This is a genomic window from Flagellimonas sp. 389, assembly GCF_018449435.1.
In the GTDB taxonomy this organism is placed as follows: domain Bacteria; phylum Bacteroidota; class Bacteroidia; order Flavobacteriales; family Flavobacteriaceae; genus Flagellimonas.
The window spans coordinates 57,672-115,342 of the sequence record NZ_JAHCMU010000009.1; the positions used below are offsets into that span (position 1 = coordinate 57,672).

General features: G+C 39.1%; 47 protein-coding genes (2 of these 47 cut by a window edge). 19 read left to right on the top strand and 28 right to left on the bottom strand.

The genetic code is table 11. The annotated features are described in order from the left end of the window. Nucleotides 1-1,238, bottom strand: the 5' end (the start) of a protein-coding gene (locus tag KIM67_RS09245) for a TonB-dependent receptor (protein WP_213831051.1). 1,936 nt of this gene lie to the left of the window's left edge; 1,238 of the gene's 3,174 nt are visible here — the first part of the coding sequence; its start codon is at nt 1,236-1,238; its stop codon lies beyond the left edge, outside the window. Nucleotides 1,239-2,224: 986 nt separating this feature from the next. Here KIM67_RS09245 and KIM67_RS09250 point away from each other — a divergent pair. Beyond that, nucleotides 2,225-3,229 carry a sugar kinase gene (locus tag KIM67_RS09250; RefSeq protein ID WP_213831052.1) on the top strand — a complete coding sequence of 335 codons (1,005 nt, stop codon included), beginning with the start codon at nt 2,225-2,227 and terminating at the stop codon, nt 3,227-3,229. A 365-nt stretch (nt 3,230-3,594) separates the two neighbouring features. Here the strand turns inward: KIM67_RS09250 and cydB are convergent, their stop codons facing one another. The 21 genes from cydB to KIM67_RS09355 form a co-directional block, all read right to left on the bottom strand. After that, a complete protein-coding gene (gene cydB, locus KIM67_RS09255; RefSeq protein WP_213831053.1) occupies nt 3,595-4,632 on the bottom strand; it encodes a cytochrome d ubiquinol oxidase subunit II in 1,038 nt (345 codons plus the stop codon). 12 nt (nt 4,633-4,644) lie between these two features. Further along, entirely contained in the window at nt 4,645-5,991 is a 1,347-nt protein-coding gene (locus KIM67_RS09260) for a cytochrome ubiquinol oxidase subunit I (RefSeq protein WP_213831054.1), read from the bottom strand. Between the two features lie 157 nt (nt 5,992-6,148). Next, entirely contained in the window at nt 6,149-6,814 is a 666-nt protein-coding gene (locus KIM67_RS09265) for a peroxiredoxin (protein WP_213831055.1), read from the bottom strand. 208 nt (nt 6,815-7,022) lie between these two features. Next, nucleotides 7,023-8,291: an FAD/NAD(P)-binding oxidoreductase gene (locus KIM67_RS09270; RefSeq protein ID WP_213831056.1), complete on the bottom strand. Its 1,269-nt coding sequence runs from the start codon at nt 8,289-8,291 to the stop codon at nt 7,023-7,025. Nucleotides 8,292-8,451: 160 nt separating this feature from the next. Continuing rightward, nucleotides 8,452-9,450 carry a DUF3365 domain-containing protein gene (locus KIM67_RS09275; RefSeq protein ID WP_213831057.1) on the bottom strand — a complete coding sequence of 333 codons (999 nt, stop codon included), beginning with the start codon at nt 9,448-9,450 and terminating at the stop codon, nt 8,452-8,454. Nucleotides 9,451-9,453: 3 nt separating this feature from the next. Beyond that, on the bottom strand, nt 9,454-9,720 hold the full coding sequence (locus KIM67_RS09280; protein WP_213831058.1) for a heavy-metal-associated domain-containing protein: 267 nt from the start codon (nt 9,718-9,720) through the stop codon (nt 9,454-9,456). A gap of 44 nt (nt 9,721-9,764) precedes the next feature. After that, nucleotides 9,765-10,109, bottom strand: coding sequence for a rhodanese-like domain-containing protein (locus KIM67_RS09285; RefSeq protein ID WP_213831059.1), 345 nt, complete (start codon nt 10,107-10,109; stop codon nt 9,765-9,767). 327 nt (nt 10,110-10,436) lie between these two features. Next, the gene (locus KIM67_RS09290) at nt 10,437-11,849 is read right to left on the bottom strand and encodes a rhodanese-like domain-containing protein (protein WP_213831060.1); all 1,413 of its coding nucleotides are present in this window, start codon (nt 11,847-11,849) and stop codon (nt 10,437-10,439) included. A 63-nt stretch (nt 11,850-11,912) separates the two neighbouring features. After that, nucleotides 11,913-13,325 (bottom strand): rhodanese-like domain-containing protein, encoded by a 1,413-nt coding sequence (locus KIM67_RS09295; RefSeq protein ID WP_213831061.1) that lies wholly within the window; start codon nt 13,323-13,325, stop codon nt 11,913-11,915. A 61-nt stretch (nt 13,326-13,386) separates the two neighbouring features. Continuing rightward, a complete protein-coding gene (locus KIM67_RS09300) occupies nt 13,387-15,126 on the bottom strand; it encodes a SulP family inorganic anion transporter (protein ID WP_213831062.1) in 1,740 nt (579 codons plus the stop codon). A gap of 75 nt (nt 15,127-15,201) precedes the next feature. Then, nucleotides 15,202-15,834, bottom strand: coding sequence for a Crp/Fnr family transcriptional regulator (locus KIM67_RS09305; RefSeq protein ID WP_163419685.1), 633 nt, complete (start codon nt 15,832-15,834; stop codon nt 15,202-15,204). Nucleotides 15,835-16,100: 266 nt separating this feature from the next. Further along, nucleotides 16,101-17,345, bottom strand: a complete 1,245-nt coding sequence (locus tag KIM67_RS09310; protein ID WP_163419684.1) for a HAMP domain-containing sensor histidine kinase — start codon at nt 17,343-17,345, stop codon at nt 16,101-16,103. Then, a complete protein-coding gene (locus KIM67_RS09315) occupies nt 17,342-18,022 on the bottom strand; it encodes a response regulator transcription factor (RefSeq protein ID WP_163419683.1) in 681 nt (226 codons plus the stop codon). The genes KIM67_RS09310 and KIM67_RS09315 overlap by 4 nt, the downstream gene beginning before the upstream one ends. Before the next feature lie 98 nt (nt 18,023-18,120). Continuing rightward, nucleotides 18,121-18,591: a hypothetical protein gene (locus KIM67_RS09320; protein WP_205600148.1), complete on the bottom strand. Its 471-nt coding sequence runs from the start codon at nt 18,589-18,591 to the stop codon at nt 18,121-18,123. A gap of 23 nt (nt 18,592-18,614) precedes the next feature. Beyond that, entirely contained in the window at nt 18,615-20,450 is a 1,836-nt protein-coding gene (locus KIM67_RS09325) for a V-type ATP synthase subunit I (RefSeq protein WP_213831063.1), read from the bottom strand. A gap of 8 nt (nt 20,451-20,458) precedes the next feature. Continuing rightward, nucleotides 20,459-21,070 (bottom strand): V-type ATP synthase subunit D, encoded by a 612-nt coding sequence (locus KIM67_RS09330; protein WP_213831064.1) that lies wholly within the window; start codon nt 21,068-21,070, stop codon nt 20,459-20,461. A gap of 2 nt (nt 21,071-21,072) precedes the next feature. Continuing rightward, on the bottom strand, nt 21,073-21,642 hold the full coding sequence (locus tag KIM67_RS09335; RefSeq protein ID WP_213831065.1) for a DUF2764 family protein: 570 nt from the start codon (nt 21,640-21,642) through the stop codon (nt 21,073-21,075). Next, a complete protein-coding gene (locus tag KIM67_RS09340) occupies nt 21,639-22,238 on the bottom strand; it encodes a hypothetical protein (protein WP_213831066.1) in 600 nt (199 codons plus the stop codon). The genes KIM67_RS09335 and KIM67_RS09340 overlap by 4 nt, the downstream gene beginning before the upstream one ends. Then, entirely contained in the window at nt 22,231-23,562 is a 1,332-nt protein-coding gene (locus KIM67_RS09345; RefSeq protein ID WP_213831067.1) for a V-type ATP synthase subunit B, read from the bottom strand. The genes KIM67_RS09340 and KIM67_RS09345 overlap by 8 nt, the downstream gene beginning before the upstream one ends. Continuing rightward, nucleotides 23,543-25,288: a V-type ATP synthase subunit A gene (locus KIM67_RS09350; RefSeq protein WP_213831068.1), complete on the bottom strand. Its 1,746-nt coding sequence runs from the start codon at nt 25,286-25,288 to the stop codon at nt 23,543-23,545. Before KIM67_RS09350 ends, KIM67_RS09345 begins: the two co-directional genes overlap by 20 nt. Before the next feature lie 17 nt (nt 25,289-25,305). Next, nucleotides 25,306-26,448 carry a universal stress protein gene (locus KIM67_RS09355; RefSeq protein ID WP_213831069.1) on the bottom strand — a complete coding sequence of 381 codons (1,143 nt, stop codon included), beginning with the start codon at nt 26,446-26,448 and terminating at the stop codon, nt 25,306-25,308. A 372-nt stretch (nt 26,449-26,820) separates the two neighbouring features. On the opposite strand from KIM67_RS09355, the gene KIM67_RS09360 reads away from it, so the two are divergent. The 4 genes from KIM67_RS09360 (at nt 26,821) to KIM67_RS09375 (ending at nt 31,099) form a co-directional block, all read left to right on the top strand. After that, a complete protein-coding gene (locus tag KIM67_RS09360; RefSeq protein ID WP_213831070.1) occupies nt 26,821-27,624 on the top strand; it encodes a universal stress protein in 804 nt (267 codons plus the stop codon). A 115-nt stretch (nt 27,625-27,739) separates the two neighbouring features. Beyond that, complete coding sequence (locus KIM67_RS09365) at nt 27,740-28,393, top strand: succinate dehydrogenase cytochrome b subunit (protein ID WP_250149217.1); 654 nt, start codon at nt 27,740-27,742, stop codon at nt 28,391-28,393. Nucleotides 28,394-28,401: 8 nt separating this feature from the next. Continuing rightward, nucleotides 28,402-30,309: a fumarate reductase/succinate dehydrogenase flavoprotein subunit gene (locus KIM67_RS09370; RefSeq protein WP_213831071.1), complete on the top strand. Its 1,908-nt coding sequence runs from the start codon at nt 28,402-28,404 to the stop codon at nt 30,307-30,309. 46 nt (nt 30,310-30,355) lie between these two features. After that, on the top strand, nt 30,356-31,099 hold the full coding sequence (locus tag KIM67_RS09375; protein ID WP_213831072.1) for a succinate dehydrogenase/fumarate reductase iron-sulfur subunit: 744 nt from the start codon (nt 30,356-30,358) through the stop codon (nt 31,097-31,099). Nucleotides 31,100-31,334: 235 nt separating this feature from the next. Here KIM67_RS09375 and KIM67_RS09380 read toward each other — a convergent pair whose 3' ends face one another. Genes KIM67_RS09380 through KIM67_RS09390 form a run of 3 tightly spaced genes read right to left on the bottom strand, consistent with a single transcriptional unit; the run spans nt 31,335 to nt 35,245 of the window. Next, nucleotides 31,335-32,744, bottom strand: a complete 1,410-nt coding sequence (locus tag KIM67_RS09380) for a tagaturonate reductase (RefSeq protein WP_213831073.1) — start codon at nt 32,742-32,744, stop codon at nt 31,335-31,337. A gap of 15 nt (nt 32,745-32,759) precedes the next feature. Continuing rightward, on the bottom strand, nt 32,760-34,208 hold the full coding sequence (gene uxaC, locus KIM67_RS09385; RefSeq protein ID WP_250149218.1) for a glucuronate isomerase: 1,449 nt from the start codon (nt 34,206-34,208) through the stop codon (nt 32,760-32,762). A 20-nt stretch (nt 34,209-34,228) separates the two neighbouring features. Next, nucleotides 34,229-35,245 (bottom strand): LacI family DNA-binding transcriptional regulator, encoded by a 1,017-nt coding sequence (locus tag KIM67_RS09390; protein WP_213831074.1) that lies wholly within the window; start codon nt 35,243-35,245, stop codon nt 34,229-34,231. 292 nt (nt 35,246-35,537) lie between these two features. Between KIM67_RS09390 and KIM67_RS09395 the strand changes: the two genes are divergently transcribed. Genes KIM67_RS09395 through KIM67_RS09425 form a run of 7 tightly spaced genes read left to right on the top strand, consistent with a single transcriptional unit; the run spans nt 35,538 to nt 47,088 of the window. Beyond that, the gene (locus KIM67_RS09395) at nt 35,538-38,408 is read left to right on the top strand and encodes a TonB-dependent receptor (RefSeq protein WP_213831075.1); all 2,871 of its coding nucleotides are present in this window, start codon (nt 35,538-35,540) and stop codon (nt 38,406-38,408) included. A 4-nt stretch (nt 38,409-38,412) separates the two neighbouring features. After that, nucleotides 38,413-39,918: a hypothetical protein gene (locus KIM67_RS09400; RefSeq protein ID WP_213831076.1), complete on the top strand. Its 1,506-nt coding sequence runs from the start codon at nt 38,413-38,415 to the stop codon at nt 39,916-39,918. 44 nt (nt 39,919-39,962) lie between these two features. Next, nucleotides 39,963-41,192, top strand: coding sequence for a mandelate racemase/muconate lactonizing enzyme family protein (locus KIM67_RS09405; RefSeq protein ID WP_213831077.1), 1,230 nt, complete (start codon nt 39,963-39,965; stop codon nt 41,190-41,192). Continuing rightward, nucleotides 41,192-42,529: a glycoside hydrolase family 28 protein gene (locus KIM67_RS09410; RefSeq protein ID WP_213831078.1), complete on the top strand. Its 1,338-nt coding sequence runs from the start codon at nt 41,192-41,194 to the stop codon at nt 42,527-42,529. The genes KIM67_RS09405 and KIM67_RS09410 overlap by 1 nt, the downstream gene beginning before the upstream one ends. After that, nucleotides 42,526-43,779 carry a hypothetical protein gene (locus KIM67_RS09415; RefSeq protein WP_213831079.1) on the top strand — a complete coding sequence of 418 codons (1,254 nt, stop codon included), beginning with the start codon at nt 42,526-42,528 and terminating at the stop codon, nt 43,777-43,779. The genes KIM67_RS09410 and KIM67_RS09415 overlap by 4 nt, the downstream gene beginning before the upstream one ends. Beyond that, on the top strand, nt 43,766-45,202 hold the full coding sequence (locus tag KIM67_RS09420; RefSeq protein WP_213831080.1) for a glycoside hydrolase family 28 protein: 1,437 nt from the start codon (nt 43,766-43,768) through the stop codon (nt 45,200-45,202). Before KIM67_RS09415 ends, KIM67_RS09420 begins: the two co-directional genes overlap by 14 nt. Then, nucleotides 45,199-47,088: a glycoside hydrolase family 2 protein gene (locus KIM67_RS09425; RefSeq protein ID WP_213831081.1), complete on the top strand. Its 1,890-nt coding sequence runs from the start codon at nt 45,199-45,201 to the stop codon at nt 47,086-47,088. The genes KIM67_RS09420 and KIM67_RS09425 overlap by 4 nt, the downstream gene beginning before the upstream one ends. Nucleotides 47,089-47,093: 5 nt before the next feature. On the opposite strand, the gene uxuA is transcribed toward KIM67_RS09425, so the two are convergent. From uxuA to KIM67_RS09440, 3 genes are read right to left on the bottom strand one after another with little or no spacing between them, the layout of a single operon-like run. Next, nucleotides 47,094-48,260: a mannonate dehydratase gene (gene uxuA / locus KIM67_RS09430; protein WP_213831159.1), complete on the bottom strand. Its 1,167-nt coding sequence runs from the start codon at nt 48,258-48,260 to the stop codon at nt 47,094-47,096. A gap of 18 nt (nt 48,261-48,278) precedes the next feature. Next, nucleotides 48,279-49,094: an SDR family oxidoreductase gene (locus KIM67_RS09435; RefSeq protein ID WP_213831082.1), complete on the bottom strand. Its 816-nt coding sequence runs from the start codon at nt 49,092-49,094 to the stop codon at nt 48,279-48,281. An 8-nt stretch (nt 49,095-49,102) separates the two neighbouring features. Further along, nucleotides 49,103-50,743: a UxaA family hydrolase gene (locus KIM67_RS09440; protein WP_213831083.1), complete on the bottom strand. Its 1,641-nt coding sequence runs from the start codon at nt 50,741-50,743 to the stop codon at nt 49,103-49,105. A gap of 137 nt (nt 50,744-50,880) precedes the next feature. On the opposite strand from KIM67_RS09440, the gene KIM67_RS09445 reads away from it, so the two are divergent. The 7 genes from KIM67_RS09445 to KIM67_RS09475 form a co-directional block, all read left to right on the top strand. After that, entirely contained in the window at nt 50,881-51,918 is a 1,038-nt protein-coding gene (locus KIM67_RS09445; protein ID WP_213831084.1) for a sugar kinase, read from the top strand. A 3-nt stretch (nt 51,919-51,921) separates the two neighbouring features. Beyond that, nucleotides 51,922-52,593, top strand: a complete 672-nt coding sequence (locus KIM67_RS09450) for a bifunctional 4-hydroxy-2-oxoglutarate aldolase/2-dehydro-3-deoxy-phosphogluconate aldolase (protein ID WP_213831085.1) — start codon at nt 51,922-51,924, stop codon at nt 52,591-52,593. 1 nt (nt 52,594) lies between these two features. Next, the gene (locus tag KIM67_RS09455) at nt 52,595-53,569 is read left to right on the top strand and encodes a TRAP transporter substrate-binding protein (protein WP_163419656.1); all 975 of its coding nucleotides are present in this window, start codon (nt 52,595-52,597) and stop codon (nt 53,567-53,569) included. Then, nucleotides 53,569-54,078 (top strand): TRAP transporter small permease, encoded by a 510-nt coding sequence (locus tag KIM67_RS09460; protein ID WP_250149219.1) that lies wholly within the window; start codon nt 53,569-53,571, stop codon nt 54,076-54,078. The genes KIM67_RS09455 and KIM67_RS09460 overlap by 1 nt, the downstream gene beginning before the upstream one ends. Further along, the gene (locus KIM67_RS09465; protein WP_213831086.1) at nt 54,044-55,339 is read left to right on the top strand and encodes a TRAP transporter large permease; all 1,296 of its coding nucleotides are present in this window, start codon (nt 54,044-54,046) and stop codon (nt 55,337-55,339) included. Before KIM67_RS09460 ends, KIM67_RS09465 begins: the two co-directional genes overlap by 35 nt. A gap of 329 nt (nt 55,340-55,668) precedes the next feature. After that, complete coding sequence (locus KIM67_RS09470) at nt 55,669-57,558, top strand: ATP-binding protein (RefSeq protein WP_213831087.1); 1,890 nt, start codon at nt 55,669-55,671, stop codon at nt 57,556-57,558. Between the two features lie 3 nt (nt 57,559-57,561). Next, on the top strand, nt 57,562-57,671 hold the 5' end (the start) of the coding sequence (locus KIM67_RS09475) for a response regulator transcription factor (RefSeq protein WP_213831088.1). It continues 541 nt past the right edge of the window; 110 of the gene's 651 nt are visible here — the first part of the coding sequence; the start codon lies at nt 57,562-57,564; its stop codon lies off the right edge, out of view.

Sequence of the window (57,671 nt, forward strand, 5' to 3'; positions counted from 1 at the left end):
AGCCCCAAGGCCTGTGCCTGCTGATCTAATTGTTGGACAAAGGCAATGGATTCTTCTGTGTGGTAAATAGGATGCACACCATACGCCCTTAAAAGATCCCTCATATCATGACCAAGAATGTCCCTATGGGATTTAAAACCATTGAAGCTAATGCCTGTTCTAATCTTCTCTCCCAGTTTAGCGTCGATGTTCAAACGTGCGTTCAACCGTTCAAAGCCTTCGGTAATGATGACACCTTCAGCATTTTGATAGCCAAGCGAAGCAAAGTAGTTCACATCGTCCGTACCCCCACTGACACTAAAGTCATGACTCATAATACTACCATTTTGAAAAAGCCAATCCTCTGGGCTTATGGCACCAGGTGAATTTTCATAGGCATTTAACCTATATTCTACAAAATCGGGATCAATTTGGGAAAGGTCCCAATTCCCGGCGGCAATTTCCCTTCTCGATATCTCTGCCCACTCGGGCCCTGACTTGAGAATATTGTCTCGATACTTACTTGAGGTGCTGGTAAAGGCATTGTAACTAAAACTTACTTTACCGGATTTTCCTTTTTTAGTTGTAATCAAAATCACACCATTTGCACCCCTAGAACCATAAATAGCGGCCGAAGCTGCATCTTTCAACACTTCCAAACTCTGTATGTCGTTAGGGTTAACGGTTGCCAAACTTCCTGAAATTGGATACCCATCGACAACTATCAACGGGTTTGAATCACCTGATATGGACGATGCTGCCCTAATCTGAATTTTAGGGTCGGCACCTGGTGATCCATCCTGATTTTGAATTAAAACACCTGGTAACTTACCTGCCAAAGCATCATCTACCCTAGTTGCTTGAATACCTGCGATTTCTGAACCATCTACCTTGGCAACGGCCCCGGTCAATGAGGATTTTTTTCGCGTACCATATCCGATGACAACCACTTCGTCCAACACTGAGGTGTCCTCCAATAATGTAATGTCCACTGTTGTTTGATCAGTAATTGTAACTGTTTTCGCTCCATATCCTATGTATGAGAACTGTAGCGTTTCTCCACTTGAAACAGTAATGGCATAATTTCCATCAAAGTCAGTTTGAGTTCCTCTTGTTGTGTTCAATACTATAATATTAGCCCCTGGTATGGGTGTATTGTTCACATCGGTAACAGTACCCGTTACCGAAATTTCTTGGGCAAATAGCTGTATGTTGACCAGCAACACCACAACCATAATTAGTTTCCTTCTTAAATTCATTTGTTGTTCCGTTAATTTCAAAAGTTTAGTTAATCGCATGTCCCTTTTGGGAATGCTTACAAATCCGTTCAGCGTTCCACATTGAGTCTACAAATTTTAAGGAATCAGATTACTTTTGAATTCATCTAATTTGCATGCATATAATGTGTATTTGTTGAATTATACTTCCCTCCTACAAGAAGTAATCAATAAAAGGATAGACGTGCACCTATTCCTTTTTTATGCAAAATTTAGTTTCATAGAGATAGCGGTTGAAGTTGCTTGTTTATTATTGTTTTCAGTGGTTTACCAATTTGGTTTTCCAAATTGGTAAACCAAATATATGTTATCAAAGGGTTAAAAAAAAATCATTTTAGTATTTAAATGTTAAAATTTTAGGGAATCGATACTTTTGTTAAGTCTTATTGCTAAATGATTAAACAAAGCTTATTTATCGAGACAATAATTTCACAAAGTCTTTATGAATCGTACAAAAAATGTCAATTAAAATCACAGTATTTTCGCATATTCTTCACAGGAACAAATGAGTAGGATATCTACTTTTTTCAGCACTATTATTAATGTTTTTTTTATTTCAAATACGGTTATTTCTTAATAAAATGATATTTATTATTGCTATAAACCGGAGAGAAACCGAATTGGATTTTGTGAAGGTCGTGGCTATTATTTTAAGTTTAATGCAATAGTAGTACTTGGACAAAGTTTTTTGGGCAGTTTCATGAATTCTGCAATCGTCGAAAAGTAAACTTTAACTGATTGTTCTTTTAAATACTTAGTAAATTAGTTATAAAAAATAGGAGAAAATCGATGTATTTAAAATTGGTTTACCAGATTGGTTTACCAAAAATACATATATTTGTAATAGTATTAAGTTCTTAACCCGAAAGTGGATGTGGAACTATCAATTACTAGTCATTATCCTCTGAGAAGTCCTCAAGCATTAAGAACTTTTGAGGCCTAAAAACAATAAAAATTCAAATTAAAACATGGCTAAAAAATTAGTGACCTTTGGTGAAGTAATGATGCGTTTATCTCCTCCTGGATATTCCAAATTTGCTCAAGCATCCTCTTTGGAACTAGCTTATGGAGGTGGTGAAGCAAATGTTTCAATTTCTTGTGCCTACCTTGGCATGAAAGCGGCTCACGTGACCCGGTTTCCCAATAATGCCCTTGGAAAAGCGGCTACGCAATTTTTGCGCAAGCATTGGTTAAGTACTGAACATGTTATTTATGGCGATACCATGATTGGTAAATACTTTTTGGAAAAAGGAGCTGTTCACCGGTCGAGTGAAGTAATCTACGAAAGAGAAGGGTCCTCTTTCTCGGCAATAAAACCATCAATGATCGATTGGGAAATTATACTTAAAGATGCAGATTGGTTTCACTGGACCGGAATCACCCCGGCCATTTCAGAAGGTGCCGCCTTATGCTGTTCGGATGCCATTACAACAGCAAACCGAATGGGCGTTAAAGTCTCTGGAGATATCAATTCACGGGACAATATGTGGAACTATGGAAAAACCATGCAAACAGTGATGCCAGAATTGGTACAAAATTGCGATATCGTCATTACAAGTAGCCGTGGAATTCATGAGCTATTCGGTACAGGGGAATCGAAAGATAAATTTCGCACAGCCGCCGAAAAACTTATGGACAAATTCCCGAAAATTGATAAAGTGGTGGGGAAAACCAGAAAATCAGTAAGTGCATCGCACCAACAAATACACGGTAAAATGTGGAATGGGTGCGAATACATAAAAACAGAGACTCTAAATATTACACCCGTTATTGACCGGGTTGGCACCGGTGATGCCTTTGCCGCTGGCTTAATCTATGGATTGTTGCATTATGATACTGATGAACAGGCCTTAAATTTCGCATCTGCAGCATGTGCACTTAAACACACCGTTCCTGGGGACGTAAATTTGGTATCATTGGATAATGTTACAAGTTTAATGGCTGGAGACACTTCGGGAACGATAAAAAGATAGTGTTAGATTTCTTAAAACCACGAAATATGAGATTTTGCCATTGAATGAAAAGCACTAGTCCAGCTAAACGAATAATTTAAAGTACTTATTTTATTGATAAACTAGCAATATTGAACAATGAAGGTAAATATGATGTATCACCTTGATTAAGAGTTCATAAATCGTTAACAAGAGAATAGAAAGAATATGATTCGGTCTTAAAAATCAACAAATTTTCAACACTTGAACAAATTGAACTTTTAAAGGCCTTAACGGGTTGATTTTGAATCCCATCTAAATAAATGTCTGACCATTCAAACGTAAACTATCCTATTTATTAACGGCTATACCATTTTCTAGCTTTAAATGAAATACTACTATTATACTCAATAACTAGTGTCATCCAATTTAACCTTGCCATGGAAGGTTTTGTACAAAAAGAGGAAATAGCCAGCTAAGAGTGGTGCTCCAATAAGTACGATAGTTAACATAATACCCAATGATTTTTGTGAAGAAGCTGCATTATAAATAGTCACGCTGTGCAATGGGTGTATTGTAGAAGGCAACAAAACGGGATATAGCTGAAAAGCAACCAGCATCAGTAAAAATGCCATGGTCAATGATGAAAATACCAGAGCATTGGCATATTTTTTCTTGGATACAAGTCGAGGTATGTTGGCCACCGCTAAAAATGCCAATACTGGTAAAACAAAGAATATTGAATTTTCTTTAAACTTATCGGTAACACCAGGAATAAATATTAAGGTGTAAACGGAGGTAACAGCAAAACTGATGATGAAAAAAATCATTCCTTTTTTTAATAAAAAGGTTAATCTGGCATGTAAACGTCCCTCTGTTTTTAATAATAAAAAAATAGCACCTTGCGTCATAAAGATAGATAAGGTTGTTAAACCGATCATAATGGCATAAGGGCTTAAGAAAGAAAAGAAGATACCGCCCTTATAGCTAAAGTTTTCTCCTATCTCGAAACCTTGTACTATATTTCCAAGAACAACGCCCAATAAAAAGGCGATTAATATGTTGGACGTAAAATAGACAATATCCCAAGTTTTTCTCCACCATTTCATTTCTTCGGCACTTCGGAATTTTATCGCTGCAGAACGTAAGACCAGCAACATTAAAAACAACATAAAAGGAATATACATGGCAGATAACATGGTAGCGTACATAACAGGGAATCCTGCAAACAATGCTCCACCACCAATAATAAGCCATACTTGATTGGCATCCCATAGAGGGCCTATGGCATTAATGGCTATACGCCTGCTTAAATCTTTCCTAAAAAACAGATGCCATGCCCCAGCACCATAATCGAACCCTTCTAAAATAGCATACCCTGAAAATAATAATCCGACTACCAAATACCAAAGTGTGGGATAATCTATACCTAAAAATGTTTCCATCTGATTTTGTTTTCAAATAATTTCCAATGCATTTTTAGCTTCATCATAAGGTCCATGTTTTATTTTTTTATTCATCGAATAAATAAACAAGAGAAAGAGTATGGTATACACCACTAAAAATAATATTAGAGAAAATAATATTTGATTTGATGATACCTCTTGCGAAAAGCCCTCACTTGTTCTTAAATGCCCATAGACAATCCAAGGCTGCCTTCCCATTTCAGCGGCAAACCAACCCACTTGATTGGCTATCTGGGGTAAGATCACTGATAAGGCAAAAATCTTCAATAGCCATTTTTTATCGAACAGTTTGCCTCTCCACCATAAAAAACTCGCATATAATGTGAGCCCAATTAAAAACATCCCAATGGAAATCATAATGTGATAAAACTGAAAAACAGCATTTACCTGACTTGGTCTATCTTCTTCGGGAAATGCATTTAGACCTGTAATGGGTTCGTCAAATTTTTGATGTACCAAAAAGGATAAACCGCCCGGTAACTTAACACCTGTGACTTCTTTGGTTTTATTATCCACCCAACCAAAGAGATATAAATCTGCTGGTGCCGAAGCTTCATAATGACCTTCCATAGCTGCTAGTTTAGCTGGTTGGTTTTCTGCAACACCTTCGGCCGAACTATGACCGGATACTAATTGCGTTAACGAAATCACTGTAGCAACACCTAACGCTATTTTAAAAGCTTTCTTTGAAATCTCAATATATCTACCTTTTAGAAGGTAATAAGCGTGTACACTCAATACTAAAAATGCTCCTGCAAGGAATGCACCTTGCCATACATGAATAATTCTATCAACACTTGATGGGTTAAAAACCATTGCCCAAAAATCAGTGACTTCTGCCCTTGCATTGAAACCTTCGCCGACTATGTGATAACCGGCCGGTGTCTGCTGCCAACTATTTGCAACTACGATCCAAACTGCCGAAAACATAGACCCAAGAAAAACGCCAATGGCAGAAATAAAATGTACCTTGGGCGATACGCGGTTCCATCCAAAAATGAGAACACCTAAAAATGCACTTTCCAAACCAAATGCAAATAAACCCTCAGCTGCCAATGCACTACCAAAAATATCACCCACATATCTTGAATATACGGCCCAATTAGTGCCAAATTCAAATTCCATTATAATTCCTGTGGCCACACCAATACCAAAGGTAATCGCAAATATCTTTAACCAAAAACGGGTTAAAATCTCATAATGCTTATTTCTTGTTTTCAGGTAAAGTCCTTCCATAATAACCATGATCAAGCCTATACCGATACTCAAGGGAGGATAGATGTAATGAAAGGCTATTGTAAAGGCAAACTGTATTCGGGCGAGAATTTCTGTGTCCATAGCTCCAAGGGGTTTATTTCAAAGGTATTTTTAAGCACATCTAAATAAAGTAACCTCAGTTACATATAGAAAGAAAGACGCGTTTTTTTGTGTTAAATAAAACAAAAAAGAGACCCCCAAAACAGAAGGCCTCTTTTTTTAGTTTAAAAGTGATGTCTTAAATCTCCTTTTTAGCTAGGTACCAGGTTACTTTTTGTATGGAATCATCTTCCAACCTTTCATTTAGTGCATCAAGTGTTTTTGGTGGTGGAACAATAACCTTATCCCCTTTCTTCCAATCTAAAGGCATCGCCACTTTATGTTCATCTGAAGTCTGTAAAGCTTCTAAAGCTCTAATAATTTCATCCATATTACGCCCAACGTTCAACGGGTAATACATAATTAGACGAATTTTCTTCTCTGGGTCGATAAGGAACACTGCTCTAACCGCTGCTGTTTCACTTTCGTTGGGCTGAAGCATTCCATAAAGTTTGGATACTTTCATATCTAGGTCGGCTATTATAGGAAAGTCAAAATAAACTCCTGTATTTTCCCTTACATTTTGTACCCAGCCCAAGTGTGCATGTATACTGTCAATACTCAGCCCCAACAATTCTGTATTTAAGGCGTCAAACTCATTCTTCCGAGTAGCGAATCCACTCATTTCCGTTGTACAAACAGGTGTAAAATCTGCAGGATGGGAAAATAGTATTATCCATTTATCTTTTGCAAAGTCGGATAGTTTAATTTTACCTTTTGTAGTCAGTGCTTCAAAATCAGGGGCTTTGTCCCCAATTCTTGGCATGCTTTGAATTTCTTCTTTAAAAAAATTAGAATCTTCCATAGTGATATAGATTAAATTTATACTTATAATAATTAATCATAAAATTAAACTATGGGAAATGTATGGGAAGTAACTTGAGTTACACAATCAGGATTTAACCAAGTTTTAACGCAATTGAAAATTATTGTTCATTTTTTTTCAAAGAAAAAGGCGATATAAAATATATCGCCTCTCTAAACCATAGTACACATACCTGACAATAATGGCACTATACATCTTGACCCTTCAACATTTTGTTCCAGTACAAATACGGTAACATAAATTTTTTGAACATATATAACCTCCAATGCTCTTTAGCACTATTAAAAACCAACATACGCTTTAATTTAGGGTCAGGAGTAAAATTACCATCATAGTCAAATTCGGCCAAGGTCATTTTACCATAACCTGTTACCAACGGACAGCTTGAGTAGCCATTATATCCTTTGTTTTTAGCAATTTGATCATTTATAAGCTTGGTAATATTATCGACAACAACAGGAACTTGCTTTCTGATTGCCGCACCGGTCTTGGCCGTTGGAAGCGCTGCAACATCCCCTACCCCAAAAATATTTGGGTATGCATTGTGCTGTAAGGAATGATAATCCACATCTAACCAGCCATCTTTATTTGTTAGCGATGATTCACGAATAAATTTTGGTGCAGTTTGAGGTGGTGCAATATGCAATAGATCAAACGATATCTCTATGATTTCGTCAACGGTGGGAGATGATTTTTCTCCTAAAACATTATCTTCATTGATAACACACTTATTTTCGTTTGGATCTGTATGTTTGAAATACACGATTTTTTTATCGGAATCAATTCTAATAGGTGAATAGAAAGGCTTGAAATGTATACCATACTTTCCAATTACTTTCATTAAGGTATCTCGTATCGGTTTAACACCAAATATTACACTGCCAGGGGTTGCAAAAACTACATTTGTCTTATCAGAAAGATTGTTCCTTTTAAAGTAATCTGCCGCTAAATAGGCTATTTTTTGGGGGGCTCCCCCACATTTTATAGGGGTTGCAGGTTGGGTAAAAATAGCATTACCACCTTTAAAACCTTGTAGCACTTTCCATGTATACTCCGGGTCAATATAATTACTGCAAGCAACTCCTTTTTCCAATGCTTCGGATAATCCTTCTATAAGTTCTGGTGCCATGACCAATCCTGGTGCCACAACTAAATAATCATAAGATATTGTGCCGGTATTTTTCGTGGTGATTGTATTGTTTTCGGGATGAAAAGACGTTGCAAAATCCTTTATCCAAGTAACATTCTTTGGCATCACGGCTTTCATGGGCCTTCCTGTCTTCTTGTACTTATAATCACCTGCGCCAACCAAGGTCCAAGCGGGTTGGTAGTAATGGGTTTCAGCTGGTTCAATAACAGCCACATCGAACTCCTTGTTCTTCCTCGATAATTTGGCAGCGGTCATAATACCACCAGTACCGCCACCAATGATTAAAATCTGATGATGTGTTTTCATTTTTTGAGCATTTTCTTGTGAATTTCTTAAAAATACCCATTCAATTTTGCGTATAAAGTGACTCAGGTTACATAAGCGTATTTTTTCCTTGGTGATGGCTGAAATACATAAACGTTATCAAATAGTTTTTTAAGTTATTATGTATGAGACTATTATTCCCCTATTCTTCAAAAACAATACTCCAAATACCTCTTACTTGATTCACATCGTACCCTTGGGCCATATCTTTCGGGTATAAGTCTTTTAAAACAGTGAGGACTTCAGGTTTAATTTGTTGTTTGGGCACACCATGGCATTGCAAGCACATACTATTGGTAACGATTGGGTAATAGAAGTGATTGACCTCATCTTGGCTTTCCACAATGGGTATGATGCTCTCCCCGCTTGCCAATACTCGTTTATAATATTCGATTTTCTCCAATTCAATTGCATTGGCAAGATTCTTTGGGTTTCTAGGTTTGTCACTTACTCTTTTAATTAAGGCTTTGTGTGTATAGGCCATACTATCGGTCAATGGGTAAGCTCTTTCGTTACAAAAGGCCAATGCTTCTAGCGTTCCTTTTTTTTGGATGGTCCCCATAAGGTTTTTACCCAATATTTTTTTGGTGCTCAAGGCATATTCAAGACCTATGTCCTCTTTGGAGAGTGTATCATTGGAATATATTTTCTTGCCCTTGTTTATATAAGGTTTTCGGTTAGGGTTATTTTCCCAATGCTTTTTAAACCAGGATGGTTCTTCTATTTCATATTCATATAGATATTCGCCGATCTGCTCTATATCTTCCTTTTTAAAGGACTGATAAGGCATTACCCCAAATCTCCTGACGGCACCGCGTAGTTTGGCATTTTCTTCAGAGGGTTGTTCCAAAAAGCTCCAAATGGATTGAATAAACGCTTCTTTTGTAGTGCTTTCATCAATGTAATGTGCTTTAATGGCAACCATTGGAGGACCTATTCTACCTTCTTTTTCGGAAGCTGTTGGGCTGTGGCATAGATGACACTGGTTTTCCATCAACTTTTTTCCAGAATGGATTTTTGAAGATGTAAGCTCTACTTTTTTTGTTTCTAACGGGACGGCACCGTATTTTTCCGCTGCTCTATCCTTGCAACCAAAAACCACAAAGAGGCCAAATAGAAGCAAAATCACCCTTCTTGCCATTGGTCAACTCAGTTTTCCCGTTGCACAACTAATGAAAGATTTGGTTTTATCCATTAATGTATTGTTGTCCTCTATGCTTGGATATCCCAAAGATTTAAGTGTGTTTTTTATTTGAATAGTATCTTCATGCTTATTATGGTCGAATGAAATCTTTGATGCTTCCACATCAACATCAACTTTGGAAACACCCTTCTCTTGCAATAGTTTATTGGTAATTGTTTTTGCACAGCCACCACATTTCAAATTTTGTACTATAATCGATGTTCTCATTTTTCTTGTTATTTGATTAAATACTATATTTTTTTAAGCCTATTTTAATACCAAGCCATGTACCCTCCTTTAAGATCATAGATTTCTTCAAAACCCATCTTTGAAAGAATTTTAGCTGCTTTTTGGCTTCTATTACCTGAGCGGCAGTAGAGATATATAGGGGCTTTCTTATCTAGTTTTTCCGCCGAAGCTTTAAAAGATGATTGCTGGAAGAAATCAATATTCAGGGCATTGGAAATATGTCCAGAACGATATTCTTTTGATGTTCTTACATCAACCAATTGAACTTTTTTTTGGGTAATGGATGATTTGAATTCATCAACGTTCAAAATTTTAATATGCCCTATTTCTTGTGTTTTTGCGCCAAATAAAAAATCGAATAATCCCATGAATATTGGTTACTTTTTTAAGCATATCAAAGGTAAGAATCGTACTGCTTTTTATCGGTAACCTCGGTTACACATTAGTTATTTTTAAAAGAAAAAGGCTGTCTTTCTTAGAACAGCCCTTTATCAACCAAACAAAAAAATCAAGCACTTAGGTTATGGAAGGTATTGCCTAAGTACCAGACCAATGGCCTCTAAAGAGGTCTATGGTTTCTTTACTACCAAATATTTCCACAATTTTCCAAGTTACTTGTTGTCGTTTTTCTGTTTTATCGATATCCACTTTAAGGAATCAATGCACAAAAAAATACAAATAGAACTGCTTGTGAATTATTTTAGTGTTGAAGGACATACATAATCAGAAACGGAGACCCTAGCTTCTTTTATAGCTTTAAAACCTCCCGCAATGTCTATTGCATTATGAATGCCCCTACTTTTTAAGACAGAAGCAGCAATCATACTACGATATCCTCCCGCACAGTGGATAAAGAAAATATCTTCATTGGGAAACTCGGCCAAATGGTCATTTAAGAAATCTAAAGGAGTGTTATATGCCCCATCTACATGTTCCGACACATACTCACTTTTTTTCCTTACATCAAAAACAGGTGTTTCTTCTTCCTCAAGCATAATCTTAAAGACAGTTGCGTTTACCGAGTTTACAGAATCATATTCCTTGGATGCTGTTCTCCATGCATCAAACCCTCCTTCTAAATATCCTAGTGTATTGTCAAAACCAACGCGTGAGAGTCTTGTTACCGTTTCTTCTTCTCTTCCTTTAGGTGCGATAAACAAAATAGGTTGTTTTACATCCGCTATCAAAGCTCCTACCCATGGAGCAAAACTTCCATCCAATCCTATAAAAATAGAACGTGGGACATGGCCTTTTGCAAAATCATTTTGATGCCGTACGTCCAATACAATGGCATTCGTTTCGTTCGCGGCGGCCTCAAAAGCATCTGGACTCAATGCTTGTGTACCTCTTTTAAGGACTACATCTATATCGTCATATCCCTCTTTGTTCATCTTCACGTTTAATGGAAAATATTGGGGCGGTGGCAATAAACCATCCGTTACTTCTTGAACAAACTCTTGTTTCGTCATGTCCGCCCTTAGCGCATAATTTATTTTCTTTTGATTGCCAAGGGTATCGACTGTCTCTTTCATCATGTTTTTTCCACAGGCAGACCCTGCACCATGGGCGGGATATACGATAACTTCATCGGACAAGGCCATAATTTTATTTCTAAGACTATCGTATAAGGTCCCTGCTAATTGTTCTTGGGTCATATCTGCTGCCTTTTGAGCTAAATCAGGTCTTCCAACATCACCTAAAAACAACGTGTCACCACTAAAGATGGCATGGTCCTTACCATCTTTATCCCGTAGAAGATATGTAGTACTTTCCATGGTGTGGCCAGGTGTATGCAGTGCTACTATAGTTATTTCACCCAATTTAAATTGTTGCCCATCTTCTGCAATAATCGCTTCAAACGAAGGGTTTGCATTTGGACCATAGATAATGGGAGCTTTGGTTTCTTTTGCCAATGTTAAGTGTCCACTAACAAAATCTGCATGGAAATGTGTCTCAAAAATATATTTGATTTTTGCGTCATCCATCTTTGCCCTTTTTATATAAGGATTGACTTCCCTTAAAGGATCAATGATGGCAACTTCACCCTTGCTCTCAATATAATAAGCTCCCTGGGCCAAACAACCAGTATAAATTTGTTCAATTTTCATTATTTCTACTTTACAATTTGTGCTAAAACTAGTTTATGGTTTAAGGTTTTGCAGTAACCTAGGTTACAAAAGTGTTGTGGGACAAACATATTCCGACCTTGCAACAGAGGTTTCGGCAATTTCCTTAAACCCGCCCGTTACATCAACAAAATTGTCCCAACCTCGCTGTTTGAGTATTGATGCTGCCACCATACTACGGTAACCACCGGCACAATGAAGGATAAAAGGTTTGTCCTTTGGAATTTTTGAAAGATGCCCATTAATCTCATTTAAGGGAATATTCAAAGCATCGATAACATGCTCTGATTCATACTCACTTTTTTTACGTACATCGATTACCAATGGGTTTTCTGATTTGTATGCATTCTCGAATTCTTTCGGTGAAATTCGATTGATTTCTTCATATTCCCGTCCAGCTTTTTTCCATGATTCAAAACCTTCTTTCAAGTATCCTATTGTATTGTCATATCCTACCCTCGACAATCTTGTAATCGCCTCTTCTTCTTTGTTGGGATAGGTGACCAAAAGGATTTCTTGTTTTACACTTGGGACCATTTCTCCTACCCATTGTGCAAAACTACCTTCTAAACCAATGTTTATACTATTGGGGATAAATCCCTTGGCAAAATCCTCTGCATCTCTTGTGTCAAGGACCAGTGCACCGGTTTCGTTTGCCGCAGCTTCAAAAGCATCTGGATCCAGAGCTTGTGTTCCACGATTCATTATTGTATCCAAACTTTCGTAACCCTGAATGTTCATCAATACATTTTGAGGGAAATAACCAGGTGGCGTTGTGAGACCATCGAGCAGTGCTTTAATAAATTCTTCTTTGCTCATATCCTGTAAAGCATAATTCACTTTTTTCTGGTGTCCAAGGGTATCCGTTGTTTCTTTGCTCATCATTTTTCCGCATGCAGAACCGGCACCATGATTGGGATAAACAATAAGGTCATCGCTTAATGGCATTATTTTATTACGCAACGAATCGTATAAAAGACCTGCAAGTTTCTCTTCGGTAAGTTCAGAAACTACATGTTGTGCAAGGTCAGGCCTGCCCACATCGCCAATGAACAAAGTGTCCCCGGTTATAATCCCATGTTCCTTTCCATTTTCATCAATAAGCAGATATGTTGTGCTTTCCATGGTATGCCCAGGCGTGTGGATTACTTTTACTTTGTAATCGCCTATCTCAAATACTTGACCATCTTCAGCTATTACAGCTTCGTAGCTTGGCTTGGCATTAGGTCCAAAAACAATAGCTGCACCTGCTTTTTTCTGTAAATCCAAATGACCGCTTACAAAATCGGCATGAAAGTGTGTTTCAAAGACGTATTTGATTTTGGCATTATCAATTTGTGCTCTGTCCATATAAGGTTGTACTTCTCTTAATGGGTCAAAAACAGCTGCTACACCATTGCTTTCAATATAATAAGCTGCATGTGCTAAACATCCTGTATAAATCTGTTCTATTTTCATGTTTACCTATTTTAAGTTATATACGTTAAAAGTATCTATGATTTGTTTGACGGTCAGCCACCTAGGTTACATAAGTTCCTTCTTTCGACTGCAATGAAATTTTTTCTTGAAGATTGTTCTTCGGCGTATTGTTCAATGCATAGTCATAGGCCTCCAATGTATTGACAAAAAAATGTTCTCGACCTATCTTGTCCACAAGCTCCGACTTTTGGATAATATCCCGAACAGGTCCTATGACATCGGAAAAAAGAATTTTAATATTCTTTTCCCTAAACTCCTCCACTAAATTCTCTAGCATAAAAACGGCACTGCTATCAATATAATTAATGGGCTCGGCCTTGATAATAATTGCTTCTGGTTGAACTATTTTGGAGTTTAAAAGTTTTGAGAGTTCATTTTTGAAATAATCCTTGTTTCCAAAATAAAGTTGGGAATCAAATCGTATGATGAGAACCCTTGGGTCTATCTCTGCATCCTTTTCAAAACGATTGATATTTTTAAAGTAATTAGCGCCACGAATCTTGCCAAGGATGGCCAGATGTGGTTTAGATGTTCTATAAACCATTAATAATAAAGAGAATAGAACACCCAACAAAATACCTTCTTTTATACCTACTATTAGTGTTATGATAAATGTTGCGATTAGAAGGACAAACTCATCTTTTCGATTTTTAAATAGACGTTTCGGATACTTCACATCGATGAGGCCAAAAACGGCAACCATTATAATAGCTGCTAAAATAGCATTGGGCAGATAATAGAAAAGAGGTGTTAAGAACAACAATGTCAACCCAACGACCAAGACACTTACAAAAGCTGCGATACCCGTTTTAGCCCCCGATTGATCATTTACGGCAGTACGCGAAAATCCACCGGTGGTGGGATACGATTGAAAAAATGCCCCTACAATATTGGAGGTACCCAAAGCGATCAGTTCCTGATTTGCATTTACTTCGTATTCCCTATGTTTTACTTCGACGGCCTTGGATACCGAAATAGCTTCCATAAATGCAATAAGGGCCAATGTCAACGCTATCGGCAATAATTCATCGATTCTCGAAAAGTCGATGGACGGCACCCCAAAACTAGGTAGACCACTAGGTACTTCCGCTACAATTTTAACTCCAACCAAATCAATTTTAAAAAAATATGCCCCAACGATTCCTAACGAAACTATTAACAGGGCAGCCGGAATCTTTTTATTGATTTTTTTGAGTCCTTTCAGAAGGAAAATCGCAGTAACACCAATGCCCAAGGTGTAAAGATTAGTTTGGTCTATAGTTCGTAGTGCATTTTGCAATAGGATATGGATTTGATTACTTCGCTCAATATCGGTACCCAAAAGATGTTTTAATTGACTCAAGCCAATTATTATCGCTGCAGCCGAAGTAAAACCACTGATTACGGGTTTTGAAAGAAAGTTGACCAGAAATCCCATACGCATTACTCCAAGAAGTAACTGAATGCTCCCCATAAATAACGCAAGAAAAATAGCCATCGCAATATATTCATCTATTCCCGATAGGGACAAAGCACCAAGCCCAGAAGCCACCAATAGTGAATCCATTGCTACTGGCCCAACGGCCAATTGGCGAGAAGTACCCAATATAGCGTATATCATTTGTGGAATTAAAGCGGCATAGAGACCAAAAACAGGAGGAAGCCCTGCTATCATTGCATACGCCATGCCTTGGGGAATGAGCATTATACCAACAGTAAGTCCCGCAGAAATATCTCCTGTTAGGTATTCCTTTTTATAATTGGGAAGCCAATCAAATATCGGTAAGAATCTTTTGAGCATATTACATCCCTTATTTTATCAAATCCAAAAGTATTGCAATGAAAAGGGCTTTGCAGTAACCCACGTTACACAGGCTTATAGATCTAATACTTTCAGATAATTTCTATGTAATTCTATATGCCCCATTTGCTCAAGTTTTTTCAACAATCTTGAGATGACCACTCTAGAACTATGCAAATCATAAGCTATTTCTTGGTGTGTGTTCCTAATTACATTGTCTTCGGAAATCCTTACTTTACCTTTAAGGTAATTTACCAATCGTGCATCCATAGCATCAAATGCGACGCTATCCAAGGTGTGCATCAATTCGTTAAGCCTACTATGGTAGCTTTCAAACACAAAATTTCTCCAACTTTTATATTTTGCCGTCCAGATTTCCATTTTTTGGATAGGAACCATTATGAGCTTGGTATCCATTTCAGCTATGGCCCTAATTTCACTTTTTGTATTTCCCATGCAGCATGACATGGTCATTGAACACGTATCTCCTTTTTCCAAATAGTATAAAAGCAGTTCATCACTATCCCTATCTTCCCGAAGTATTTTGATGGCTCCGGAAACCAATAACGGTATCACCGTTATGTAGTCGCCTATGTCTATTAACTTATATCCCGCTGGAATTTCTTTAAAAGTACCTACCTGAAGAATCTCATTGATCAGCGCTTTTTCAAAATGTTGACCATAGTTTTGCTTCAGTTCTTGTATCATATCCCGTGTTGATTTGTAGCTTCGATATTTTGAGGGCAGGATACCAAAAACTTGTTTTTATGATACATCAGAGATGTAAAAAAAAGTATGTTAAACAACTTACAACCAATGCCAAACATCATTTTTATTTTTATGTTAAAAGTAAGTTCCCATAGAAATGATTACAGTAACCTAGGTTACATAATATGTTAAGCTTTTCTAAGCTATAGTATAGCAGGTACCCGTAAAACAAACCTTATTGATTACTAAAAATCAGGAAGAACGCATCAAAAAAATAAAGAAAATGTATGCTTGTCATTATCACGCTCATAATCTAACCGAAATCCGTAGATATCACATATTTTTTGGTTGATGGACAAACCAAGTCCCAAAGAATCCGACTCCTTGTTTCCTTTTTGAAAACGGTTGAACAATTGCGCCGTAGACATATCCGAAGTACTTCCCGTATTGGTGATTTCAAATTTTTCCGAAGTTAATGTCATATTGATATATCCACCTTCTCTATTATGTTGTACAGCATTTTTAATAAGGTTTGTAAACAAAATATTGGCCAGTATTTGATCACATTGTACGGTAACGGAATCTAAATCGATATTGGTATTGATATTTTTAAACTTGATGATTTCTTCCATGTTTCGCACGATATTATCAATAACGGCACCAATATCAACGGTATCCAATCTTTTGAATTCTTGATTTTCAATTCTGGAAATCAACGTCAATGATTTACTGATTTTTGAAAGTTTGTTCGCCTCTTGATACACCGCCTGTGCCCATTGCTGTTCTTCTTTGTTCAAATTATTGCTTTCTAAGAGCAGTACCATTTTATTCCGAATGATGGCTAAGGGAGTCTGCACCTCATGACTTATATTTTCATTGAACTCCTTAAGGTTTTGAAAATCTTTTTTTACTTGCTCCATCAAAGCGGTCACTACCTTGTCCAGCTCTTTGAATTCATTGATTTTTGAGGGTTTGAGCTGCACAGGTTCTTTACTGGTTATATCATAATTTTTTAAAGCCGATAGGTTGTGAAAAAAAGGTTTCCATGCCCATTTATAAATTCTTCGATTGATAAAGAACAGACCACTTAAGAGCATTAACAAAACCAAAGTAGCAGCCCCTAACAACCAGATAATCAATTCGTTCATCTCCAAAAGAATATGCCATAAGGAAACTCTCATTTTTTGGGAACCCGTATCAACGGTAAATTGATAGGTCCGATAAGGAATTTGTTTATTTGCATACGCTTCAAAAACCAAAGTATCCCCAAACTTATTTTGACCATTAAAATCGTTTGACACTTCTTCTGTTCTATACGTATAATTTGAATGGGGCAAACTACCATTCTGTTTTAATTCATAGTCAATACGCTCGCTTTCATGTAGCAAAACATCATTTACCTCAAAATTGACAAAATACTCTATCACATAATAGTCAACTGCGACCATTATGGGAAAAAGGAACAACAGAAATATAAGATAGTTCCTATTGGTTTTTCTGACTAGATTCATTCGTGGTCAGTGAATTTGTATCCTACACTGTAGATGGATTTAATATAGTCTTTCCCTCCCAGTTCAGCAATTTTTTTTCGCAAGTTGGCCAAATGCGTGTAAATGAATTTGTACGAATCTGCCATTTCAATATCATCGCCCCATAGATGCTCTGCAATTGCTTCTTTGGTCAATAATCGATTTTTATTGGCCACAAAAAAATGTATGATATCAAATTCCTTTTTTGTCAAGGTCAAGGGATAATCGTTCACAAAAACCTCATGTCGCTCAGGTTTGATATTGATTTCATTGAACACAATCTCTCTCCTACCGTTATACACCTTTCTTCGGTAGAGTGCCTTGATGCGAGCATTCAATTCAGTGAGGTAAAAAGGTTTTGTCAGATAATCATCTGCCCCAATTTCAAGACCATGTATTCTATCCCCAACTGCATTTTTCGCTGAAATAATAATGATGCCGGCATCAATGTTTTCCTTTTTGACCACTTTGATGATATCCAGACCACTACCATCTGGCAGTGTAATATCTACAACTAGAATATCATAAGGGAAAATACCGACCTTCATAGAAGCGGAATTGTAATTTGGAGCTATTTCACAAATGTTCCCCTCCTCCTCCAGAAAGTTTTTAATATCATGGAGTAGTTCCGCATTGTCTTCAATGACCAATATCTTCATCACGGAGGATTTACATTAAAAATAGGGGGCATATATGGTCAAAAACATGACATTTCCCCATTTAAATCATAAAAATCCGTTAAAAGTCTTTAGAAGTATTATCCCGTGGGCAATCCGGTCATTGTAAATATCATGACAAAAAGGGCGACGGTTTCTACAATACCGATAATCATGATATACTTAGCCGTATCATTTGCTCCAGAGGCTATGGCATCACAAGCTCGTGCCCCCACTTTACCTTGAAAAATGGCAGACCCTGCCATTGCGGCTCCAGCAATAAGACCAATGATGATTTGCCAAACATAGGAGTCAGGGCTTAAATCGGCATCCGCTATGGCATTTTTCAATATCATTCCATAAATGACCTGCGAGAGTGGCGCACCAACAAAAATAAGTAGTGCCGTGGCTGCTTTCTGTCCACTGGTTATCATTTTTTTCCAAGCTCCAATTGCTGCCATACCAGCTATTCCAGTTCCTACGGCCGAACCTATGGAAGCAATTCCCAAAGACATCCCCATGTCTCCCAATCCTTTTACCGTTGTTGCAAACAATGCCATATCTATCATCATGTTCTGTTTTTAAGTATTATATTTTATCCTGTTGTAATTGTTTTTGAATGTTCGTTTTCCCCTCCAACTTCACTAGAAAGTAGTTTAAAAGGTTTATAAGCTTCACCTGAAAATTGAACGCCCAAGTGCCCAGCAAATTCAAGCATATTCAATCGTATACCATGCACCATCACCGCCATTAGAGCCAAAGCAATGTTCAAGCCGTGCCCAAGGGCCAGCGCTATTGCTGCCACAATTAGTTCAACAATACCCAAACTTGAGATTCCTTCAGGAAGTATCATACCGTTAAAGCTTGCCGCTACTGCTGCAGTGGCCATACCTACTGCAAAAAGTCGAACATAGGAAACTATATCAGAGAAACCGCTTATAAGACTTAAGGGCAGATTTGCCATAGATACCAGCATACTTTTCAAAAAGCTTTTGCTTTCTACCGAAAACAGCATTACCAATAAAGCACCTGCGATAAAGAGCCACATGCCCCAATCTGGCATGGTCTTGCCCAACACTAATTGCTCGGTAATCAAGAACAATCCCCAAACCAGGGCTATCCAACCCACTTCGCTCAAAGCCTTAATCGAATTGATGAACTGAGCGCACCGAACAAGGTGGGCAATGGTAAGGTGTACAGCTCCTATAAGAAAGGACAAATGCATCATAAAAGATATATTGTCCACGCCAAAACTGGCAATATTGGGAATGATAAGATTATTGAGAAAAGGAATGGCAGCTATTTGTTCCGACCCAAAATACGTACCGCTCAACACTCCCCAAATAATAGTTGCCCCACTCAGTACATAAATTAATAAACGCGCCTGTCCCGGGATTTTTTTTCGTAGCAAAAGCGCTATCAATAAAAAAATGGCCCCGTAACCCGCATCACCTACCAACATTGCAAAAAACAGGGCAAAGGCCACCAAAAAATAAATAGATACGTCAACCTCTTTGTATCCAGGTACGATATCAATGAATTTCATTACCGGGTTGATCATTTCTATCCATTTGGGATTTTTGATGTAAACAGGTACATCTTCGGGTTTTTCAGGTTCTGAAATGGCATAGCCCCAATTTTGTTGTTGCGCAGCTTTCTTGAATTGATTGACAGTATCTTTTGGGATATAACCTTTGAGATATTTGAGTTTCCCTCCAACATCACCCATACTTTCCAAAGTATGCTGTATACCAAGTTGGTCTTTTAAAATCGTCCAATAGTCTTCCAATGCTTCTAAATACCCTACCTTATCTTTTAAGAAGACCTCGATTTCAATAAGTTGTCGTTGTTTCCTTTTAATCTGTTTTTGAATTTCTTCAAACCGTAGTTCTGGCAACTGTTCTTCCTTACCTTTTAGTTTTTCAGCTTCGGATTGCGAAATCAGGGCAATAGGCACTTTTCCCTCATGTCCAGGAAAAGAAACCAAGGTGTATTTTTTAGAAAGTGGCTGTACTTGGGGTTTATCGACCAAATACAAACGAAGGTAGATTCCTTTGCCTCTCAAAAAACCAAAATCTTCTAGGTTGGTGTTTTCTCCCCAAGTTTGATAAAAAGATAATTGTTCAGTAAGTGTGTCCAGTTTCTTTTGGCAGCTTTTCCTGATTTCAGTAGTTCGTAACACACGTTCTACCAAGCGTTTTGGGTCATCTAGGTTAAGGTTTGTCCCAGCTGTAGATTTATTTTTCTTGTTTTTGAAATTTTGAAGGATAGCTATAGCTTTTTTGGTACGGACCACAGCTTCAGCACGCTTTTCCATGATTTTCCCCTCAGGTTGTTTGATTTCCTTAATATCGACAACTCCGAGCTCCCCCAACCGTTGTACTGTTTCGTCTACAGTACGAGAAGTGGTAAAGAGTACTATTTCCTTCATCCTAACGATCATGCCACCTTCGATTTATCTTGCTTCTTCTTTTTTACCAATTTTGCACATCCAATGGCCAATCGTTCTACATCTCCCAAGTAAATCTCGATTTTTCGGATGTTGTTCTTGGTCTCTGGAATAAACACTTCTTTCAAAGCATTTTTCATACGACGGGCCTCTGCAAGTTCCTCTTGTAAGAGCTCAAGATTTTTTTGCTCCATTTCCATCATACTACGATTGGTTTTTTGGGTCTTCACTGCAGCTATTGCCGAATCTACCCAAAGTGGTGTGTTCATTAAATCGACTTCCATTTCCTCAAAAACAATACTATCGAAAGATTCAATAGGCACACCGGCAATTTCTCGTTTTGTGGTGTTCAAGTGTTTCACCTTAACAATAGTGGATAGGTCTATGGTCTCCTCTGCCATTACGGCAATCCATTTTTTGGTTTCGCTATTGATTTCGGCGACGGCAACTTTAAGTCGTGCAATGTTATTTTCAATACCCTGTACCACTTCCTTTAATTGCTGCTCTTTCATTTCAAAGACGGGCAGTGCGGTTATATATTCTCTCAACTCTACTTTTAAGGCAGCCAAGGTGTTCTTGTTCATTAAGATCTTATCTGCCATAATCAATCTTTTTTTGTCGTTGTTTCGAATAGGTCAAAGCCTTTTTCCATATCAAAACTCCACCACCGCAGCAATAGCATCAACTTTAGTTTATAGGTGATCAGTGCCGTAAAATTGGAATAATGACCTTGGGACAGTGATTCCAACTTGTTCCATTGTAGTTGTAAAAGCTGTAGTTCTTCCTCCAAGGGATTGCCTGGTGTGAAGGGCAACCGTTGTTTTTTGTCAAAAGATTCACTGTCTTCTTTTCGGCGCGATATCCGAAGTTGTTCGAGTTCTTTTTTGAGTTCGTACATGAATTCCGAAAAACCAGCCAAGACTTTATTCTTACTCTCTTGGAATATATTTGAGTGAATAGTGCCCAAATCAATTTCACGAAACAATCGCGATGCTTCTGGATTCAGAAATTTACCAGCCTCTTCTTCCAAAATAGTAATCAGACTTTTTTCTGATGTTGAGGGATGGGCATATTTCTTTAAAAGAAAAGAAACCCTAGAACGTGTTTCCATACTATCTTCAAAAGACAGATGGGGCAGACTTACCAATACATATTCCAGGTCTCCGCTAATCATTTTTCAATTTCGCTTTTTAGGATTTTCATCCACTTGTCGCTTAAATGCATTCCCAACAGTTCTGTTACCGCCTCAGGAGAAATATGGTAGTTCCAACCTTGGTCTTTTTTGGTAATATTCAGGCTTTTCGATAACGTACTGTTTGTAGTTATCCCAGCTAACGTATCGGTTTTTTGCAAGCGCTGTTGAATGTAGTCAGCTAACTTTACCTCAAGGTCAGGGGAAAGTTCCAATGCCACTTCATCACCAATGTTTTCGATAACTTTGACCACAGCAGCTCCCAATACATCTGGCGTAAAATTTGTCGCAACGTCTCTTTCCAATACTGCTTTCAACAATTGTATCAAGTCATTCTGCAAAGAGACGGTAACATCGCGCGCTGCTTGTCTTAGTGCACTTTCGCCCTTGCTCAGCGTAGCATCTGCTTCTTTCTGGGCATTGCTTAGTATTTGTTTCTGCTTTTCCTCAGCTTCTTCCACTATTCGTTTGGCCTCGTTTTGTGCCGCCTTTAGTATAGCGTCAGATTCCTTTTCCGCACCTTCAATGGCCTCGGTCTTTAAGGTTGCGATCAAACTATCCAAAGTTTTTTCACTCATGGGTACTGTTTTTTAAAATTTTGTACTTCCCTTTTTCAGGCCAATACGCATCGATTAATTCTGAAGAAAGGCCCACTTCTTCTCTTTTGAAATGGTTCGATAAAATATCCCAACACAAGTCAAGGGCGTCTTCCAGTTCAAGAAAGCGGAAGGGGTCCATCAGTTCCTGCTGAAAAGTCTTTCGATAATCCAAAAGCCTAAGGGAATAATCGTCCTTGACCGATCCAAATTTCTGTGCCTTCACCCGTTCCTCAGATTCTGAAAGTAATCGCGCCATAGCATTCATAATGTTCCTATGATCGGACCGGGTCTTGTCGTTTACTTGTTGCTTTAGACGGCTCAGCGAACCGAACAGTTCCAGATAGCCATCCTTCATATAGAACTGACCTTCGGTAATATATCCTGTATTATCTGGAACAGGATGCGTAACGTCATCCATGGTTGTCACCCCTAGAATTGTTAAACTTCCGGCACCATCAATATCGGCCGCTTTTTCGTAGCGACTTGCCAATTGTGAGTATAAATCGCCCGGATAACCTTGATTGGCAGGAATTTGATCTTGGGCATTTGCTACCTGACGTAGATAATCGGACCATTGTGTCATATCCGATAACAAAACGAACACGTTTTTACCCTGTAAAGCAAATTGTTCCCCGACTGCGAGGGCCAAATCGGGAACCATGAGTCCCTCCACAATAGAATCCCTATGGGTATGTACGAACATGACAGTTTTGTTTTTACTGCCCGCATCTTCAATACGCTGTCTAAAATAGTGGTACTCATCATACTTAAGGCCTACACCACCAATGATAATGACATCGGCATCGGTCTGCGTGGCTATATTGGCAAGCAGTTGGTTGTACGGCTCGCCGGCCTTGGCAAAAATGGGTATCTTTTGGGAACGCACCAAGGTGTTGAACACATCGATCATGGGTACACCGGTACGTATCATATTTTTAGGTATCAATCGTTTTACGGGATTGATCGAGGGACCTGCTATTCGAATCTGGTCTGCCATAAGTTCTGGCCCTCCATCTATGGGCTGTCCATTGCCCGAATAAACCCTGCCCAACATATCATCTGAAAAACCAACTTGCACAGGTTTTCCCAAAAAACGGATTTTACAATCTGTAGAGACCCCAAAACCTCCTCCAAACAATTGCAGGGTAACTTGTTCTCCATCCAGAGCGATCACTTGGGCAAAGGCTTTTTCTCCAGTGGGATAAATGACCTCGGCCAATTCTTTGTTGTGCACCCCGCTTGCCTTTATGCTAAGAATAGCCCTCCCTATACTATCTATATTCTCATACGTTTTCCTCAGCATACCCCATTTGTTTTACCAATTTCAATAGTTTTGATTTTTGTTTCTCAAATTTTTCATCTTTTAACTGCGTATAGTTCCAATCCAAAAAGGCTTGCCTCATAAAGTTAAAGTGGGAACGAATCCCTTCTTTCCCTTGGATGGTGACAGGTGCGTCGATGATTTCTTTTACCATGTTGAACATCAAGCGCAACCGTTCCGGATTGGTTACACCATCAACCTCATCGAAACTGTTCTGTTGTAGAAATACAGAATCCAATAATTCCGATTTTTGATATCGTATGTAGGATTCGTCGGTTATCCCCTTTTCGCCCATTAAAAGGATATTGGATGCGATGGTCTTACCGTCACGCAATAATTCTAGAAGATAGAGCACTTCTTCTTTCTGTAAGAGCGAAGGGTATTTGGAAGTACTGTCGATTCGGTCTATAGCTGGGTATTTACGGGCATCGGACAAGGCTCTCGAAAGCCCCCAGAATGCCCCTGTACTCAGTAATGTAGCTTGTGTGACAGGTTCGTCAAAATTTCCACCTGCTGGGGAAACAGTTCCAATAATACTTAATGAACCTGTACTTTCATCAGGCAATTTTTCAATCCCTGCCCTATCGTAAAAAGCCGATATCAAGGTTGAAATATACATCGGGAAAGCTTCGGGTCCGGGAATCTCTTCTTTTCTTCCCGATGTTTCCCTTAGTGCCTGCGCCCAGCGCGATGTAGAATCAGCCAGAATAAGCACGTTCAATCCTTGTTTTCGGTAATACTCACCTACCGTAGTCGCCATATATACCGATGCTTCCCTAGCTGCAACGGGCATAGAGGAAGTGTTACCCACAATAAATGTACGGTCCATCAATGATTTTCCGGTACGTGGATCAATAAGTTCTGGAAAGTCCTTAAAGACCTCAACGGCCTCTCCCGCCCTTTCACCACAGGCAGCAATAATTACCACATCTGCTTGTGAATGACGGGCCAAACTATGCTGCAATACCGTCTTCCCTGCTCCAAACGGACCAGGATTGCATGCCGTGCCGCCAAAGGCAATGGGAAAAAGAGCATCAAGAATGCGTATACCCGTTGGCATGGGCTTTTCTGGAACAGAACGCTCATGAAACGGCATGGGTTTTTTCACTGGCCAATCGAATGCCATTTGTAGTTCTTGGGTATTTCCCGAACCATCTTTAATAACAGCGATGGTTTCATCTATGGTATAGCCGCCTTCTTGCGCAATGCTTTCTATGGTGTATTCACCTTGTACAGAAAAAGGCACAAAAATCTTATGCTGAAAGAGTTTTTCGGGTACATGCCCCAATACAGAACTTCCTGTTACTACATCATCCTTTTGAACCGTTGGCGTAAAATGCCATTTTTGGGTATTGTCAAGCGGGCTTACCTCAAGTCCCCTTTCTAGAAACCATTCTATTTTGGCTAGCTCATAAAGTGGGTTTTGGAGTCCGTCCGTTACCGAGCCCAGTATTCCCGGACCTAGTTTTACGGCAAGTGGCAGTCCGGTAAATTCCACCAGATCTCCAATTTTCATCCATCCCGTATCTTCAAAGACCTGTAGGTATACCACGCCACCTTGTTTTACGTCGATGACTTCCGATTTCAGTCTTTTACCATCTTCTAAAATGATATAGGCAACTTCTCCATTGATTACCGCTCCTTCGGTGTTTTTGGCACCTACTAGCGATTCATTTACGCTAATTACTCTTCCTTTGGCTTTACTCATACTTTTTTTGGATGTCGTCAACTACCCCTAAGTTTTCGTACTTCTTCTTCAACTTTTGCATACCACATGCGATTTTTAATCTCTCTGCCCAACTTGCGAAATTCTTCCGCCTTCGCCGGATTTTTCATTTTATCGTGAACCTTTGCAATGCCCAAATAGGCGGGCACGTGCATATTATTAATACTTAGGCAAGCTTCAAATTGACCAATGGCCTCTTGATGAAACCCATCTTTCATTAAATCTTGGGCATGCTCGTATAATTCTTCTAAATCTTTGATATCGGTGTCCAACTGCAATCTTATGACATCTTCAGATTTCAGTGTGAGGAAAGAACAGGGAACTTCTCGAATTACTTTTTCGGTAACACTTCCAATGATCAAGCGGTTCAATCCAGACCTGCCAACCGTTCCCATAACAAGCAGGTCAATCATTTTCCTCGATATTGCACTACGGATTTCTTCGGCGGGATTGCCTTTGGGAGTCTCTTTGGTCCAGTTTAAATCGGAGAGATTAAATTTTTTCAGGAATTCATCAAACTTTACCTTGTGCTGCTCCAACCGACTGTTATTCTCTTCTTCTTTATCTTTTTCCGAAGCGAACCACGATAGACTTTGAACTTCACAGACGCTTAAAATTGTAAGTTCTGCCCTAAATCTACGGGTCATGATAATCGCATTTTTTAAAGCTCGTTCCGATGCTTCAGAAAAATCCACGGGACAGAGTATATGATGCACATTGAGCGGCACACCAGCTTTGGCGACAAATACCGCTTTATTACTTTTTTGGATAATACGTTCGGTAGTAGTGCCTAAATGAACACTACCTCCCTGTAGACTTTCGCCAGAACCACTTAATATCATATTGGCATTTACACGGATACCGGCCCTTACAATACCATCGTGTGGTGACCCATATTCCAAAATGGGATTTTCAACATGTACATTGGCTTCTTTTAGGCGTGTCACAACATCCCTTAGTTTTCCTTCTGCCACCTTGGTAATCTGTGTTCTTACTTTTTCATTTACGATGTCATCTGGAAGCACATGTATAGGGATTATTTTTGAATGAAACACCCTGCCCAATTTAATGGCCGTTTCCTCCACATGTTTTGAAGAAGCACTGAAATCATGCGCTAATAAAATCTTTTCAAGCAGTTTCATGTATTCTAGAGTTAAGAGTTCTTAGTTTTATATTTTCTCAAATCATATTTGTGCAGTACAACTATTAATTTGTAAAAGTGTTCGTTTACCAATCCTGAACTGTATCAAAATCTAGGATATTCCTTATTGACACTAAAAATATTATGTAATTCTTTAGAGAAACTTAAGAATGCTCTGGCCCATTTGGATTCCAAAAATGTACAGTACGAGTTATTGATTTTTATAAGATCAAATCATTGGTACACAGGACAAAACTTTATCAGATTTATCGAAAAAAAATTGATGTAAAAACTATTTGGTTTTCCCTTTTCTAAAGTTTGTCTAAAGATTTGGTGATTATGTTTATAGAATTAAAGTTTAAATAACATCGTGATGAATAAAATTCTCGTTCCCGTTGACTTTTCCGAAACTTCGGCCAATGCGCTCTTATATGCCATTCAACTTTTTGGTGCTTCTTCTTCGGAAATCCTAGTGTTGCATAGTTACGATACACGATCTAGTGCAGCTTTACTAATGAAAAATATTGATGGCGTACTTGAAAAGGACGCTCAGAACAAAATGGATGAACTCATGCAGAAAGTACAGCATAAACATCCTGATGTTACCCTAAAACCAAAAATCATCAAAAAACAAACAGTCTCGGCAATAGTTGCACTTGGCAATAGTGGTGATTTTGATTTTATTGTCATGGGCACTAAAGGCGCCAGTGGACTTAAAGAAGTTTTTATGGGAAGTGTTGCCGGTGGTGTTATCTCCAGAACATCCGCTCCGGTAATAGTAGTTCCTGATGATTATACCTATCGCCCTTTAGATGAAATTGTTTTTGCTATTGGTAACGACCCGTTTTCAAACACTACGGTTGCCCCTTTAAAACACCTTGTAAAAGCACATCAAAGCAAGGTCAAGGTCCTACATGTAGCCGATAAAAGGTCGACTGATCTTGATGTCCCGTTGGGTCATATAGCAGATTTGAACCCATCTATAGATTATGCTTTTGGTACGGGGGATACCAACAAGGATTTAAATGATTACTTGATGAAGGATTTTGCAGGTCTTTTGTGTATGGTGCGGGCGAAAAAAGGTTTTATGGAGCGTTTGTTAGATGAAAGCGTTACGTTAAAACAGACATTCAACAGTCCAGTTCCATTGCTTATTCTACATGAAGAGAATTCATAATATACAACTGTGTATTGGATATACCCCGCCGGTTTTGAAATTTTAAAGACGGAAGTTCAATCGTATGGTTCCAGAGTATCCAATAATGATCTATACCGGACAAATTAAAAAATCCATGTTTTTTAGAAAGACAATTATTGCGCTTACTGGTCTTTTCCTATGTATCTTTTTGATAGTCCACCTATCTGCAAATTGTATTTTGATGTTACCTGAAGAAACAGCACGCAGTTTGTACAATTCGTATTCCACAGCTTTGCGGGAAAGCCCATTGATCAAGGTAATTGCATATGTACTGTATTTGTCCATTGTACTTCACATTATCTACGCCCTGATCGTAACCATAAAAAACAAAAAGGCAAAACCTCAACGCTATTTGATGAACCATACCAAAGAAAATAGTAGCTGGACTTCACAAAACATGGGGTTAATCGGTATTCTTGTTCTGTTGTTCCTTGTTGTACACTTGGCAAATTTTTGGGCGCGCATTAAACTGGGCATGGGTGATGTAGTTGCTCTTGATACCAATGGACATGTTGATGTTTATGAGGTTACCTATAGTCTTTTTCAAAATATATATTTTGTACTGTTCTACACCCTTTTAATGATTCCCTTGGGCTTGCACCTTAACCATGGATTAAAAAGCGCTTTTAAAACTTTGGGTTTTTACCACAAAAAAGGGCTTAGAGTATTGGCAAAAGTCTCGTTGTTTTATGCTGGGATTATGGCAATAGGATTTGGTATAATACCCTTTATTGTATTCTTTAAATAATTAGCAAGATGCTCAACTCAAAAATTCCTGAAGGGCCTCTAGAAAATAAGTGGCGTAACTATCAAATAAAGTCACAACTGATCAATCCCGCCAATAAAAAGAAGCTAAATGTAATTGTAGTAGGTTCTGGTTTGGCAGGAGCCGGAGCAGCGGCAACTTTGGCAGAATTAGGGTATGATGTACAGTGCTTTTGCTACCAAGACTCGGCACGCAGGGCACATTCCGTAGCAGCACAAGGGGGCATAAATGCAGCAAAAAACTACCAACACGATGGTGACAGTGTCTGGCGGATGTTCTACGACACCCTAAAAGGAGGGGATTTTAGATCGCGAGAAGCAAATGTCTACCGCTTGGCAGAACTATCGGCCCCATTGATAGACCATTATGTACAACAGGGAGTTCCTTTTGCCCGGGAATATGGTGGAGTTCTTGTCAACCGTAGTTTTGGTGGTGTACAGGTGCAACGTACTTTTTATGCTCGCGGACAAACGGGACAACAATTGCTTTTGGCTGCCTATTCGCAACTGTACAAAATGAAACATGCAAAAAAAGTTACGATGTTTCCCCGTCATGAGATGTTGGATTTAGTTGTCATTGATGGAAAAGCCAAAGGTATTATTGCAAGAGATTTAGTGACGGGACAATTAAAGCGTTTTTCAGCTCATGCCGTAGTATTGGCAACAGGGGGTTACTCACGCGTTTTTCGCCTCTCTACTTTAGCTATTGGCTGCAACGGAAGTGCAATCTGGAAAGCCCATAAGCGCGGAGCCTATTTTGCAGCACCTAGTTTTACGCAAATCCACCCTACTGCCCTGCCCCAGACAAGTAAGGCTCAGTCAAAACTTACCTTAATGTCAGAATCTCTTAGAAACGATGGGCGAATCTGGGTACCCAAAAAGAAGGATGATGATCGTAAAGCCAATAGTATTCCCGAAGAGGAACGGGACTATTATTTAGAACGACGTTACCCCAGTTTTGGAAATTTGGCACCGCGAGATATCGCCTCACGGGCAGCTAAAGAACGAATTGATGCCGGTTATGGTGTAGGGCGATTAAAAAATGCCGTCTATCTAGATTTCAAACACGCTATCGAACGCTTTGGGATGGGCATCATCAAAGATCGATATGGAAATCTTTTTAAAATGTATAAAAAAATAACGGGTGTAGATGCGTATAAAGAACCTATGCAGATTTCCCCTGCCGCACATTTCTCTATGGGCGGACTTTGGGTCGATTATGAGTTAATGACAACTGTGCCTGGTCTATACGCCATTGGTGAATGTAATTTTTCAGATCATGGGGCAAATCGTCTTGGAGCAAATTCATTGCTTCAAGCCAGTATTGATGGCTATTTTGTACTGCCCAATACCATCAACAATTATTTGGCAAATGCTTTAAAAGAAGAGCCTCCTACAGTAGAACACCCAGAATTTGAGCAGGTCGAAAATGAGGTGCAACATCATATCTATAAATTACTCGCAATAAAAGGTAGAAAAACCGTGGACCATTTTCATCGTGAACTGGGTAAAATTATGTGGCAGGAGTGCGCCATGAGCAGAAACAAAAAAGGACTTGAAAAAGCGATTCTACAGATTGAAAAAATCCGAAGTGAATTCTGGACAGACGTAAAAGTTACTGGTAGCGATAAAGAAATGAACACTGAGCTGGAAAAAGCACTCCGTTTGGCAGATTTCATAGAATTAGGGCTTTTGATGTGCACCGATGCATTGCAGCGTGAAGAGTCTTGTGGGGCCCACTTTAGGGAAGAATACCAAACAAGTGAAGGCGAAGCACTTCGAATGGACAATGATTATTCATTTGTATCAGCTTGGTCTTATAGTAAAGATGGTTTTAAGCTCCATAAAGAAGTCTTGAAATATGAAAATGTGGAACCTACCGTAAGAAGTTATAAATAACCTATCGGAGATTTGAAGTGACATACTCCAATTTAAATGAAGAATTATGAAGATAACTTTTAAAATCTGGCGACAGGAGAATAGCAACACATCAGGGGATTTTAAATCGTATGATGTTGACGGACTAACCGAAGACATGTCTTTTTTGGAAGCCTTGGACCACCTTAACGAACTCCTAGTACAACGTGATGAAAAAGTCATCGCCTATGAATACGATTGCCGAGAGGGTATCTGCGGACAGTGTGGGGTATTTATTAACGGAAGAGCTCATGGTCCACATGCTAATATGACCACATGCCAATTGCACATGCGCAGTTTTAAAGACGGTGGGACCATTGTGGTAGAACCATGGAGGGCAAAATCATTTCCGATAATCAAGGACTTGGTCGTTGACCGTTCTGCTTTTGACAGAATTATTGAACACGGCGGATATATTAGCGCAAAAACAGGAACAGCAGCAGAGGCCAATGCCATACTTGTTGGGAAAGAAATAGCAGATAAAGCAATGGATGCCGCTGCCTGTATTGGATGTGGAGCATGTGTAGCCACTTGTAAAAACGCATCGGCCGCACTCTTTACGGCCGCTAAAATAAATCACTTGAACAATTTACCCCAGGGACACCAAGAAGCCGACAAACGCGTTATGGAAATGACCTGGCAAATGGAACAAGAAGGGTTTGGCAGTTGTACGTTTACCGGTGCATGTGAGGTAGAATGCCCAGAAAGTATCTCCATTACCAATATTGCCGAAATGAACGCAAGACTTGTTAAGGCGAAATGGTTGAGGTAATTGAATAGTGTAAGTGAGTAACCCTCATGGGCTAAATCCTTTTATAGACATCAAATATAGCAACACATTGACCATCAATAATTTTACCATCAAGTTAATTTTATTACCATAGCATTACAGTATGAAAAATAGTTATTTGTATAGAAACGTTGAATTTCCAAAAGATAAACATTTGTTGAAAAGTACATCCTCTAGGATGATTCTGTGATTGTTAGGCTATGATGAAAACTGAATGCTACTGTTTTGAAATGCGCATCAATTCTGTTGTTAAGGCTTGCTTTAAATTTGTATGGTTTTTTAAATCAACGTCCCATAACGCTTTATTTGACAGAATCTTAGTTGTAATTCTTTCCAAATCGGTTTCTTTCCAAATAGCCCTAAAAAATTCGATGACTTGAGAATCATCTCGAAGTTCGATATTGTTCGATTTAAACTTGCCTTTGTAAAACCTGAGCAAATAAGCTAAAGCGATAACAAGCTTTGGCGGTGCCTTTTCATACTTAACGATATAATCCAACAAACTTGGAAGAACCCTCACCTTAAACTTGGATACAGAGTTTAATGAAATATCCATCAATTTATGCTTTATAAAAGGGTTGCGAAACCGCTCCAAAACTTCATGAGCGTAAGACTCCAGTTCGGTTTTGGGCATATCTAGGGTAGGTATTATTTCGTCAAAAATGACTTCTTTTATGAATAATCCTATTTTTTCATCCTCAACGGCTTCTCTTACTTCTTTAAATCCATGTAGATACGCTATGGGCACCATTGCGGTATGGGCACCATTAAGAATGCGTACTTTTCTTGTACGGTATGGGCTCAAATCATTGGTAACGATTACGTTCAAACCAGCATCTGAAAAGGGCAGCTTTTCCTTGATATTACTAGGCCCCTCGATTACCCAAAGATGGAACGGTTCCGCCTTAACGACCAACTCATCTTTAAACGACAAACTTCTCTGAACAGTATCTATTGAATCTCTTGGAAATCCTGGTACAATCCTATCGACCAATGAGTTAAAAAATATAATCTCTTCTACTATCCAATGTCTAAAACTCTCAGAAAGTGTCCAAAATTCTACATATTTTAAAACGTATTCCTTTAGTTTATCACCGTTTTTTTCAATCAATTCGCAAGGAATTATGGACAAACCTGCAGAAGAGCAACCATTGAAGTGTTGATATCTACGGTACAATAGTGCTGTTAGTTTAGCAGGAAACGAGGTATGCATTATAGCATTAACAGTTTCATCGTTTTCATCAAAGCTTATACCTGCTTCTGTTGTATTCGAAATGATAAACTGGAGATCTGGATTCTCGGCCAATTTCAGAAATACATCATAATCTTCATAAGGATTAAGTACCCCCCTTACAGTCGTAATCAATCTGGTGCGTTGTATCTTTTTTCCTTTTTCAAGCCCTTCAAGCAATACGTGATAAAGACCGTCTTGCTCGTTGATCAAATCTCCCATCCCTTCTTTTAAGGGTTGAACAATCTGAATATCTCCATCAAAGTCGGTCTGTTCGTTCAAGATATCGACCATCCAGTCCACAAAGCCTCTTAAAAAATTTCCTTCACCAAATTGTACTATCCTGACTGGTTTTATTGGGATATCGGGCACTGTTTGCCTATTCAACTTTTTCATATCGCAATGGGAAAATTAAAATCCAAAATACTGCTTGGCGTTATGATAACAAATGTCACTAACGATTTGGCCTAACCATTTTTCATCATTGGGAAGTTCTCCGTTTTCCACATCCATACCGATTAAATTACATAAAATCCTTCTGAAATACTCATGTCGAGGAAAGGACAAAAAGCTTCTAGAATCGGTAAGCATCCCTATAAAACAGCTTAACAAGCCTAAGTTTGAAAGACTGTTCAGTTGTTTTTCCATACCATCTTTTTGGTCCAAAAACCACCAAGCTGACCCAAATTGCATTTTGCCTTTTATACTCCCATCGTTAAAGTTTCCGATCATGGACGCAAAGACTTCATTATCTGCTGGATTCAAATTATATATGACGGTTTTTGCAAGCTGATCGGTACTATCCAAAAGATTTAAAAAAGAAGACAACGGCATAGCTTGCTGAAAGTCAACTATACTATCAAACCCAGTATCTGGTCCTAATTTTGACAGCATTCGCTTGTTTGTATTGCGCAATGCACCAAGGTGAAATTGCTGTACCCAACCCAATGAATGATATGTATGCGATAGATGAACCAAGGTCTCAAATTTAAAGTATGCTATTTCCTCTTCATTGAGTTGATGCCCATCCATTAATTTCTTGAACAAGTTTTCAACGTCAAATTTTCCAAATTCAAAATAGTGTAGTCTTTCCAGCCCATGATCGGCTATTTTGCAGCCATTTTTTTTGAAGAACTCTATACGGTTATTAAGTACGGCAATTAAATCTGCATAGGATGTAATTGCTATGTTTGAAACCATCTCCAATTTTTCCAGGTATTCCCTATAGCTATTTGCATTTTCTACAGCATAGGCCTTATCTGGCCTAAACGATGGCAACAATTGAAACTCATGGCTTTGCTGTTGAAACTTTGAATGATGTTTCAAACTATCTATTGGATCATCGGTTGTCGATACCACTTCAACATTCATCATGTTAAGTAGGTTTTGTGTCTTAAACCCCTCTGTTTGGAGTTTTTCTTCGGTTAACTCATAAATCGCGTCCGCATTGTCTTTTGATAGTAATGCGTTGACATCAAAATAGCGTTGAAGCTCAAGATGTGTCCAATGGTAGAGCGGATTTCTAACGGTATAAGGAACTGTTTCCGCCCATTTAACAAACTTTTCCCTGTCCGTTGCATTACCGGTTATAAACTTTTCATCAATGCCCAAAGTACGCATGGCCCTCCATTTGTAGTGATCGCCATTCAACCATACCTCGGTACAGTTTTTAAACTGATGGTTATCGGTAATCTCCTTTGATGGTAAATGATTGTGATAATCCAGTATAGGCAAAGATTTGGCATGATCATGATATAGTTTCCCTGCAAAATCGTTTTGTAACATGAAATCATCTGTAATGAATTGTTGACTTGAGTTGTGCAATCGATTGTACATTGTGTTGATTTTTGAGGGTTCCATATTTAGTAGGTATAGTTCTATTATTTTTTTAATGAAGAGGCTCTAACCACAAGTTCTGGTTGTATGACCGTTTTTTTTGGTCTTATTTTCTTTTTTTCCGTATTCAATAGGTTGAAAAAAAGATTGGCCGCAGTTTGTCCCATTTCTATGGGAAATTGATTTACAGTCGTTAAAGGAGGGTCTGTAAACGATGTGAACGGTTCATTCAGAAAGCCAACGAGCGCTACATCATCAGGAATTTTAAAACCGTTTTCCTTTAGGACCTGCATGGCACCTATTGCCGCATAATCACTGGCAGAAAAAATAGCATCGAACTTTCGCTCTTGTTTTAAAAGTGCTTCACAATGTACCCTTCCATCCTCTACTTGTAGGTTACCGCTAAAAACCATAGAGGTGTCGGGCTCAATATTATTGTCTGTTAACGCATTCAGATAACCTCGGTAACGTTCCTTGTAAATATCGATTTTTCTTTCGGTAGTTAAATGGACTATAGATCTGCATCCCTGTTCTATTAGATGTGTTGTGGCCAGATAAGCTCCCTGATAGTCATCGATGACTACTTGACTTGTTTGGAGAAATGGTGTGGTCCTATCAAAAAGTACCAAGGGAAGTCCACGATCAAGAACTTGCTCGTAATGATCAAAATGTTGTGTATTCTTACCGATTGAAGCTATAATGCCATCGACACGCGCATTTAAAAATGCTTTTACGGCATTCTCCTCATTACTTAAAACTTCACTGGATTGGCTAACGATAACACGATAGTTCAACGAATTGGCTACTTCTTCGACACCTTTGATAATAGAGGAAAAAAAAGCTCGATTTATACTTGGTACCAACATTCCGATAAGCTGGGTCTTACCACTACGTAAAGCAGACGCAACTTGATTTGGCTCGTAATCCAATTCCTTTGCTGCCTTTAATACTGCCTTTCGAGTAGTTTCACTTATCCTGGGATTACCGTTCAATGCCCTTGAAACTGTAGAGGCCGTTACATTGAGTCTCTCGGCAATATCATGTATGGTTGCTTTTTTCATATAACTATTTGCCAAACTAAACTGACCCTTTTGTAAAAATACACTTTTGAATGAACATCATGAAAATGTAATCGGTTGCACAATTTATAATAAATATTAATCATCATGAAATTTAGGCATCAAGTTTTTAAATTCCTTTAAAAATCCTATTATAATTGACCTTACTTCATTTTTAAGTCAAAATATTTGCTAATTTAATATTTCTTTATTAATTATGCAATCGATTGCACAAACAAAACAAGCTAACAACTTCCTGTGAGCTTTTAAACAGGAATTAAAAAATGATTATGTTATGTCTCAGAGTAAATTAAAGTTGTTTTGGCCTTTTATGGTCATTTTTCTCGTATTTGCACATTACTTAACATTTGCGAGTAACCCATTACCAGAGAATTCTTTAAAAACCAACTTTCAAAGTTATGGCACTATAACAGGGAGAGTGGTGGATGAAGCTGGAATGCCACTTCCAGGTGCCTCAGTAGTAATTAGAAATTTAAACACTGGTGCAAGCACTTCGCTTGAAGGTCTATTCCAATTAGATAGGGTTCCTTTTGGATCTCATAAACTTGAGGTATCCTACATTGGCTATGAAAAATACAATATCACTACAACAGTAGACCAATCCTTGCAATCTACTGGCAATATTGTATTGAAACCAGAAACAAATCAACTCGGCGAAGTTATTATCACCGGGAGTTTTGATGGCCAACAAAGAGCTTTCAACCAGCAAAAAAATGCCGACAATATCAAAACAATTGTTTCTGCTGACCTTATTGGACGCTTTCCAGATATTAATGTTGGTGAGGCCATGCAACGGGTTCCTGGTGTAAATATTGAACGTAACAATGGTGAAGGAAGTAATGTAAAAATTAGGGGGACACCTCAAAACTTCACGACCATTTCCATAAACGGTGAGCAAATCCCAACTACGGATGAAGGAGGAGGAAGAACCGAAAGCCTTGATTTAATATCGGCAGATCAACTAGCTTCTATGGAGGTTAGCAAAGCAATAACACCCGATATGGATGGTGATGCAGTAGGTGGTGCCATAAATCTAATCACAGCTACAGCAACTTCTTCCAAAGGAAGAGTGAAGGGAAGTATTGGTGGTGGTTACAACAATCTTTTTGAAAAGGCCAGTCAAGTATATCGTTTTAAGTTCGACAAACGCTTTGCCAATGAAAAATTCGGGATATTGATAGGTAGCAGTTTTTACAATACTTTTAACGGAGAAGAACGCTTTGAAGCAACATATAGGGACAGAAGGATTGGGAATCAAGATGACCCCAACTCTTTTAGGGCCTTTGTTTTGGATGACTATCGCTTACGCCCGCTACTGAATGAAAGAACAAGAATTGGTGTCAATGCTACTTTTGATTATAAATTTTCAGAGAATTCGTCTTTAGTATTTAAAGCTACCTATAACAACTTAAGGGATAAATCGTTACGAAGAAGGACACGATTTAGACCTAGAAACAATTATCAAGATCCATTAAATCCAAATGTCGCTGGTCCCGATAATGATGTAAGGGTCAGAAGAGATATCAACGACCGTGTTATTAACCGAGAAAACATAAATATTTCGTTAGAGGGAAATCATCCTTTAGGTGACTTTGCAAAACTTGATTATGGTATAAACTATTCCAGAAATGAAAGAAAGCTAAATAGTGACCGTTTCGTCTTTAGAGAAAGAGATTTGACCCTTGTCCAAGAAAGAGACGGTGACTTCACTATTTTCTCGTCTCCGGACGCTGACTTTGAAGATTATAGTGCCTTCCTTTTTAATTCCTTTCAACAAGACCTGCCTATTTTAAACAGAGGAGACAATACAGTAGCTAGATTGAATCTCACTATACCTTTTAGATTGGGGAAAAATTCCGGAGAATTTAAAACAGGTGGAAAATATAGGGATTTGGATAACTTAAGAAGAAGAAATACCGTTGAGTACAACGATTTTAATGGTCCTTATAATTTAAGTCAGGTTTTGGATGGCAATAGCGGAACCATCTTTGACGGACGCTACGAAATGGGGCAGTTTCCCAACCCAAATTCAGCAAGGGAACATTTTAACTTGTTCAGGAGCGCTTACGATTTGGATGTAAACACATCACGTATCAATAGCGAAAGCTTTTTCTTTGATGCCGGCGAAGATGTCTATGCCGCTTACTTTCAAGGTAAAATCCAGTTTAATAATTTTAGGATTTTGGCAGGTGTCCGTTACGAGAAAACAGATGTGCTCTACGAAGCATTGGAACTACAGATTGAACCCCCAGCTGGTGATGATCAACCTGCAGTCCCTGTTTCTTCAGAACCAATTTCAGGAGGTCGTTCTTACGATTTCTTTTTACCTATGGTACATTTAAAGTACCAGTTAAGTGATAGAACGAACTTACGTTTTGCCTATACCCAATCGTATGCACGACCAACGCTTGAGGACTTGGTACCTTCGGAAAACATAAATTTTGCAGATCAAGTACTTACCAGGGGAAACCCAAATCTAGACCCTGCAGAATCCCATAACTTTGATTTGCTTTTTGAACATTATCTTAAGGGAGCTGGAGTAATTTCTGGTGGGATTTTCTACAAGGACATTTCCACCTTCATTTTTCAGCAATTTGCCAACGTAGATTTTAACAACGATTTGTTTTTACAACGTTCCCCTATCAACGGAGATGAGGCAACGCTACTTGGGGTAGAGCTGAATTTTGTGAAAAAAATGGACTTTCTTCCAGGATTTCTTTCGGGGTTGGGCGTATTCGCTAACTACACCTATGTAGATTCCGATAGTAGTTTTTCATCTTTAAACGAAGACACAGGTGAACTTGAGACTAGAGAAGGAATTCCATTCATAGGACAGGCAGACCACACCTGGAATGCTGCACTGTCCTATGACAAGGGTGGATTTAGTGCACGGGCATCGCTCAATTACAACGGAAGATCGCTTACAAGTTTTGCTACCACTTCAGATTTTGACTTCTTTTTAGAAGAACGGTATCAATTGGATGTGAATGCTTCACAAAAAATAACGGACAATCTTACCTTTTTTATAGAATTCATCAACCTTACGAACGAACCCGTCGTAGAATTTCAAACCATTAGAAGTCAAGTAACCAATTATGAGATTTACGATTGGTCTGCACGCTTTGGTATTAACTTTAAATTTTAAGAAAATGATACTAAAAAACAGTCTAAAACTATTTTGCCTGACAGTATTAGGTCTTTTCATAAACTTTTCCTGTAGTGATGACGACCTTTCAGGAGAACTAACTTTTGAATCTCCAAATATCAACCTCTCGATAGAAAGCGGTGAGTTCAGAATTGGGCAAACTATACGCGTAGAGGTAAGTTATGAAGCATCTGCCACCTTTAGGGAATTTGTAGTACAACGTGGAGGCACTATAATTGATAGAGTCAACTATGCCGAAGGAACCGATGGAGACGACACCTATGATTTAGAATTCTTGATAACGGAAGACTTGCTGGGAACTACCCAAACATTTACATTCACCGTGACCGATTCTTTGGGCGAAACAGAGACAAAAATCTTTACCGCAATAGTTTCTGAAGTCACCCCTGCATTTACTATCGAAGATGTCGAGATTAACGGTACAGTTTTTAAGCAAGTAACCGGTAGGATTAATTTTAATGAGACATTTGACAAAGATAACCTGTGGTTATTAAATGGCGAAGTAGAAGTAGATGACATCACTACCCTAACTATTGAAGCAGGAACTACTATCTATGCAATCAATGAAGACACGGAATTAAATGTATTAATTGGAGGAACCTTGATTGCCGAAGGAACTGTCGAAGATCCTATAATTTTCACATCTATAAATGCAGCGCCAGACCAACCAGAAGACCCAGATAACGGTGATTGGATTGGTGTAGTATTACGTGGCGACGATACCCTTGGAGGAAATTCTGGAATTCTAACCTATGTACGAATTGAAAACGGAGGAAATGGGGATGAAGCACTTCAATTAAGGCAAGTAGGCGGTGCAACAGTAATTCATTATGTGCAAATACATAACTCGGATGACACAGGTATCCGTATGCGGGGAGGATATGTAAACCTAAAACATATTTTAGTTACAAAACCCAGTGATAGAGGAATACGATACAGTGATGGATGGGAGGGCAACGGTCAATTCTGGGCAATCATAACCGATGTTGATGATAGTATCGGTCTCAACGGAAGGGATACGGACGAATCCCCAAGAATTTCTGATGCAGTAATGTCTAATGTTACTGTAATAGGCCCGAATGTTGTTGGTGATGGACCCGGTGATACAGAGGGTGTTCAAGTACGTGATGGAGCAAAAGGAGAATTCTACAATTTCATTGTTACCGGTTTTGACAATTCCTTTAGAAATCGAAGTGAAAATGGTGATATGGTTATAAAAAACTCCGCAGTTTTTGGTAATGGCGGAGATGGCGATGATGATGGTTTACACAGTAGTGTGCAGGATGACTATAGAGATGTAGCAAACAATAATTCCGAAGATGTAATAGTACTGACAGATGTTTTTGTCGGTGTTTCAACAATAAATTCATCAGATGCCTCAACATTAGGAGAATTTTTCGATGCCGTAAACTTCACAGGTGCGGTTTCACCAGATGATGATTGGACACTCGGCTGGACTCTCAACTTTGATGGTACTCCAAGAGAATAAATACATTAGTTTAAGTTAGTTTTTTTAATTTCAAGAAGTTGTAAATGAACAGAGCAAATTTCATTAAGACGATTTCATCGGCAACCCTGGCTACAGGGTTGCCTTTTCCTATGTGGTCTTGCGCTTCAAAATTGAGTGCAAACACTATTTTAGGTTTCGATGAAATGGCAAAAGACGATGATTTTATCATCAAGGATATAGACACCTTTCTATTGAGAAAGGCACTTTTTGTATCCGTAGAACTGAACAATGGCATAAAAGGTTGGGCAGAAGCCATGCCCAATGATAAGCGAAGTTCAAGGACATTAATTGAAAAAACGCTAAAGAACTACTACGAGGGCACCAATATTTTTGATGCGGAGAAAACGTGGGACCTTTGTATTAAATCCGAATACGATTTAGGACCAGGCGGACTATTGACTTATTCCATTTCGGGAATAGATTGTGCTATTTACGATGCCTTGGGCAAGGCCACCAAAAAACCTGTATATGAGCTTTTAGGAGGCAAACTCCGTGATTCCGTGGAAATCTATGCCAGTTTTACAAGAGATGTATACCCTACACCAGAAAAAGCAGCTGAAAAAGCAAAGCAACTAGTAGCAGAAGGCTATAATGCGATGAAGTTTCGCATGCGATGGGGATTGGAGAACCAAGACCCTCCCAACGACAATACCACAGCTTTTGCCGCCGCGTTAAAAAAAGGCGTAGGCAGTGACATAAAGCTAGCTATGGACGCCAATATGGGCCATAGCAGAGATAGGGCCATAGAACTTGGTAAGGAGCTAGAGGCTTTCGATTTAGCATGGTGGGAAGAGCCCACGGCACCCTATGATTATGATGCCATAAAAGCAGTAGTAGAGCAAGTAAACATTCCCATAGTATTTGGTGAACATGCCTATACCGTAGAGCAAATAAAACATTTATTGAACTATGGCGGTTCATGGGCGGTAAACCCAGATTTGTTGAAATGTGGTGGATTCACGGGTGGAAAACGTATTGGGGATTATATCGCAAACCAAAATGTAAAGTTGGTGGCGCACAATTCAAGACCTTCTTTAAGTACGGTCTGTATGCTTCATTGGGTCTGTGCCACAAAAATGGCAACAGAGCCCCAGGAATTTGCACTCCGAGAAAAAGCTCCAGGAGCATTTGATGCGTTGACCGGTTTTCCAGAATTTAAAGATGGAAGACTTTATATTAGTGATCGTCCAGGTTTAGGGGTCGAAGTCGATGAAGACCAGGTAAGGGCCTATGATAAAAAGTATACCAAATAATGAAATCCTTGTCCCTTTTCTTTAGTTTGCCTTTATTGATTTTGATGACCTGCCAAAAATCAACTGACAATGAATTCAACATTCTTGATTATGGTGCAGTTGCAGATGGAAAGACGTTAAGCACCAATGCAATTCAAAAAGCTATCAACAAAGCTGTTAAAACCAAGGGAAAAGTGATTGTACCCCAGGGAACTTTTTATACAGGCAGCCTTATTTTAGGTCCTGATATGACTTTTCACTTGGAAGAAGGTGCAGTGCTATTGGCCAGCAATACCATGAAAGATTATACTAGCGAGGAATTTATAAAAGCATCCTTTGCAGATAACCTTTCGATAACAGGTACTGGAACCATCAATGGTAATGGGCTGTCTTTTTTTGACGAGGATTGGAACTACACTGAACGACCAGAGCCTTGGATCGTAATCGAAGATTCAAAAAATGTTTCTGTAAGCGGTGTTACTTTAAAAAATAGTCCTTCCCATACCCTTAACTTTGATTACTGCAATGGAGTATCCGTATCAAACATTTTTATTGAAAATGACCCAAAAAGTCCAAATACGGATGGAATTGATATCCGCAACTCCAAAAATGTAACCATTTCAAATTGTGATATTCGAACCGGGGATGACGCCATCTGTATAAAAAACACCAAAAAAGAGGAGAAATTAACCGATGCCAAAGGCAATTCAAGATTAAAAACCACTGAAAATATTACGGTAAAAGACTGTTATATCGAAAGTGATGATTCCGCACTGAAACTGGGTACAGGAAGTGGCTATCTAACAAAAGATATCACATTTGAAAATATTACCATACGAAAAACACGTTATGCCATGGCTCTGTTTATGATGGACAGTGGACGATATGAAGATGTCCTTTTCAAAAACATTGACTCTGAAACAGGTTCTAGACATGACCAAGAATATGGTATTTTCATGGATATCCATCAAAGACAAGCTGATTCTGCACCCGGTGAAATAACCAACATCCATTTTGAAAATTGTAACATCTCCACAAAAGGAATTTTCTATCTGTCCGGACATCCAGAACAATACATTCAAAACATCTCAATAACTGGAATGGAGATTACCATTAAGGATACACTTGATAATTCTGAATGGAACAAGCCCAAAGGAAATAAATCGATACAGCACTGGCCGAGCACTTCAAATTTTGTCAATGAAAAAGCAAATTTCATTATTGCAAATGCCGAAAATGTGCGGATGAAGAATGTAAAAGTTGAACGCAGCAGTCAAGTATCTTTTCCATTTTTATGGACTTATAACGCTTCCGTTGATACTATTGCTGTCCAGATCAATACCCTGACTGCACCATGAGAGCTCAATTATTCTTTAGCTTTTTAACGGCCATAAGTTTTCTTGCATGTGCGCAAGAACAAAAGCTGGGCCTAGATAAATTGTACAAAAAGGAAATCGAAGCTTCATTAAAAAATGCAATTGTCCATGCCGGAAAAAGTTGTCTTGACGAAGAAGGAAAGTCAAAAGGCGATTATGAAATGATATCGGGAAGATGGATGGAATATGAACCAGCATGGCATACGGGGCAACTGATTCAAGGATTGCTTGCCGCCCATGATGTTACAAAAGAGCCTATGGCGCTAGACTATGCAAAAAAAGCTGGGGATTGGTGGATTGGTCTGCAATTTCCAAAAGGACATTCTCTAGAAGGTTACTTAAATGCTATCCATGGTGCTAGCGTGGGCAACCTAATAAATACCACCACAATTACCGATGGTACCCCTGGACTTTTTGATTTGACCGAAGCTACCGAAAACCCAAAATATGCAGAAGTAGCTACTTCTGCGGGGAGTTGGATTCTCGATAATCTCTACTTGCCTGAGCATAAATTAAGTTACAACATAGTTGACCCGAAAACTGGTGAAATTTGGAAGAACAAAAGTCCACATGCCCAGCATCAAGGTCACGAAATCACTATAAAACAAGTAGCCCGCCCAAATGCAGAAGGATACCTTTGGAAAGATATATACCTGTTTAATGGTGAAGAGCGGTACAAAAAGGCGTTTTTGGAACTTTGTGATGGCCTCATAGAAAAACAAAGTGACAATGGGTTTTGGATGGATTTTGAACCCAATGATCCAAAAACTGGAAAAATCCACGCACGTTTCAATACATGGAATGCCGAAGCACTAATTGAAGCTTTTACGCTGACCAAAAATCAAAAATATCTGGATGCAGCCATGAAAACCGGGAAGGGATTAGCAGCTATTCAACAAAAAAATGGAACCATTTTTTACATCAGCTATACTGATGGCAGTGTTGACGAACGCTCTCCATGCGGTTCGGGGATTTCTTTTGCCGGAATCCTTTGGTTGCGATTATTGGAATTGGGTAAACCGGATTTTATTGAAAACATCAAAAAAGCAATTGATTTTACGCTAAAGAACCAGTTTTCCATAAATCATCCAGATAAAAACTTAGCAGGTGGTTTTTTTGAAATAAGACAAAAAACTAAAGGTAATGGCCAATTAAAGCTGATTTACAGAGATATCGCCACTGCATTTGGGTTACGGTTTTTAAGTAATGTATACCAATATGAGTTTCAATAAAAAACATATCATATCATATCTGCGAAAGTGGATATTTGAGAGGAAACGGTACCGTATTATTCCTTTAGTTTTAGTTGTATGCCTTTTAAGCTGTAAAACCCAAACTAAAGATAATTTTACCAAAGAAATTGCCCAACAAAATATAAAAACAGCTTGGGAACAGACCTATCCTGCTATTCTGGAAGCTATTCATCCTCCAGCTTTCAAAGACACCATAGTACATATTACGGACACTATAGATTTTAGGGATAGATTGAATACACATATTACCGATTTATCCAATGAAGGTGGCGGAATTATTTCCGTGCGCCCTGGCATTTATAATGTAAAGGGTAGCATTTTTATGAAATCAAACATAAAACTTCATTTAAGTGAAGGTGCAATACTTCTATTTTCTCCCAATCCTGAAGATTACCTTCCTGTGGTAAAATCGAGATGGGAAGGGACATTTTTGATGAATTATTCCCCTTTGATTTATGCTATCGATGTGGAAAATATCGCAATTACAGGAAAGGGCACCATAGACGGGCAAGCCCGATCCGTTTGGTCTGCTTGGAAAAAAAAGCAGAAAGCGGATAAAACGCTGCTTCGGCAAATGGGCAATGACCAGATTCCGCTAACAGAAAGGATATTTGGTGAAGACCACTTTCTGCGTCCTTCGGGCATTGAGTTCATCAACTGCAAAAACATTCTTTTGGAGGGTTTCACCATCAAGAACAGTCCTTTTTGGACGATTCACCCCGTGTTATGTGAAAATATCACGGCAAAAAACTTGAACATTCAATCAGGCACTACCAATGATGATGGTTTTGACCCTGAAAGTTGTAAAAATGTGCTTATTGAAAATTGTATTTTCAACACGCATGATGATTGTATTGCCATTAAAGCAGGTCGTGATCAGGACGGTTGGCCCTATCCTCCTTCAGAAAATATTATTGTAAGGAACAATAGTTTCAATACTGCGGTAGGAAGCGGGTTTTGTATCGGTTCTGAAATGTCAGCTGGAGTCAAAAATGTCTTTGTAGAAAACTGTAGGTTGTCCAAAAGTGAAAAACATGCCTTTCAATTTAAGAGTAACCCCGACCGTGGTGGTTTCGTAGAAAATGTTTTCGTCCGTAATATTGATGTGGGAGACGTAAATTATGGTTTTGAATTCACTACGGATTACAAAGGTTGGCGTGGCAATGAGAATTTCACGCGCTATGAGCATTTTTACTTTCAGGATATCTCTATTAAATCTGCCTTGGAAAAATCCATAACGGTTAACGGAAGGCCCGAAAAACCTATTCGAAATATCTTTTTTCAAAATATATCCATTACCGATACCAATACTAAAATCGCTGTCAAAAACACGACGGGCGTATTGTTTGACAATGTAAAAATCAACAACGAAACCATCGACGAAAACCTAAAATCTCAATGAAAAATAGAATTTCAACAACTTTCAATATATCCCTTTGCAAATTAGGCGCACTATCCTTTTTATTATCTTTTACTTTTATCCAGATTGACGCACAAGAACCCTTATTGCAAAATGTTTACAATCGTCCTTCCACTTCTTTGAACGGAAATTGGAAATACGTTATCGACCCTTATGATACCGGTTACAGAAACCATAGAAACTGGACTCCCTTTGATGAAGCGGAATCTACCAAAGCTTCTGCTAAACCTTATTACACGGACAAAGTCATTGAAGAACGCTGGGATCGTGTGGAGTATAACTTTAACACCTCCCCAGAAATCATAGTACCAAGTGATTGGAACAGTCAGTTTGAAAAATTACAATACTACGAGGGCGCCATTTGGTACCGGACTACATTTGATTACGCGGTTTATACAAACCAACTCACCTTCCTATATTTTGGTGCGGCCAACTATCAGACCGATGTATACCTCAACGGAGAAAAAGTAGGTCAGCACTTGGGTGGATTCGACCCTTTTAACTTTGACATCACCAATAAATTAAAAACTAAGGGCAATTCATTGGTTGTTCGTGTAGATAACCGCAGGGAAAAACATCGCGTGCCCAATTACACCACGGATTGGTGGAACTACGGTGGAATTACGCGAGAGGTAAAACTAGTTTCAGTACCCAAAACCCATATTCAGGATTATAGTTTACAATTGGATAAGGACAATCCAAATCAAATCAAGGGATATGTACAGGTTACCAGTGCAACGTCAGGGCAATCTGTAACCATTCAAATCCCTGAAGTCAAAATCAATAAAACTTTTACAACGGATGCTAATGGAAGGGCTGAAATTTTGATTCCAGCTAAAAAACTGAAGAAGTGGTATCCCAAACGCCCCAAACTTTATGAAGTTTCATTATCCTCTGGTTCGGATACGCTTAAAGACCAGATTGGATTTAGAACGATAACGACCGAAGGGGCCAATATTTTACTGAATGGTAAATCCATTTTTTTAAGAGGTATTAGTCTTCATGAAGAGAATCCGATTAAAGTGGGCCGGGCAAAATCTATGGAAGATGCCAAGATGCTTTTTGGATGGGCGAAGGAACTCAACTGTAATTTTGTTCGATTGGCACATTATCCACATAATGAAAATATGCCCAGATTGGCAGATAAGCTAGGTCTATTACTTTGGGAAGAAATCCCGGTGTATTGGGGAATTGACTACGAAAACCCTACCGCTTTTGCTCAAGCAAAATCACAATTGGAGACCTTGGTGCATCGTGATAAAAATAGAGCTAGTGTCATTGTTTGGTCCGTTGCCAATGAAACCCCTGATTTAGAATCAAGGCTCATTTTTCTTCGGAAATTGAAAGATATCGCCCTGGCAATCGATGACACCCGTTTTATTAGCGCCGCATTGGAACGCGATGAAAAAAGCACGGCAAATACCGTAAAAATCCCTGATCCGTTTGCAGAAGATGTTGATATCCTTAGTTGTAACGAATACATCGGTTGGTATTCCGGTTTACCATCCCGTTGTGGTGAGGTTACATGGGACTTGCCCGAAAACAAGCCCTTTTTCGTAAGTGAATTTGGAGGTGGGGCCTTATACAACCATCATGGGGACAAGCTGACCAGATGGACGGAGGAATATCAAGAATACCTCTACGAAGAGCAACTGAACATGCTACAAAAAATTTCAACGTTGCGTGGCATGACTCCCTGGATTTTGGTGGATTTTCGTTCTCCAAGACGAAACCTACCGCTTATACAAGATGGTTGGAACCGAAAAGGACTCATCTCGGAAAATGGATTCAAGAAAAAAGCTTTCCATGTATTAAAGGCTTTTTATGACGAGATGGAAAAAAAATACGATTACACTGTCAAGGATTGACGGGTTCAACCTAGACTTCTAATAATCCCATATTCTAATCCTCTAAGCTCAGCAAGCCCTTTTAGCCGTCCGATTGCCGTATAGCCAGGATTGGTTTTTTTATTAAGGTCGAGGTCATCCAACATCTGATGGCCATGATCAGGCCGCATGGGAAGAGAAGTATTTCGTTCTTGCTGTATTTCCAAAAGTGCTTTCATCACATCGTACATAGGCACATCGCCTTCCAAATGGTTTGCTTCGTAGAAGTTTCCTTCGGTATCGCGTTGCGTACTCCGCAAATGGACAAAATGGATATACGCACCAAAATCACGAATCATCTGAGGAAGGTTATTATCGCTACGGACACCAAAAGAGCCAGTACAAAAGGTAATGCCGTTAGATGAACTCGGTACTTCTGTCATCATTCGATTGATGTCAGACGCCGTACTGACCACTCGTGGCAATCCAAAAATAGGGAAAGGCGGATCATCTGGATGTATTGCCATTTTTACATGATGTGCTTCCGCAACAGGGATGATTTCCTTGAGAAAGAGCGTAAGATGTTCAGCCAATTTTTTGGCATCGATACCTTCATAACTATCCAAAATATCCTGAAACTGCTCTAAGGTATAGCCTTCCTCACTTCCTGGTAATCCTGCAATAATCGTTTTTATTAAAGTGTTCTTTGAAGCTTCGTTCAAACTTTCAAAATAAGCTTTTCCTTTTTCAAGCTCTGTTTCCGTATAGTCCGCTTTTGCATTTGGACGGTTCAGAATAAAACAATCAAAAGCCACCAAGGCCTGTTTTTCAAAGCGGAGTGCTTTTGCACCATTGGGCAGTTCGTAAAACAGATTGGTACGTGTCCAATCCAACACGGGCATAAAATTGTAGCAAATGGTGCGTACACCTTCCAACGCTAAATTCTCAATGGAAGTTTTGTAATTTTCAACATACACTTGAAAATCTCCCTTTCGAGTTTTGATGTTTTCATGAATCGGGATACTTTCAACTACCGACCAAACCAGACCGGCCGCTTCAATTTCCAGTTTTCGCTTTTTTATTTCCGCCCTTGTCCATACTTCCCCATTGGGAATGTGGTGCAAAGCTGTAACCACACCTGTTGCACCTGCCTGCGCAATATCTTTTAGGCTGACCGAATCCTTGGGTCCGTACCAACGCATTGTTTGTTCCAATACTTTCATAATCTTATTTTAAACTCCCGAATATGCTCCAAATCCTCCATCAATCTTCAGTACCGTACCCGTAACAAATTTTGATGCATCGCTACATAAATAATGAACTGCTCCCAACAACTCGTTAGGGTCTCCAAAACGTCCCATGGGCGTATTTGAAATAATCTGATTTCCACGTGCAGTCAAGCTTCCATCAGTTTCGGTCAATAAAGTTTTGTTCTGTTTGGTCAAAAAGAAACCTGGCGCCAGAGCATTTACCCGCAGACCTTCTCCATGTTTTTGGGCAAATTCCACAGCCAACCATTGAGTTAAATTATCAATTGCCGCCTTTGAGGACGAGTAGCCCATGACCCGTGTCAGAGGGCGCTCCGCTGACATACTGGAAATATTGATAATACTTCCTTTGTTATTACTTAAAAACAAGGGTAAAAAGGTTTTGATGGGCAAATAAGTACCAATATAATTTAGCTCAATAATCTTTCGTAACGCCTCGACATCGCTGTCCATTAGTGTTTGGTCTGGGGTAATTGTAGCCCCTTGCATATTGCCACCTGCCGCATTGATAAGCACATCTATGGTGCCAAACGACTTTTTGAGCTCTTCGTATGCCTTCTCTAAATCCGATTCTTTGGTTACATCTGCTAGGATAATACTAGCCGCTCCACCTTTGGATACAATCTCATCTTTGAGTTCATGGGCACCTTCGATTGCGTACGACATAATTACCACATGAGCTCCTTCATCTGCTAGGTATTTTGTCATCTCCGACCCCAATACACCTGTTCCTCCGGTAATTACAATAATCTTGTTCTTTACATTAAAAAGTTGGTTCATATTTTAGTTTAAAGTGATATTCCTCTTTTCCAAGGAATAAAATCATCTTGATTTAATACTTGTGCTTTTGTTTGGATTTTTCCACTTGCAACAGCAATGATAAATTCCATGAGTTCCTCACCCATTTCTTCGATTGTTTTATCTCCCGTGATAACTTCTCCTGCATCCACATCGATAATGTCGGGCATACGTTCGGCCAATCCACTGTTCGATGCTATCTTGATTACGGGTGCAATAGGGTTTCCCGTAGGTGTGCCCAATCCTGTCGTAAAGAGGATAAGGTTTGCTCCCGATCCTGCTAATGCGGTTGTGCTTTCCACATCGTTGCCAGGCGTACACAATAAATTTAGTCCAGGTTTGGTGGCATACTCTGCATAGTCCAGCACGTCTACGATAGGTGATGCACCACCTTTTTTTGCCGCTCCGGCACTCTTCATGGCGTCCGTTATAAGGCCGTCTTTAATGTTTCCAGGGCTTGGGTTCATATCGAACCCCGAACCTACCGCTTCGGCGGAAGCTGCATAGGTTTGCATTAAATGAATGAACTTGTCCGCGATAGCATTGTTGGTGCAACGATTGATCAGTTGCTGCTCTACACCGCAGAGCTCTGGAAATTCGGCCAACATGGTTTTTCCACTCAAAGCGACTACAATATCAGAAGCATGCCCCACCGCTGGATTTGCCGATATTCCCGAAAAACCATCTGAACCACCACATTCCAAACCCAAGGTCAACTTATCCAAAGAAGCTGGTTCCCGTTGTAATTTATTTGCCTCGACCAACCCCTCAAACGTTTTTTGTAGTGCCTTTTGCAAAAGATTCTCTTCCCTACCCTCTTGCTGTTGTTCCAAAATATACAATGGCTTATCAAAATCTGGATTCACAGCTTTCAATTTCTCCTGCAAAATGGAAATCTGTGCATTTTGGCAACCTAGACTCAAAATAGTGCCCCCAGCTACATTCGGATTATTAAGATACCCGGCAATCAAGGCGCATAACATCTCTGAATCTTGCCGAATACCTCCGCATCCGCCTTGATGTGTTAGAAACTTGATACCATCAACGTTTTTAAAAACGGCTGTTGATGTGGCAGTTTCTTCTTCCAAAACCATTCCGCTTCGTGGGGAGGCTCCTGATTTATATTTGTTCACCATCTGGCGGACATATTGTTTGTATTTATTGGGCCGCACAAAACCCAATTCTTCCAAAAAGGCATCCTTCATAACGGCCGCATTTCTGTTTTCACAAAAAACCAAAGGGATAACCACCCAAAAGTTTGCGGTTCCTACCTGTCCATCGGAACGATGATAGCCATTGAACGTTTTATTCCTAAATTTTGAAATATCAGGTTGTTGCCAATCAAAGATTTGCTTTCGTACTCCATAATCTTCCGTCTTATGCGCAACATTATCAATGGTAAGCGCTTCTCCTTGCTCAATATTTTTCTTAGCTTTTCCAACTACGCCTCCATACATATATATCTCATCGCCATCCAAGAAGTAGTTTTGTGCAAATTTATGTTTGGCCTTTATGGGTAGCTTCAATTGAAAGTTCTCGCCATTCACCATCACTATGGTTCCTACATCTAGATTTTCCAGCGCAACTACCACATTATCAGATGGATGAATTTTGATGAATTTATGTCTCATTTTCAATTAAAAATTAGTAACTTGCGCAATCGATTGCACAAAGTAAGGAAAATTTATTTGATTTTTCTCATACAAAAAGGAAAAAAGCGATTCCTTGACCAATTCAATCGAATAAATAAAAGCTAAACCTATCCAATATGAAAAAAGTTGTCACCTTTGGTGAAATTATGCTGCGCTTAGCCCCTCCCGGATTTTTAAGATTTTCTCAAACCAATTCATTTGACGCCATCTACGGTGGTGGTGAGTCGAATGTTGCTGTTTCTTTGGCAAATTATGGGATTCCCGTTGATTTTGTAACGCGTCTTCCGGACAATGACCTGGGTAAATGTGCCATGATGGAACTACGCAAACGTGGTGTAGGTGTGGATAATATTCATTGGGGAGGAGAACGTTTGGGAATTTATTTTTTAGAGACCGGTGCTGTAGCCAGGGGCAGTAAAGTAGTTTATGATAGGGCATATTCGGCAATATCTCAAATTGAAAAGGGAACGATTGATTGGAAAACCGTTTTTAAAGATGCTGATTGGTTCCACTGGACCGGTATTACGCCTGCAATTTCCCAAGGAGCAGCAGATGCCTGTCTTGAGGCGTGCGAAGTGGCCAGTAGTATGGGAATTACCATATCCACAGACCTCAACTACAGAAAAAAACTATGGAACTATGGTATTGAACCTGAAAAAATCATGACCCCATTAGTCGAGCATTGTGATGTAATTCTTGGTAATGAAGAAGATGCTGAAAAACACTTTGGCATCCATCCCAAAGGTGTTGATGTAACACAAGGCCATTCCGTGAGCACAAAAGCTTTTGAGTCTGTCTGTAAGCAGATGATGGATAAATTCCCAAAAGCCAAAAAAGTGATCACTACGCTACGGGGTTCTATTAGTGCCTCCCACAATACCTGGGCGGGCGTGTTGTACGATGGCAATACACTTTACGAATCTTCTACATACCAGATTACCCATATCGTTGACCGTGTTGGTGGAGGTGATTCTTTTATGGGCGGACTTATATACGGTTTGATCACCCATGATGGTGATGATCAAAAAGCATTGGATTTTGCGGTAGCTGCCTCTTGTTTGAAGCATACCATTAAAGGAGATGCCAATCAGGTTACCGTGGATGAAGTTGAAAAATTAATGTCCGGCGATGCATCCGGGCGTGTAGCTCGATAATATATGGCAAGATTTTCCAGAATAGAAGTAGCAGTAAAAATGAGGGAAACCGGGTTGGTACCAGTCTTTTACCATAGTGACCTTGAAATTTGCAAAAAGGTCGTAAAAGCATCTTATGATGGTGGTGTTCGGGTTTTTGAGTTCACCAATAGAGGTGATTATGCCCATGAAGTCTTTGGAGAGCTGAACAAATGGGCCATAAAAGCCGTTCCAGAAATGATATTGGGCGTTGGTTCCGTAATCGACGCCGGCACAACTTCTTTATATCTGCAATTAGGTAGTAATTTTGTGGTTTCTCCTATATTGAATCCTCAAATGGCAAAAGTCTGTAATAGAAGAAAGGTAGCATGGTCGCCAGGTTGTGGCTCATTGACCGAAATATCATATGCCGAAGAATTGGGCGCCGAAGTCGTGAAGATTTTTCCTGGTATGCAGGTTGGAGGTCCAGATTTTGTAAAGGCGATAAAGGGTCCGTCGCCTTGGTCCAGCATTATGCCTACGGGCGGAGTAAAACCTACCCAGGATAATCTTGAAGCCTGGTTCAGTGCTGGTGTACATTGTGTAGGGATGGGCAGCCAACTCTTTAAAAAAGAACTCATCAGTTCTGGCGCCTTTGAAAATATTACTTCCGAAGTAAAAAAGGCTTTGGGTATTATTAAAAATCTAAAAGCTTAATTTGAAATCAATATCTTTTTTTAGTCTGCTAAGTCTCTTAATTCTCTTATCCTGCGATTCGCAGAAAGAGGAAAAAATATTGCGGCTGGCCCATGGGCTCGACACCAATCACCCAGTACACCAAGCCATGGTACATCTAGGAGAGCGATTGGAAGAAACTTCCGAGGGTAAATTAAAGGTCATTATTTATCCTAGTGGGCAGTTGGGAGCGGAACGCGAATGTTTGGAATTACTTCAAATTGGCAGTTTGGACGTTACAAAGGTCTCTGCTGCTGTATTGGAAAATTTTGTTCCTGAATATAAGGTTTTAAGCGTCCCATACATCTTTAGGGATAAAGCACATTCCCATAACGTATATGATAGTGAAGTTGGAAAGCGATTTTTGACGAAGGGTGAAAATTATCGTCTACGGGGTCTCTGTTTTTATGATGCCGGGAGCCGTAGCTTTTATACCAAAGACAGGCCAATAATTACCCCATCCGATTTAGAAGGAATGAAAATACGCGTACAGAAAAGTAATATGGCCGTTGCAATGGTCCAGCAATTGGGCGGCTCTCCTACTCCAATTTCTTGGGGCGAATTGTATACTGCCCTACAACAAGGTGTAGTGGATGGAGCAGAGAACAATCTACCCAGTTTTCATACATCTAAACATTACGAGGTATGCAAGTTTTATAGTTTTGATGAACATACTGCCGTTCCAGATGTACTGCTGATAGGAACTGTAACATGGAACAGGCTTAATGATCAGGAAAGAAAATGGTTGCAGGAGGCTGCCAATGCTTCCGCTATTTATCAAAGAGAAGTATGGGCACAAGCAGAAGATGAGGCCTTGCGGGTTATTAAAGAAGCTGGTGTAGCGGTAAATTACCCCGACAAAGCGTTGTTTGCGAACAAAACAAGAGCGTTTGATGAACTGTTTGAAGAAGGTTCTGAAGCTTCTCAATTAATGCATGCCATTAAGGAAATAAAATAATGCGAAAAAAAATAGACTTGGTACTGGAGAAACTGCTTATCATCATCATGATAATCATGTTGATTTCCGTAATCTGGCAGGTTTTTTCCAGATATATTTTGGGAAGCCCAAGTACACTTACCGATGAGATTGCCAGTTATTCCTTGATTTGGCTAGGACTCTACGGAGCGGCCTATGCTACTGGGAAAGAGCTTCATTTGGCTATCGATCTTATTCCCATTACCACCATCAATAAAGCCCCTATTTTTTATTCTGGCATAGTAACTTTTGCCATAGTCATATTCGCTCTGATGGTCATGGTGATCGGTGGCACTAATTTATGTTACCTAACCTTTCTACTGAAGCAGAAATCGGCAGCGTTGGAAATTCCGTTGGGAATGGTGTACAGCGCCATTCCTTTATCGGGTTTATTGATATCCTATTACAGCTTGGATACTTTTATTAAAAGACGTCGTACTTATTTAAAAAATAAAAATGGATTATACAGAAGCACTGATATTGGTCATTAGTTTTGTCATTCTCATGGCAATGCGCGTGCCCATTGCCTACAGCATTGGGGTTTCTGCATTGTTCACCTTACTTGTGTCCATGCCTACCCTTCCTGCTATTACTACGTTGTCGCAGCGTATGGCCACTTCATTGGATAGTTTTGCGCTATTGGCCATTCCATTTTTTATTCTAGCAGGCCAAGTAATGAACCGTGGTGGTATTGCACGTCGTCTTATCGATTTTGCCAAGGCGATTGTGGGTCCATTGCCTGGTGGTTTAGCTTTTGTAAATATAATTGCTTGTATGCTCTTTGGAGCAATTTCAGGTTCTGCGGTGGCAGCAGCATCTGCAATTGGCGGGTTTATGAATCCTATGATGGAAAAAGAGGGTTATGACAAATCTTTCAGTGCAGCTGTGAACATTACCAGTGCTACTACCGGATTGATCATCCCTCCCAGTAATATCTTGATTATCTATTCTCTAGCTAGTGGTGGGGTTAGCATTGCTGCATTGTTCTTGGCGGGTTATGTCCCTGGTATTCTAATCGGTCTTGCATTAATGTTGGTTGCTGGAATTTATTCGTTCCTAAAAAAATATCCCACTGAAAAAGGTGTTGGTATTAAAGTTTTTTTAAAGCGATTTATCAGCGCCCTTCCCAGCCTGTTATTATTGGTGGTTGTTATAGGCGGAATCGTAGCTGGAATCTTTACTGCTACCGAAGCATCTGCCGTAGCGGTTGTCTACACCTTTGTATTGGCCTTTGCCTATAAAGAAATAACCTTAAAGGATGTTCCTACCATTTTATTGGAGACTACAAAGACTTCCGCAATTGTTATGCTTTTGATCGCTACATCGGTCGCAATGAGTTGGGTCATGAGCTATGAGAGCATCCCCCAAGAAATCAGTGCTGGACTTTTAGGCATTAGTAGTAACCCTATTGTCATCTTGATCATCATCAACTTGATTTTGTTGTTTGTAGGGATTTTTATGGACATGACTCCTGCTGTATTGATTTTTACTCCCATATTTCTCCCCATTGTCACTGCAATGGGCATTGATCCCATTCATTTTGGAATCATTATGATTCTCAACCTTTGTATTGGGCTTTGTACACCTCCCGTGGGCTCAGTGCTTTTTGTGGGCTGTGGTGTTGCCAATTTAAAAATTCAACAGGTGGTTAAACCTTTGCTCCCTTTGTTTATTATGATGTTATTTGTGCTGGTATTGGTTACCTATATCCCCGAATTAAGCCTTTGGGTTCCTAAATTATTTGGGTTTTAAATTTCTTATGATTCAAAACGGTAGTAACATCTTCTGATAAAGTCCACTTTATTACATTCCATAGTGGCATTCATTTAATACACCCAATTACTTATTCTAAATCGGGGATTATCCCTTAAAACAGTGATGTGGGTAGAAATCATAGTGGCTAACTTTGTCGTTGGGTTTGACATAACTCCGATAGCGGAAGAATGTTAAACCAATAATACGAATTATGATGGGAAGTATCATAAAAAATCAATAGAACACAAACTGTAGAGGTAATATGATGCTGAGATTCGCTTTCTTATTAAATAGTTTAATTTTAAGTTTTGGAAACATATCCGCCTATGGTTCATAAAAAAGGATACCCTATTATTTTTCTAATCATTGCTATTTTCTGTGTTTTCAATCTAAAAGCGCAGGAAGGTGTCCGATTTCATGCGTTTGGAGAAATCCCTAGAAGTATAAGTGACTCGCTTTACCAAACGCTCAAAAATGCAAAAACTACGAATGATAGGCTCGATGCAATCTATACCATAGCTGAAGAACATGTCCTATACGGCAACCCAGATTCTGTCATCCACTATGCCGAAAGGTTGGATAAATTGTCGAGCAATGTAGATTACCTACGCAAAGTACGGGCTAAACGCCTTTTAGGGATAGGCAAGTTTATGAACGGCCTTTATAATAGAGCTTTTGAAGCATATGTTCAAGGCTTGGAAATCCCACAAAACAAAAGTACGCTGGACGAAGTCAACAAGGTAAACTTTGGTTTGGGAGAGGTATACTATGTAAGAAATGAATTGGATAAGGCAACCATACAATTCACAAAACTCTTGGCTCAAAATATAGATAGCCCACTACTGAGCAAGGTCAATTTTTACTCTGGAAACATTGACCTTAGGGAAAGGGATTATGAAAGCGCCAGAACATTTTATAGCAAGGCCGATTCTTTATGCGATTCTATAATAAATCCAAAACTTAAGCTACAGATACAACTGGGCTTTGGTAAATTGGATGTTGCGGAAAATAACATTGACAACGCATTAGGGATTTTTGAAAACGTTATGCAAAGTGCCCTCAACAGTAAATTTTATGGTCTCTACACCGAGGCTGTCCTTGAGTATGGGAAAATAAGTACGCAATTGGGCAGGTATGAGGTTGCAGAAATGGCCTTGGCCATGGCTTATACCAATGCAATTCAATGGAATAGATTGGAACTCCAAAAGAGAATTCTAAATAGTTTAAGGAAAACGTATAGTGCAAAAGGTGATTTTGAAAATGCCTATAATCTTACGACACAATATATAGCGGTATCCAATCAGGTCTTGAAGCAGCAAAATAGTAAGGCGCTCAAAGAACTTGAGGTAAAATACAACACCCTTCAAAAAGAGAATCAAATTTTTGAACTGAAAGAACAGCAAATAGAAAAACAAAGCGAGATTGAAAGGCAAAAGACCATTAAAAAGGCCGTTTTGTATGGTTTTGTGATACTTTTGATTCCAATTATAGCACTTTTAGTGGTCTATTATCAAAAACTACAGACCCAGAGTCAATTAAACCAACAGCAAGAGGAGCTGAATTCCCAAAGGATAACAGCACTGTTAAATACCCAGGAATTACAGCTGGCGCGTACTTCTTTGGAAGCACAACAAGAGGAACGACATAGAATAGCCAAACAACTGCATGATAGTATAGGAGGGAATTTGGCCGGTATTAAGCTGCAGTTGGGAAACCTGAAAAACAATCGTCGGTTTCAAACGGAAATCATCAATCACGTAAATGAAACTTATGAATTGGTACGGGATATCTCGCACGACCTTGTTCCGAAAAAATTCCATCAAAATGCTTTTACCAAACTGATAGAGGATTATATTGGTACGATTAGCGAGAATTCAGCAGTCGAGGTTACTATGTCCGCTCATCCCAAAGAAAAAATAAATCAAATGCCCGAAAAGCTGAAGGTGGAGCTCTATCAAGTAATTCAAGAGCTTTTTACCAATACGCTAAAACATGCAAATGCCAATACGATAGAGGTGCATATTAATATTCTAGAAAATACGGTACAACTTATTTTTGAAGATGATGGTGCAGGTTTTGATACCAATAGTGTTAAAAAGGGGATTGGACTTCAGAATATTGAAAGTAGATTGGAAAAATTGGATGCCGAATTGATTATTGATAGTGCTTTAAACCGAGGTACGGCAATAAATATTGAAATTCCCATAAAAGATTAAAAGGTGAAAAAACATAAAATTATAATAGCGGATGATCACAAAATGTTTCTAGATGGACTTTTGAGTATTCTGGCATCAAAAGAAAACTTTGAAATCATCTTAACGGCAGACAA

Excerpts from the sequence above, each read along its gene's own strand:
- KIM67_RS09330 (WP_213831064.1), bottom strand. The coding sequence starts at position 21,070 with ATGGCAGATAAGATCTTAATGAACAAGAACACCTTGGCTGCCTTAAAA.
- KIM67_RS09340 (WP_213831066.1), bottom strand. The coding sequence starts at position 22,238 with ATGAGTGAAAAAACTTTGGATAGTTTGATCGCAACCTTAAAGACCGAG.
- KIM67_RS09445 (WP_213831084.1), top strand. The coding sequence starts at position 50,881 with ATGAAAAAAGTTGTCACCTTTGGTGAAATTATGCTGCGCTTAGCCCCT.
- KIM67_RS09275 (WP_213831057.1), bottom strand. The coding sequence starts at position 9,450 with ATGGCAAGAAGGGTGATTTTGCTTCTATTTGGCCTCTTTGTGGTTTTT.
- KIM67_RS09360 (WP_213831070.1), top strand. The coding sequence starts at position 26,821 with ATGAATAAAATTCTCGTTCCCGTTGACTTTTCCGAAACTTCGGCCAAT.
- KIM67_RS09460 (WP_250149219.1), top strand. The coding sequence starts at position 53,569 with ATGCGAAAAAAAATAGACTTGGTACTGGAGAAACTGCTTATCATCATC.
- KIM67_RS09365 (WP_250149217.1), top strand. The coding sequence starts at position 27,740 with ATGTTTTTTAGAAAGACAATTATTGCGCTTACTGGTCTTTTCCTATGT.
- KIM67_RS09405 (WP_213831077.1), top strand. The coding sequence starts at position 39,963 with ATGAACAGAGCAAATTTCATTAAGACGATTTCATCGGCAACCCTGGCT.
- KIM67_RS09440 (WP_213831083.1), bottom strand. The coding sequence starts at position 50,743 with ATGAGACATAAATTCATCAAAATTCATCCATCTGATAATGTGGTAGTT.
- KIM67_RS09305 (WP_163419685.1), bottom strand. The coding sequence starts at position 15,834 with ATGATACAAGAACTGAAGCAAAACTATGGTCAACATTTTGAAAAAGCG.
- KIM67_RS09260 (WP_213831054.1), bottom strand. The coding sequence starts at position 5,991 with ATGGACACAGAAATTCTCGCCCGAATACAGTTTGCCTTTACAATAGCC.
- KIM67_RS09375 (WP_213831072.1), top strand. The coding sequence starts at position 30,356 with ATGAAGATAACTTTTAAAATCTGGCGACAGGAGAATAGCAACACATCA.
- KIM67_RS09285 (WP_213831059.1), bottom strand. The coding sequence starts at position 10,109 with ATGGGATTATTCGATTTTTTATTTGGCGCAAAAACACAAGAAATAGGG.
- KIM67_RS09320 (WP_205600148.1), bottom strand. The coding sequence starts at position 18,591 with ATGATGATAGATATGGCATTGTTTGCAACAACGGTAAAAGGATTGGGA.
- KIM67_RS09315 (WP_163419683.1), bottom strand. The coding sequence starts at position 18,022 with ATGAAGATATTGGTCATTGAAGACAATGCGGAACTACTCCATGATATT.
- KIM67_RS09400 (WP_213831076.1), top strand. The coding sequence starts at position 38,413 with ATGATACTAAAAAACAGTCTAAAACTATTTTGCCTGACAGTATTAGGT.
- KIM67_RS09265 (WP_213831055.1), bottom strand. The coding sequence starts at position 6,814 with ATGGAAGATTCTAATTTTTTTAAAGAAGAAATTCAAAGCATGCCAAGA.
- cydB (WP_213831053.1), bottom strand. The coding sequence starts at position 4,632 with ATGGAAACATTTTTAGGTATAGATTATCCCACACTTTGGTATTTGGTA.
- KIM67_RS09390 (WP_213831074.1), bottom strand. The coding sequence starts at position 35,245 with ATGAAAAAAGCAACCATACATGATATTGCCGAGAGACTCAATGTAACG.
- KIM67_RS09355 (WP_213831069.1), bottom strand. The coding sequence starts at position 26,448 with ATGAAACTGCTTGAAAAGATTTTATTAGCGCATGATTTCAGTGCTTCT.
- KIM67_RS09345 (WP_213831067.1), bottom strand. The coding sequence starts at position 23,562 with ATGCTGAGGAAAACGTATGAGAATATAGATAGTATAGGGAGGGCTATT.
- KIM67_RS09420 (WP_213831080.1), top strand. The coding sequence starts at position 43,766 with ATGAGTTTCAATAAAAAACATATCATATCATATCTGCGAAAGTGGATA.
- KIM67_RS09425 (WP_213831081.1), top strand. The coding sequence starts at position 45,199 with ATGAAAAATAGAATTTCAACAACTTTCAATATATCCCTTTGCAAATTA.
- KIM67_RS09350 (WP_213831068.1), bottom strand. The coding sequence starts at position 25,288 with ATGAGTAAAGCCAAAGGAAGAGTAATTAGCGTAAATGAATCGCTAGTA.
- uxaC (WP_250149218.1), bottom strand. The coding sequence starts at position 34,208 with ATGGAACCCTCAAAAATCAACACAATGTACAATCGATTGCACAACTCA.
- KIM67_RS09470 (WP_213831087.1), top strand. The coding sequence starts at position 55,669 with ATGGTTCATAAAAAAGGATACCCTATTATTTTTCTAATCATTGCTATT.
- KIM67_RS09370 (WP_213831071.1), top strand. The coding sequence starts at position 28,402 with ATGCTCAACTCAAAAATTCCTGAAGGGCCTCTAGAAAATAAGTGGCGT.
- KIM67_RS09300 (WP_213831062.1), bottom strand. The coding sequence starts at position 15,126 with ATGCTCAAAAGATTCTTACCGATATTTGATTGGCTTCCCAATTATAAA.
- KIM67_RS09295 (WP_213831061.1), bottom strand. The coding sequence starts at position 13,325 with ATGAAAATAGAACAGATTTATACAGGATGTTTAGCACATGCAGCTTAT.
- KIM67_RS09335 (WP_213831065.1), bottom strand. The coding sequence starts at position 21,642 with ATGATTAGCGGAGACCTGGAATATGTATTGGTAAGTCTGCCCCATCTG.
- KIM67_RS09395 (WP_213831075.1), top strand. The coding sequence starts at position 35,538 with ATGTCTCAGAGTAAATTAAAGTTGTTTTGGCCTTTTATGGTCATTTTT.
- KIM67_RS09450 (WP_213831085.1), top strand. The coding sequence starts at position 51,922 with ATGGCAAGATTTTCCAGAATAGAAGTAGCAGTAAAAATGAGGGAAACC.
- KIM67_RS09435 (WP_213831082.1), bottom strand. The coding sequence starts at position 49,094 with ATGAACCAACTTTTTAATGTAAAGAACAAGATTATTGTAATTACCGGA.
- KIM67_RS09310 (WP_163419684.1), bottom strand. The coding sequence starts at position 17,345 with ATGAATCTAGTCAGAAAAACCAATAGGAACTATCTTATATTTCTGTTG.
- KIM67_RS09465 (WP_213831086.1), top strand. The coding sequence starts at position 54,044 with ATGGATTATACAGAAGCACTGATATTGGTCATTAGTTTTGTCATTCTC.
- KIM67_RS09410 (WP_213831078.1), top strand. The coding sequence starts at position 41,192 with ATGAAATCCTTGTCCCTTTTCTTTAGTTTGCCTTTATTGATTTTGATG.
- KIM67_RS09270 (WP_213831056.1), bottom strand. The coding sequence starts at position 8,291 with ATGAAAACACATCATCAGATTTTAATCATTGGTGGCGGTACTGGTGGT.
- KIM67_RS09250 (WP_213831052.1), top strand. The coding sequence starts at position 2,225 with ATGGCTAAAAAATTAGTGACCTTTGGTGAAGTAATGATGCGTTTATCT.
- KIM67_RS09380 (WP_213831073.1), bottom strand. The coding sequence starts at position 32,744 with ATGAAAAAGTTGAATAGGCAAACAGTGCCCGATATCCCAATAAAACCA.
- KIM67_RS09290 (WP_213831060.1), bottom strand. The coding sequence starts at position 11,849 with ATGAAAATTGAACAAATTTATACTGGTTGTTTGGCCCAGGGAGCTTAT.
- KIM67_RS09280 (WP_213831058.1), bottom strand. The coding sequence starts at position 9,720 with ATGAGAACATCGATTATAGTACAAAATTTGAAATGTGGTGGCTGTGCA.
- KIM67_RS09325 (WP_213831063.1), bottom strand. The coding sequence starts at position 20,450 with ATGAAGGAAATAGTACTCTTTACCACTTCTCGTACTGTAGACGAAACA.
- KIM67_RS09415 (WP_213831079.1), top strand. The coding sequence starts at position 42,526 with ATGAGAGCTCAATTATTCTTTAGCTTTTTAACGGCCATAAGTTTTCTT.